This window comes from Dongia deserti, from assembly GCF_003574735.1.
GTDB lineage: Bacteria > Pseudomonadota > Alphaproteobacteria > Dongiales > Dongiaceae > Dongia_A > Dongia_A deserti.
This window is the reverse complement of record NZ_QORW01000012.1, coordinates 115,343-171,270: the sequence shown is the minus strand read 5'-3', so window position 1 is coordinate 171,270 and position 55,928 is coordinate 115,343. Positions and strand designations below refer to the sequence as shown.

Here is a 55,928-nt window from a genome sequence, read left to right as displayed (position 1 = left end):
GCTGACCGGCCGCGTCGTGGACCAGGCGAACATCCTCAGCGGCGCGGACGAGAACCGGCTGACCAGCAAGCTGAGCCATCTCGAGACCAAGACCTCCATCCAGCTGATCGTCGTCACGCTTGCCAGCCTGCAGGACCAGCCGATCGAGGATTGGGGCCTGACCCTCGGCCGCACCTGGGGCATCGGCCAGAAGGGCAAGGACAACGGCGCGCTGCTGATCGTGGCGCCGAACGACCGCGAGTTGCGTATTGAGGTCGGCTACGGGCTGGAGGGCACGCTGCCCGACGCGACGGCGGATGCCATCATTCGCAATGTCATCATCCCGCGCTTCAAAGCAGGCGACATGGCCGGCGGCATTTCTGACGGCATCGACGCCATCATCGCGATGCTGACCGGCACAGGCGAAGAGTTCACGCCGTCGCGCCGCGAACTCGTGGGCCAGGCGCTGTCCGAATGGGCGCCCGTCCTGTTCGTCGCATTGTTCATCGTCCTGATGATTGTCGCGCAGTTCCGCGGAAGGCGGAGACGCGGCCGGTACTACAGGAACAGACGAGGCGGCTGGCTCTTTGTCGACGACTACGACAGTCACTGGGGCGGTCGCGGTTTCGGCGGCCGCGGCAGCGGTGGCGGGTTCAGTGGTGGAGGCGGAAGCTTCGGCGGCGGGGGCGCTTCGGGGCGGTGGTGAACCGGTCGATGCACCGTTGCGACGTATCAAGAGCGCGCGGCAATCGGACCATCGGGGCAAGAAAATGAGGAAGCGATCTTGGGGCATTGTCGCCCTTCTCCTGGGTGGTTTCATCTTGCTTTGCGGAAGCGCTCTTGCCGAACCGCAAATACCCGCGCGGACGAGTTCGGTCATCGATACTGCGGATCTGCTTGAGCCTTTCCAGGAACAGCCGCTTGCTAACCGGCTAGGTACGCTCCAGACCCGTACCGGCGTCGATCTCGTCGTCGTTACTCTGCCATCGCTCGAGGGATATGCGATCGAAGAGTGGGGACGGTCGCTGGGTAACGGGTGGAAGGTAGGCGGCAAGTCCGGCCTCGGGGCCCTCCTCATCATAGCCCCAAATGATCGGCAAGTGCGCATTGAGATTGGAGATGCACTGGCGGTGATGTTCCCAGACAGTGCCGCCGCAGCAATCATCGACAGCATCGTCCTGCCAAACTTCCGGGAAGGAAGAATATCGGCCGGCATCTTGGCGGCCACCGATGCGATGATCTACCAGGTGACTCGCCCCAAGATGGCGGACGTGGAGAGTACCCAATCGAACCCTGTTCCCAAGCGATCGTTTGACCTCGACTTGAGCTTCCTACGCCCATTGTTGCCTTATCGGACCCTTGTGCTTGTTTGTATCGTTATCCTCCTCGTCGCTGTCGTTCTCTACAAAATTGGGCTGCTGTCCATTCCGGCGGTAGCGCCCGACGATACAGAGGACTTTTCCGGGCGCACGGTATACCGCAATGAACGCGGCTCGATTTGGTATGCGTCCTCTAGCTCCAGGGACCGATCGCGCAGTCGCGAACTCTTAGGGAAGTCAGACGAAGCTGATAGAGGCACCTCGCCTCCCGGCTTCAGTGGCTTCGGCTTTTCCAGCGGTGTCCGTAGCTCGAGGAGTTCAGGCGGGTTCAGCGGCTTCGGTAGTTTACGCCGTTTCGGAGGGTCCAGCGGTGGACGGAGTTTAGGTGGCGGCCTCAGCGGCCGCGGTGCATCGGGGAGATGGTGATGCTGACGCAAGAGCAGGCGGAACGGATCGAGCAGGCGGTCCAGACGGCAGAAGCGACGACCAGTTCGGAAATCGCTGTCTGTGTCCAACGGACATCGGGTGACGATCGCGGTTTGGCCGCCATCATCGGCGCTGTGCTCTTTGTTGCCATCTACACGATCGGCACCGCGATCTGGTGGAACTTCGATCCGCTCGTGTGGGCCGGAGTAGCGCTGGTTGGTGGCATTCTTGTGTTCTGGCTGTGCGACCGCTTCGATCTGGGCCTGCGCTGTCTGCCGGCAAGGCTGCTTGTCAAGGATGCGCGGCGTGCGGCGCGGGCGACGTTTCTGGACAACGACCTCGACAACACGCCGGAGCGCAATGCCGTCCTGCTGTTCGTCAGCCGAGCCGAGCACTACGTCGAGATCCTGCCGGATCGGGCGGCGGCCGCGGCGATCACGCCGGCGCAGTGGGAGGGCATCGTCGAGGCCTTTCGCCGGCAGATGCACCAGACGGATCTGGGGGAAGCCGTCGCCAATGCGGTGGCAGCCATCGGCAAACTGTGTGCAGTGCATTTTCCGGCTGCGGGCGCCAATGCCGATCGTGTATCTAATCGGCCGATCCAATCCTAGCTTTCAAATGGCAACATCGGGGCTTCATGGCACGTTTTGCGATCGGCGGGTTCCAGCACGAGACCAACACCTTCGCTCCGGTGAAGGCGAGCTTCCGCGACTTCGAGATCGCGGATGGCTGGCCTGGCCTGACCCGCGGCGAAGCCATGCTGACCGCGTTCGCGGGCATCAACCTGCCGGTTGCCGGTTTCATCGATGCGGCGCGCAAGCAGGGGCACGAATTACTGCCGACCCTGTGGTGCTCCGCTTCGCCTTCGGCGGAAGTCCGGACGGACGCCTTTGAAAAGATCGTCGGTGAACTGCTGCAGCGAATCGGCGCCCTGGGCAAGATCGACGGCATCTATCTCGACCTGCACGGCGCGATGGTGACGGAGGATCACCAGGACGGCGAAGGTGAACTGCTGGAGCGCTTGCGCAAACAGATCGGCGCGGAGCTGCCGATCGTCGTCAGTCTCGATCTGCACGCCAACATCACCGAGCGCATGATCAAGCATGCCTCGACGCTGGTGGTTTGCCGGACCTATCCGCATGTCGATCTGGCGGAAGCCGGTGAGGCCTCGGCCGTCGTGCTGGACTGTCTGACGCGGCAAGGGCCCTTGTTCAAGGCGATCCGGCGTACCGAATTCCTAGTGCCGCTGATCTCGCAATGCACGCTCATCGAGCCCGCAAGCGGCATCTACCGCGCAGTGGCCGAGGCGGAGCAGGGCGATGTGGTGAGCGCGTCCTTCGCGTTCGGCTTTCCGCCGGCGGACATTGCCGAATGCGGTCCAGCCATCGTCACCTATGGGACGAGCCAACGCGCGGCGGATGAAGCGGCCGATCGCCTGCTGGCGCTGGTGAATGCGAAGGAAGCTGCCTTTGCGGGCAAGATCTGGAAGCCTGATGAGGCGGTTTCTTATGCGCGAGCCAAGGGCAACAGTGCGACCAAGCCCATCGTGCTTGCCGACACGCAGGACAACCCCGGCGCGGGCGGCACCTCGGATACCGTGGGCTTGCTGCGCGCGCTGATCGACGGCCGCGCAGAAGGGGTGGTGTTCGCCAATCTGTGCGATCCCAAGTCGGCAGAGGCGGCTCATCGCGCCGGCGTCGGCGCGCAGGTCTCGCTCGCGATCGGCGGCTGGGCAGGTGGCGCCGGCAACACGCCCTATGAAGGCACCTTCACAGTCGAGGCACTCGGCGACGGCAACTTCCCCGCCACCGGTCCGTTCTATCGCGGCAACCGCATGCAGCTCGGTCCCATGGCGGTCTTGAAGAAGGACGGCGTGCGCGTAGTGCTGTGCAGCCGCAAGCAGCAATGCGCCGACCAGGCGATGCTGCGCCATGTCGGGATCGAGCCCAGCGCACAGAAGATCCTGGCGCTCAAGAGCTCCGTGCACTTCCGCGCCGACTTCCAGCCGATCGCGGAAGAGATTCTGATCGTGGCTGCGCCCGGCACGAATCCCGTCGACAACCGCGATCTACCCTACAAGCGGATTCGGAAGGGCATCCGCTTGATGCCGCTGGCTGAGCCGTTCAAAGGGTGAACTACGTGACCGTGCGCGTTTCTCTGTTTACCGACGGAGGCATGATCGCGCTGTTCGACTACGCTATCCTTGGACTGTTCGCGGTTCTCTTTGTCCTAATTCTGCTCGCTGTCAGAGAGGCAGGCAATTCCAAGAGTCGGATCGCACGCGTGCATCCGCTTTGGTATCTTTGGCGCCGGGGGCCGTGGTGGACGCGAACCGTTACCTTGCTGACGCTGTTTGCGCTGTTGTTCGGGTTGACATTGTTGAGCAAGCACCTTGCGTCATAGTGTCGGTCGTCGGCTAGCCAACACCTCTAGCTATTCTTCATCAGCGCGTCGTACCGCCGCTGCATTTCCGCTGGCTCCACCTCTTCGATCGAATGGCCGAGCATCCAGTCGTAGCCGAACGGGTCGCGCACGGTGCCGGAGCGCTCACCGTAGAACTGGTCCTGTGCCGGACGCACGAGCTTTGCGCCGGCCTTCACGGCCTGATCGATCATGGCGTCCGCATTATCGACGTGTAGATGGATGACGAAGGTGCGCGGGCCGTCTGCGTCGGGGGCAAAGAACCCCATCTCGGGGAACTCGTCGGCCAGCATCAGAGTGGCATCGCCGAACAGCAGCTCCGCGTGGCCGATGCGGCCGCTTGGCTCGGTCAGGCGGAATTTCTCGGCGGCACCGAACGCCTGCTTGTAGAACGCGATCGCCTTGCCAGCGTCCTTGACGCAGAAATAGGTGAACATCTCGTGGATGGCCATGGCGGTCCCTCTTGGCTCGAACTACCGCCATGCTCGATCAAACCAGCGATCATGTCTTGGATAAATTTGACCGCTACGCGGCGAGCCGCACCCAGACGGGCGTATGATCGGAGGGACGATCCAGCTTGCGCGGCTCGCGGTCGATCCCGACCGCGTCGAGCAGATCGGCGGCCTGGGGCGATAGCATTAGGTGGTCGATGCGCAGCCCTTCGTCGCGATCCCAGCGCGCGCCCTGATAGTCCCAGAACGTATAGTGCCGCCCGCTCGGATAAAACGCGCGCAGCGCATCGACGTAGCCGATGTGGCAGAGCTCGCGCCAGCGGCGCCGCGTTTCCGACTGGCATAGCGCATCGTCCGCCATGGCGACCGTGTCGAACACATCCTCGTCCGTCGGGCAGACATTGAAGTCACCGCCCAGCACGACGATCTCCTCGCGCGCCAGCAGATCACGCGCGTGGCGGTTCAGCCGCTCCATCCAGCGCAGCTTGTAGGGGAACTTCTCGGTATCGATCGGATTGCCGTTGGGCAAATAGATGCTCGCGACGCGTACCGGTCTGCCATGCGGCGCAGGCACGTGGATCACGGCTTCCAGGTAGCGGGCCTGGTCGTCGGTATCGTCACCAGGCAGGGTACACTGCTCGATGGTGTGCTTCGCACGCGACAGGAGCGCGACGCCGTGGCGCGCCTTCTGGCCAACAGCCGAGACCTGATAGCCAAGAGCCTCGAACTCCATGCGCGGCAGTTCCTCGTCCCGGCACTTGATCTCCTGCAACAATGCGACATCCGGTGCGGCGCTTTTCAGCCACGCCGTCAAGTGCGGCATGCGCACGCGCAGGGAATTGACGTTGAAGCTCGCGATTGTCAGCACGCGGCAGTTCCGCCGCTAGCCGATGGAGAAGGAGCTGCCGCAGCCGCAGGAGGACTTGGCGTTCGGGTTGCGAACCTGGAACGACGCCCCCACGAGATCCTCGACAAAATCGATCTCAGCCCCCGCGAGCAGGTCCAGCGAAACCTCATCCACGACGAGCTTCACGCCGCCGCGTTCGAACAGATGGTCGTCGACCTGGACGGCGTTGTCGAAGGAGAAGCCGTACTGGAAGCCCGAGCAGCCGCCGCCAGACACACTGAGGCGCAGCATCAGGCTGGAATCACCTTCCTGCTTGATCAGGCTGGCGATGCGCTTGACGGCGCTTTCGGACAGGCTGACCTGGCGTTCCGGCATGGGCGACATGTCGTTCATGGGGTGAACCGCTGTGAAATCGAACTCTCGCGTCTAAATGTAGGGTGCTCCGGCCGAAAGTCAAACGCCGGACCAGACTGTCTCCCATGCGCTAAGTGCTTGACTGGGAAGGGGAAGAGCGGCGGCGGGGCAAGTCGTCGGCCACCTCGAACCAGGGCACCTGGTATTCGCAGAAGGCGTGGCCCATGGGCTTCAGCCCCTCAAAGTGATCGGCCGAGCCCAGAAGCAGGTGGATTTCGCCCGGCCAGCGCGGCGACTGAAAGCTGAGCGGAGTGCCGCAATACCCGCAGAATTGCCGGACCACATCGGGCGAGGAGGCGAAGCGGGCGGGCGGCTCGCCCTCGAACAACAGGTCCTGCGGCCGATAGCCGGCATAGGCGGCGATGACGCTGCCAGTGGCCCGCCGGCAGCTCGGGCAATGGCAGTACCCGACCCAGAGTGGACGGCGGCGCGGTAGCGCACTTTTCCGCACAGGCAATGGCCGGTTATCAGGGGCGCGGTGGAAGCGGATGACATGGAGGTCTCCTTTCTACCGTTGCGAGTCCGTTGGGGGCGGCTCCGTTGCCAGGGACGAGGGTCTACTCTAGCTTCCGCCCATGCAATCTTTTGCCAGCAATCCACAGGAGTCGCGTGGCCGGTTGGTGGCCGAGGAGGAGAGCGCCACCCGCTCCCCCTTCCAGCGTGACCGGGACCGCATCATCCACAGCACCGCCTTCCGTCGGCTGAAGCACAAGACCCAGGTCTTCGTCTATCACGAGGGGGACCATTTCCGCACGCGCCTGACTCACAGCATCGAGGTCGCGCAGATCGCACGCTCGATTGCCCGCTCGCTCGGCCTCAACGAGGATCTGGCGGAGGCGGTCGCGCTGGCGCACGATCTCGGCCACACGCCGTTCGGCCATGCCGGCGAGGAAGCGCTGGCGCATTGCATGGCAGAGTTTGGGGGCTTCGATCATAACGAGCAAACCTTCCGCATCGTCACGCTGCTGGAGCGGCGATACGCGGCGTTCGACGGCCTCAATCTCACCTGGGAAGCATTGGAAGGCGTGGTCAAGCACAACGGCCCGCTCATCGGACCACACGCATCGGCAAAAGCGCTGGCAAAGCCCGTGCCATCGACGATTTCGAGCTATTGCGCCGAATGGGACCTGGAGATCGGCGAGTTCGCGGGACCCGAGGCGCAGGTGGCGGCGATCAGCGACGACATCGCCTACAACAACCATGATATCGACGATGGATTGCGCGCGGGGCTCTTCACGCTCGCCGACCTCAAGGATGTGCCGCTGGCCGGCCCGGTGATCGCCGATGTCTCGGCGCGCTATCCAGGGCTGGAGTTGTCGCGCCTGATCCATGAATCGATCCGCCGCATGATCAACCTGATGGTGCGCGACGTGATCGCGGAATCGACGCGCCGGCTCGTCGGCATCAAGTCCGTGGCGCAGGTGCGTGCGCGCGCCGCGCCTGTCATCGCGTTCTCCGATGAGATGCGGACGAATGATCGGGCTCTGAAGGAGTTTCTGTTCGCGCGCATGTATCGCCACCACCGCGTCAATCAGATGACGATGAAGGCGAAGCGGGTCGTGAGCGAATTGTTCGAACTGCATCTCGCGCAGCCGCAATGCCTGCCGGCCGAGTGGCAAGCTCTGATGACCGGCTTGGATGAAGCGGCCCGGGCGCGCTTGGTGGCCGACTACATCGCCGGCATGACGGACAAGTTTGCGCTCGAAACGCACCGACACTTGTTCGACTTATACGAGCGGTTGTGACTCGCCGAAAAAGCCTGTTGAATCCGTTGTTTAATAGAGTTATCCACGAGTCGTTTTCCTTGACCGACTCGGGGCGCCGCTGATTCCCTGGTTTCAACAAGTCGAGATCAGCTTGCAGCACTGTCCGGACGAGGGGGAAACCGGTCGGGCAGGGGGCACGTCAGCCGCACAGACGTCGAGTCAACGTGCGGATGATCGCAGGCCGTAATTTGCTGGAGAAGCGAGCCATGTCGTCTGAAAAGCCCGACCAGATTCAAGCGAGCGTCGCCGCTGCCTTGAGCCGTTTGCGTGGAGACCTCGGCCCGTCCGGAGCCACCGCTCCAAAGATCGAGGAGCAACATGGGGGCGAACGCCCGCGGCCGGCCAATGATGTGCGGGGCGACCCGTTTTTCAGGTCGATTCAGTCCCCGCCATTGGGAGCGGGAATGACTGCGCCAGGGCGTGCGGCAATTCCGATGACACCTTTCCCACGGATGCAGGCGCCTGAAGAAGAACCGGCAGAAACAGGATCTCCGATGCCGGATTCCGCTGATTCTCCGGCGCCGGAACCAACCTCGATCATTGAGATGCCGGAAATGCCGGAGCAGAGACTGGAAACCGATCACGTTTCAATGGCGGAGCCTCGGGCCACAGGTTCCGACGCAGCGCAATCGCCCTCCCAATCTCCCGCAGCCTCAGCGGCGCAGATGGCCGCGCCACAGCCGTCCGGCAGCGCGTCGCCTTTGGCGCGCATGATAGCCGGCAAGGCCCAGCCCGGTTCTGCCGATCCGGCGCAGCGCGATCTGCTAGCGGAGCTGCCCCCGCCCCCCATTAGCGGTCCGCTGCGGACTGATACGGAACCGAGCGCAATGCACCGTCGCCGACGCAATCGCAGGCTGCTGGCGATGGCGGCTGTCATCATCGTCGCTGCCATCGGCGCCTGGCTGTGGACGGGCAGTACGCCGAGCACGGAGGTGCCGGTAATCACGGCGGAGGCCACACCTGAGAAGGTGAAGCCTGCCGAAGAGGGCGGCCTGCAAGTCCAGAACCAGGACGTCCAGGTGCTGGACCCTTCGGCCAAGACCCAGGGCGAAACCGTGATGCCTGAGCCGGAGCAGCCGATCACGCCGCCCGGGCCCAGCGCAGATCAGGCGCCGACCGTGGTGGAGAACGGCCAAGCTAGCCCCGGCACAGCGGCGGAGGCCCCCACGGGCGACACACAGCCGGCACCAGGTGTCCCCCTGGTCGAGACGCCCCTTCCGGCCATGGAAGAGAATGGCTCCACGACAGCCGCCAAGGAGCCCGCGCCAGCGGCCCCCGCAGCGCCAGTCGTGTCCGCGCCAGAGCCCGCGCAGCCAGAACCGACGCAGTCGGCGGAAGCGCCGGCAACCACCCAATCCGAGCCGGCTCAAAGCACCGCCGGGCCGACGGCGGCGCAAGCTGCCCAGCCTGACCCGTCGGCCACGCAAGCAGCACCGACGCAAGAGGCGGCCGCAACGCCTTCAACCTCGGCCCCTTCGGCCGCGACCGGCAACACGCGGGTGCAGCTGGCCGCCGGCAAGTCGGAGGCCTCTGTGGAGCAGGAGTGGGCCGCCTTGCAGAAGGCGCATCCCCAGTTGCTCGGCGACCTGAGCCTTACTGTCGAGCGCGTGGACAAAGGCGCGGCTGGTATATTCTACCGCATGCAGGCCGGGCCTTTGGCCGACAAGACCGCCGCGCGTCAGCTCTGCGCCAGCTTGAAGCAGCGAGGCCAGGACTGCATCGTGGTGGCCAAGTAGGCAGCGCTGCAGCGCGCGAAAGGAACGTTGATAGAATGAAGGCGGCGATTTTCGGGGTCTTGGGTCAGGCCCTGACGGATGAGGAGCGTGCGTTCTTCCGGGATGCTCAGCCGCTGGGATTCATCCTGTTCGCGCGCAACATCGGCGATCCCGATCAGGTCCGCCGGTTGGTGGCTGACCTGCGCGCCTCCGTCGACCACGCGGACGCCCCGGTCCTGATCGACCAGGAAGGCGGACGGGTGCAGCGCCTGCGGCCGCCGCATTGGCGCGCGGCAGCGCCGGCAGCCAGCTTCGGAAGGTTGGCGGCGCAGCGCGCGAGCGATGGGCGCAAAGCGGTCTTCCTCAATCATCAGCTGATCGGGGCAGAGCTCGCGGCGCTCGGCATTGATGTCGATTGCGCGCCGCTGATCGACGTGCATCAGCCCGGCGCGCATGACGTGATCGGGGACCGCGCCTTCAGTGGCGATCCGGAGCAGGTGGCCGAACTCGGTCGCGCCGCAGCCGATGGTTTAATGTCGGCGGGCATCACTCCGGTTATCAAGCATATTCCCGGCCATGGCCGATCGATGGTCGACAGCCACCACGACCTGCCGCGGGTCAGCACGCCCCACGAGGAATTGGCGCGCATCGATTTCGTGCCGTTCAAGCGCCTGGCCGATCTGCCATGGGGGATGACGGCGCACATCGTCTACGAAGCGATCGATCCCGATCAGCCCGCGACCCTGTCAACCAAAGTGATCTCCGACGTCATCCGTGGCGAGATCGGGTTTGAGGGCCTCCTGCTGAGTGATGACCTGTCCATGCAGGCTCTGCGCGGAAGCCTGACAGAGCTAGCGCAGGGATCCGTCGCGGCCGGCTGCGACATCGCTCTCCACTGCAACGGCAAGATGGAGGAAATGGTTCAAGTGGCGGCCGGCGCTCCGCCCTTGTCGAAGGCGGGTCTGGAGCGCTACACACGTGGCCGCCGCCAGGTGCGCAGGGGCCAGCTTGCGAAGCTGGATCAGATCGAGAAAGAACTCGCTGTCCTGCTTGCCTGACATCTTTGTCGCGGCTCAAGTATTTTGCTCGGAGTCGCGGCTTGTCGCCTGAAATTACACTACTTCTTCTTAAAGTGATCATCTATGCGCCGGGGATCATCCTGGCGATTACGCTGCATGAGGCATCGCACGGCTACGTCGCCTGGAAGCTGGGCGACGACACCGCTTACATGCTTGGCCGGGTGACCTTCAATCCATTGCGCCATATCGACCCACTGGGCACAATCATCCTGCCAGCATTGCTCGTTGCAACGACGGGCTTCATGTTCGGCTACGCAAAACCGGTGCCGGTGAATTTCCGGAAACTGCGCGACCCCAAGCGGGACATGGTACTGGTCGCGGCGGCAGGCCCGGCCAGCAATATCGTGATTGCGCTCGCGTCTGCCATTGCACTCCGGCTGATGCCGGGTACCGCCACGATGACGACCGCGGTAATTGCCGAGATTTTTATGTATTCCATTTTTTTCAATGTGATCATCGCGATTTTTAACATGATCCCGCTGCCGCCACTGGACGGCGGGCGAGTCGCTGTGGGATTGCTGCCATATCCGCTGTCCTGGTATTTGGCGCGGCTAGAGCGCTATGGGATGGTCATCCTTCTGGGCGCGCTCATCGGCCTGCCATTGATAGGCCAGCAGATGGGAACTGACCTCAACATCTTTCGCTGGTTCATCATGCCGATTGTCGACTATGTCCAGGGCCTGATCTATCTCGTGACGGGTAACACCGCGCCATGACGGCGAGCATGATGGACGAAGAGTTCGACAAGGATTTTGCGGCCGACGAGACTGCCTCCGCTGGGCCCACGGGTGAGTTCGAGTTGCATCTCGATCTCGACGGGTTCGAAGGGCCGATCGACGTCCTGCTGACCCTGGCGCGCGATCAGAAGGTCGATCTCAAAAAGATCTCGATCCTGGAACTGGCCGATCAGTATCTCGCCTTCATCGCGCGTGCGCGGCGACTGAGGCTGGAGATCGCCGCCGATTACCTTGTGATGGCAGCGTGGCTCGCCTACTTGAAGTCGCGCCTGCTGCTGCCTGAGCCGCCGGCAGATGGCGAGCCGAGCGGTGCCGAGCTGGCAGCCGCCCTGGCGTTCCAGCTGCAGCGGCTGGAGGCGATGCAAAAGGCCGGGCAGGAATTGATGGCGCTGCCGCAATATGGTCGCGACTTCTTCGGGCGCGGCTTGCCGGAGCCGATGAAGATCGTCGAGAAGCCGGTCTACAAGCTCACCCTCTATGATTTGCTGAAGGCTTACGGCAACTATCCCGGCCGGCGCAACGAAGGCCTGCTGCAGATCGCACCCATGAATCTGTTCTCGATGGACGATGCACTGCATCGGATCGGCGAGATGCTGGGGCAGGTGCTGGACTGGACCACGCTGCAGGCGTTCCTGCCACCGGGGCTGCAGCGCGGCCTGCAGCGCCGCGCCGCTTTGGCCGCGACCTTTGCCGCCAGCCTGGAGCTTGCGCGCACAGGCCGTATCGAGCTCAGGCAGGAGCAATTGTTCGGCCCGATCTACATGCGCCGCGGCGAGAACATGGCCACGCCCGAGACTGTGAACACCGAAGGACTGCAATGACCGACGATCGCTATCAATTGCTGCGACTGCTCGAGGCCATCCTGTTCGCCGCTACCGAGCCCATGAGCGAGGACCAACTGGCGGGTCGCATGCCCGAGGGCGCCGACATCAATGGCCTGTTGCAGGAGCTGAAGGATCAATACGCCAATCGCGGCGTGCATCTGCTGGCATTCGAGGATCGCTGGGCGTTCCGCACGGCGCCGGATCTGGCTTCGAAGTTCCACATCGAGAAGGAAGTCGTGCGCAAGCTGAGTCGCGCGGCGGTCGAGACGCTCGCGATCATCGCCTATCACCAGCCAGTGACCCGCGCGGAGATTGAGGAAATCCGCGGTGTCGCCATTTCCAAGGGCACGCTCGACATGCTGCTGGAGATCGGCTGGATCAGGCCGAAGGGCCGGCGCGAGACGCCGGGTCGCCCGGTGACATGGGCGACGACCGACACCTTCTTGGAGCATTTCGGACTGGAGAGCTGCGATGCCTTGCCTGGCGTGGAAGAGCTGAAAGCGGCCGGCCTGCTGGATGCGCGCGCCACGGTGGCGACCCTCGGTACGCAGGGTCTGCCGAATGGCGGCGCGGTAGCCGAGGAGCCGGAGGACGAGGAGGGCAATATCTCTGACATGCTGGCCCAGCCGGCCGAGGAAGGATCGGAGGCGGACGGTGAGGCCGCGGACGACGAGTACGATGCCGAGGCCCTGCGCCGCGCCGAAGCCGAGGCCCAGGCAGCAGCGGAGGAAGCCGAGGAGCCGAGCGCTGATTCCGAAGGTGAGGCTGTGGAGCCCGAGGGGGAGGGTACAGAGCCAGAAAGCGAGGACGTCGAGGAGGACAGCGACGACGATCTGTCCGGGTCTACGGAGCCCAAGGCCGCTGCACAGTCTGCCTGACAGCTATCCAGACGTCGAATTGCAATTCAGAATAAGTCGCACTAGGGTCAAGGGGCGCCTCCGCCGGTGAGTGCCGGCGCTCCATGAACTCTTTGCGCGGGGCAAGCCCGCCGGACGGAACTTCGCTTGAGCCTGCTGTCGCACCCGCAAGCCGCTACTCCGGTTCGTTTCGGTGCGCGCCACTGGGGCTGGCCGTCGCGCTGGACGATCGTCGCCTGCGGCCTTGCATTGCTGATTGCGGCGCCGGTCATCTCCGTGCTGATCAACGCGTTCGGCGCGCGTAGCGACATCTGGCAGCATCTGGTCGAGACCGTCCTCAGCAACTATGTGACCAACTCGCTGCTCATCATGACCGGCGTCACGATCGGCGTGCTCATCGTCGGCGTGCCGGCGGCGTGGATGACGACCCTGTGCCGCTTTCCCGGCCGGCGGCTGTTCGATTGGGCGTTGCTGCTGCCGATGGCGTTTCCCGCCTACGTGATCGCCTACGCCTATACCGGATTGCTCGACTACGCAGGCCCCGTGCAGACTAGCTTGCGCGACTTCGTCGGCGATCCGCAGGGGCTGCGCTGGCTGCCCGAAGTTCGCTCCTTGCCGGGCGCCATCGTAATGCTGGTGCTGGTGCTTTATCCCTACGTGTATCTCCTCGCGCGTGCCGCTTTCCTCGAGCAGTCGGTCTGCGTGCTGGAAGTGAGCCGCACGCTCGGCTGCTCGCCCTGGAGCAGCTTCCGCCGCGTCGCACTGCCGTTGGCGCGGCCTGCCATCGCGGCCGGCGTGGCGCTGGCGTTGATGGAAGCGTTGAACGATTACGGCACCGTATCGTACTTCGGGATCAACACGCTGGTGACCGGCATCTTCCGCGTCTGGCGCGGCATGGGCGATCCGGTCGCCGCCTCGCAGATCGCGGTCATCCTGCTGCTGTTCGTGTTTACCTTGCTCGCGATCGAGCGCTCGTCGCGCGGGCGCGCGAGCTATGCGCATTCGACGGCACGCTATCGGCCGCTGCCGCGCTACAAGCTGCGCGGCTGGGCGGCGCTCGGCGCGATCGTTGGCTGCGCGGTGCCGGTGGTGCTGGGCTTTGCGCTGCCAGCGGTGATGTTGCTCCATTGGGCACTGAGCAGCCCGGAGTTCTGGCAGAACGCGCGCTTCCTGGGCTTGCTGCGCAATTCCTTCCTGCTGGCCGGCCTGGCGGCGCTGCTGGTCCTCGCAGTGGCCGTCATTCTGGCCTATGCACTGCGATTGCATCCGACGCCGGCCACGCGCCTTGCCGTACGCGTGGCAAGCGCCGGTTACGCGGTGCCAGGCGCAGTCCTCGCGATCGGCGTGCTGCTGCCGCTGGCGTCGCTCGATCACATCGTCGCCAACTGGGCCAAGGCACAGTTCGGATGGAGCATCGGTCTGGTTTTCACCGGGACTCTGGCCGCGGTCACTTATGCGTATCTCGCACGTTTCCTGACCATCAGCTTCAGCGCAGTCGAGGCGAGCCTGGCGAAGATCACGATCAGCATGGACCTCGCGGCGCGCTCCTTGGGACGTGCCCCAAGCCAGACGCTTGGCCTGATCCATCTGCCGATCATGCGCGGCACATTGTTGACCGCAGCGATCCTGGTGTTCGTCGATGTGCTGAAGGAATTGCCGGCAACCTTGGTCTTGCGACCGTTCAATTTCGACACGCTCGCGACCCGCACCTACGATCTTGCTTCCGATGAGCGGCTGGTGGAGGCGGCGGGCCCGGCACTGGCGATCGGGCTGGTCGGCATCTTGCCGGTCTATCTGCTGTCACGTGCGATCCGCGCGGCGCGCCCCGGGGCGGGGAAGGACCAGTGATGCAGCCGCACGACGCATTGGTCCTGCAGGATCTCTACCACGACTACGATCGCCTGCGCGCGGTCGACGGTGTGTCGCTATCGGTGAGAGCCGGCGAGGTCGTTTGCCTGGTCGGGCCGTCTGGCTGCGGCAAATCGACCGTGCTGCGGCTGGCGGCCGGCCTTGAGGCGCTCCAGAGCGGGCGCGTCTCTATGCGTGGCGAAGTGGTCGGTGATCCCGCCAAGCGAATCGGCGTGCCACCCGAGCGCCGCCATGTTGGGCTGGTGTTCCAGGATTTCGCTCTGTTCCCGCACCTGACGGTTGGCGACAACGTCGCCTTCGGCTTGAGCCAGGTGCCTGCGGCGGATCGCGATAAGCGGGTGCGCGACGTGCTGCGCCAGGTGGAGATGGAGAACTATCTCGACGCCTATCCCCATGCCCTGTCCGGCGGGCAGCAGCAGCGGGTGGCGCTCGCCCGCGCGCTCGCGCCGGAGCCGTCCGTGCTGCTGCTGGATGAGCCGTTCTCCGGCCTCGATGAGCGGCTCAGGGAGCAGGTGCGCGACGACACGCTGCGCCTCCTGCGGCGCAACGGAACGGCGGCGCTGCTGGTGACCCACGACCCGGAAGAGGCCCTGTTCATGGCGGATCGCATCTACCTAATGCGTGCCGGGAGGATCGTGCAGAGCGGGCCGCCGCAGGAGCTCTACTACCGGCCGGCCGATTTGTTCGTCGCCAGCTTCTTCTCCCGCGTCAACGAAATCCGAGGCGTGGTCCGCGACGGGCATGTAGAGGGCCCGCTGGGGCGGCTGTGTGCCCCGGACCGCCAGGAAGGCGAGCGGGTGGTGGTGACCTTCCGGCCGGAAGCAGTCAGCCTAGCGCCGGTGCTGGGGGACCAAGCGGATGGCTTGAATGTTGAAGTACAGGATACCCATTTCCTGGGGACAGGATGGGTCGTGCATGTCCTGGTGCAGGACGCTGAAGGACGGGATGTGAAGCTATCGGTCCGGCTCCATGGCCGGCCGCCCAAGGCGGGCGAGCGGGTCGCCCTCAGGGTCCCCTCGGACGCCATTCTCATGTTCCCGGAAACGTGAAGTTCCAACGGCTTACACGACCTTAAGTCAAATGTCTTAGCGTGCGGCTTTTGTTGCAGCCCCCCGGTCATTCTGCGATAGTCCGCCCGCAAAACACCCAAGGAGAACCCGAATGGGGAGCTTCAGTATTTGGCATTGGCTAGTCGTTCTAGCCATCATTCTCGTCCTGTTCGGCGGCGGCGGTAAGATTCCGCGCCTGATGAAGGACCTTGGCCAGGGCATCACCGCCTTCCGGAAGGGCCTCAAGGAGCCCAAGGAGGGCGAGCAGGCTCAGTCCGAGAACACCGATAAGCAGCAGAGCGTGATCGACCGCTCCTAAGACGCGGCCGGTCGTGGTTGGAAGGCGTCCTCGATGTTCGATCTGGGCTGGAGCGAGCTGCTGATCATCGGAGTGGTCGCCTTGGTCGTCCTGGGACCGAAGGAGCTGCCGAACGCGCTCCGGACCGTCAGCAATCTGACCAAGACGGCGCGCAAGCTGGCTGGCGAGTTCCAGAGCGGCATCAACGACATCGTGCGCGAGGCCGACCTTGAGGACGCGCGCAAGGCTGCGCAGTCCATCAGCAAGGGCTCCATCTCCAAGACGGTCGAAAACGCCGTCGATCCGACCGGCGAGCTGAAATCGACCGTCACAGGCGTGGAGGACGAACTCAAGGACAAGCCGCAGATTTCGCCGGTCGGCCCGATTACGCCGGCGCCGCCGGTCGCATCGACCCCGCGAGCGAGTCCCGCGCTTACCGCCCCGGAACAGCAACCCACGAAGGAGGGTGAGGCCGCCGACAGCGCCACCTCCAAGGCCGAGGCGAAAGTATAGATTTCATGGCGGGTGCCGAAGACGAGAAGAAGATGCCGTTGCTCGATCATCTGGTCGAGTTGCGCCGGCGGCTACTCTATTCGGTGGTGGCGTTCATCGCCGCCTTCATCGTCTGCTTCTATTTCGCCAAGCCAATGTTCGATTTCCTGGGCGCGCCGCTGGCGGACTATTTCCACGACCAGGCGGGCCGCAGATTCATCTACACCAGCTTGGTCGAGCCTTTCTTCACCCAGGTGAAGCTGGCGGCCTTCGGCGCGCTCTGCGTCTCGTTCCCCATCGTTGCCGGGCAGATCTGGGCGTTCGTGGCGCCAGGCCTCTACAAAAACGAGCGGCGGGCATTCCTGCCGTTTCTGGCCGCGACGCCCTTCATGTTCCTGCTTGGCGCAGCCTTCTTCTACTACGTGCTATTTCCCTGGATGATCCAGTTCTTCGGCAGCTTCCAGGACCCCGGCGGTGAGGGCAGGCTGCCTGTCGAGATGGAGAACAAAGTCGGTGAATATGTCGGCCTCGCGATGACCATGATCATCGCCTTCGGCCTGTGTTTCCAGTTGCCGGTGCTGCTTACGCTGCTGGCGCGCGTCGGCCTCGTGTCCGCTGCGGGGCTGGCGGCCAAGCGACGCTATGCGATCGTGCTGGTGGTCGTCGTGGCGGCGGTCGTGACCCCGCCCGACGTGATCAGCCAGCTCAGCCTGGCGATGCCACTGATCCTGCTCTACGAGATTTCCATCCTGCTCGCGCGGATGGTCGAGAAGCGGCGCGCGCAGCAGGACGCTGAGCTCGAGCGCGAACTCGATGAGGACGACGACAAGTCCGTCCGGGCTCAGGCTTCTGAGTAAACGAAGCCCTTTCGTTCAGCGTCGATCCAGGCCGGCTTCAGTTTTGCGATGCGCTTGTAGATCGGACAGCCGGCATGATGCGCGCCGGGCAGGTAGCCGATGCTCATCAGAAACTCGCCCACGATCTCTCCGCCGGTGAAGACGAACGTCTTCTTGAACAGCTTCACCCATTCGTCCTTGCGCTTGGGGTGGTGCGACCTCAGCCAATCTGCAAACGAGCCGACGTCGCGCTGGATCGCGTTGATGCGCTTCGCGTTCTCGACGGTTGCCTCGATTTTCATGCGATTGCGAATGATTGATTCATCCTTCATTAAACGGTCGACGTCGCGCGGCGCGAGGCGCGCCACCTTCTCGATCCGGAAGTCGCGAAACGCTTTGCGGAACGCTTCCTGGCGCTTGAGGATGGTGAGCCAGCTCAAGCCGGCCTGATTGATTTCGAGGATCAGCCGCTCGAACAGCATGTCGTCATCTGTGATCGGAAAGCCGTAGTGTGATTCGTGGTAGGGCCCGTGCCATTCATGGCCCGGGGCGATTTCGCAATACGTCATGGCTAGTTTCCGGTCTGATAAAGCGAGAGCAGCGAATATCCAAGAACCTGCGTGACGTAGTAGTAGACACCCCACAGAACCAAGGAAATGGCAGTGGTAACCAGTGCCTTGCGGCCTAGGTTCGGGTTGACCGGCGCGCCTGGATCGTGGCCTGGCTCAGGCTCGGGGGTGTGCCGGACGCCCCACGGCAGGACCGCGAACAGCACCACGAACCAGATCAGCAGAAAGATCGCCGCCTGCGAAAACCAATAGCTCACGTTACGCCTGCTCGAGCTCGATCAAGGTGCCGTAGAAATCCTTGGGATGAAGGAACAGCACCGGCTTGTCGTGCGCGCCGATCTTCGGCTCCCCGTCGCCCAGCACGCGGGCGCCCTCGGCCTTCAGCCGGTCGCGCGCGGCGTAGATGTCGTCCACCTCATAGCAGACGTGATGGATGCCGCCGCTCGGATTGCGCTCGAGAAACGCCTTGATCGGAGAGGCATCCCCCAGCGGATGCAGCAGCTCGATCTTGGTGTTGGGCAGCTCCACGAACACGACCGTGACGCCGTGCGCCGGCTGCGGCATCGGCGCCGAGACCTTGGCACCGAGCGTGCCGGCATAGGTGGTCGACGCAGCCGCCAGATCCGGGACGGCAATAGCCACGTGATTCAATCGCCCGATCATTCTTCCTCCTGCGTGCCGCAATGTTGCAGTGCCAAAGCGCGTGTGCAAGACCTGGGTAGGTCTTTGAACCAGCGGTATTTTCCGACTTCGCGCAGGCGGCGGTTTGTGATCCCGCGCACTTCATCCTGGTTGGCCGCGGTCCATCTATACTGGCCTGGGAAGGCTCTTCCGAAATCGGAGTGCGCCCTTCTGGCTAGGTTTATCCTTGGCTTAAGCATATCATTTGCTTGAGCTTTTCGCCCGACCTGGGCGAGCAGGCAAGATGAGGGGTGGATCTGCGATGAAGCGTGCTTCGATAGGTCGAAAGTCCATGGCGATCTTGGCGGCGGCGGCCGCGCTCGGCTGCGTGGAGGCCCACTCCGCCATGGCCAAGAGTCCGGAAATCGGTGCGGTGATTCAGCGCACCTACCGCGGCGCGACCGCCGAGGGCGAAGAGCCGATGCGGTCCATCTATTACCGCGACAACGTGTTTGCACAGGAGCTGATCAGGACCGGCACCCGTGGCTCGACCGAGCTCGAGTTCCTCGACAACACGCATCTGGTCGTCGGACCGAATGGTGAGGTGCGGCTCGATGAGTTTGTCTACGATCCCTCGAGCGGAACGGGCGGCGGCCAGATTTCGCTGAAGCTCGGCGCTTTCCGCTATCAGAGTGGCGAGCTCAAGAACAAGGAGAATGTGAAACTGGTCACGCCCACGGCGACCATGACCATTCGGGGCACGCATCTCGTCATCTTCGTCGCGCCCGACGGCGCCACCGAAGTCAACGTGATCGAGGGCGCGGTGGACGTGCTGGCCTGCAACACGCCGAGCGTCGTGGCTGTTACTGCCGGGCAGCGGGTCAACGTCACCGCGGGCTGTGCGACGTCGGTTGCCGGACTGCGGGCTATGCCGCGCGATTACATCCCGCAGCAGCCGGGCTCGACGGAACCGCCGATCGGCGATCCCGGCAACGACGGGCCGACCGAAGGTCCAGAACCGGAGCAGGACCAGCGAGGGTAGTGCATGAGCGCCTTGGCGGCCGTCGAGTTCACGAACAGCGCTTTCTATGATGCGTTCTCGACTGCGAATATCGATCAGATGTCTGAGTTGTGGGCGGCCACCGACACGGTGTTCTGCTGCCATCCCGGGTGGCAGCCGATCCATGGCCGCGAGGCGGTGCTGCGTAGCTGGGCGGAAATCTTCACCAATGCTGGAGCAATGCCGATCTCGCATCGCGTGCTGGCGCGCGATCTGATCGGAGACATGGCCGTTGTCTGCTGCCTCGAATCGGTTGCGGGTCATGGCTTCATCGCCACCAATCTGTTCGTGCGCGATGGCAAGATCTGGCGCATGGTGCATCACCATGCCGGGCCCATCGCTGGTCCTGTGCCGGTCATTGCCGGCTCGCCCGAGCCGGCACCCAACTGAGGCGAGGCACTCCGGGTGCAAGGGCCCCGCGTTGCACGCATAAATCCGGCGGCGCATAGTGTTGCCATGGCGATTCGCACCATGATTCGGGGTCTGGTGGGGAAGTTTCGCGCGCTGGGTGCGGTGAGCGCGCGGCGTGTCGGGTTCGCATTTGGCGCCGCCTTCTTGCTGTTCTCATCCGCGGCGGCCGCCGACTATGCCGCAGGTTTGACCGCCTTCAACCGCAAGGAATATGCCCGCGCCTTCTCCGAATGGATTGAAAGCGCCAAAGCGGGCGATGCCCATGCGCAACATGGCCTCGGCATGCTTTACGAGCTGGGGCAGGGCGTGCCCCATGCCGATCCGAAGGCTGCTGCCGACTGGTACCAGAAGGCGGCGGCGCAGAGCTACGCGCCCGCGCTCAACAATCTTGCGCGGCTCTACGCTGATGGCCGCGGCGTCAAGCAGGACGTGCCGAAAGCGATCGAGCTGTGGTCGAAAGCTGCCGATGGCGGCAACATCACGGCGCGCTTCAATCTGGGCCTGCAATATGCATCCGGTAGCGGCGTCCCCAAGGACATGAAGAAGGCCGCCGGCTACATGCTGCAAGCGGCGGAAAGCGGCCTGCCCGAGGCCCAATTCGCGATTGCCAGCTACTATCGCGACGGCACGGGCGTTGCGAAGGATCTGGCTGCCGCGCGACTGTGGTATGAGCGTGCAGCGACGGCCGGCTTTGAGCCGGCGCGTGCGGAGCTTGCCGCGCTCGACAAGCCGACAGTCAGCTCAACGCCTGGGGAGGAGCAGCAGGCGCAGGCTCAGAAGTCCGAAACGCCGCCACCACAACCGCAGACCGGAGATACGAAACCGGCGGACAAACCGGCTGAAGCACAGCTGCCGGAATCCGTGCCGACCGAACCGCAGCAGGCAACTGCGTCACCGGCAACGGACGAAGCCAAGCAGCCGGATGCTCCATCGCTGCCGGAGGCGCCGGCGGAGGCTGCGATAGCCAAGCAGCCGATCACCGAACAAGACGTTCCGCCGCCTGCCGACGCGGAGCAGGCGGAAGAGAGCGCGGTGGAGAGTCCAGCCAGCGAGGCGCCGGCGCCCACGGAGGCGCAGGAGCCTGAGTCCGATCTGCCGGTCGCGGAATCGGTGACCGGTGATGCGCGGGTCTATCGCATCTGGCTCTATACGTCGGGGCAGGAGGGCGATGCGCGCTCCTACTGGAACAAGCTGACCATGCAGTATCCGGGCCTTCTCAGGAAACTGGAACTGGATCTCAGGCGGTATTTTCTGGGCGAAGCGAAAGGCTCGCTTTATCGTGTCTTCGCGGGTCCATTCAACAATCTTGGCGCCGCACAGAAAGCATGCGAGGACATCAAGCAGCGGTTCGGCAACCAGTTCTGCCGGCCTGTCCTCAACTAGCCAGCCTTCTCTATGCGCGAGGTGGGCGACTGATGCTTCCAGGCGATCATCCTGATTTGGCCGTGCTGACCGGTGCCGAGATGCGCGCCGCGGAACGCGCCGCCTTCGCCCGTGGCCTGCCGAGTTTCGAAGCGATGCGCCGTGCCGGCGTCGCGGTGGCGGATGCAATCATGGCGCGTTGGCCAGTGTACGGCAGTGGCGAGGTTCATGTGCTGTGCGGGCCCGGTAACAACGGTGGCGACGGCTTCATCGTCGCCGAGACTCTGCGCGGGGCCGGCTATCGCGTCCTTGCCCATGCGGTTCGTGCCAAGTCGAACTATGCCGGCGATGCGGCACGCGCCGCCTCCTTGTGGCAAGGTGATGTGCGGACGCCCGATCGCGCGACTTTTGCCGCTCTCGATCGGTCGGCAATCGTCGTGGATGCCTTGTTCGGGATCGGCCTCGATCGCGCGCTGGAGGGCGAGACCGCCGCCTTGAACGAAGCTGTGAACGCATCGCCGGCCACGGTGGTGGCTGTGGACATCGCGAGTGGCGTGCATGCCGATGACGGGCGCGCAATGGGCGTGGCGATCGATGCCGATCTTACGGTCACGTTCAACTGGCGCAAGCGCGGGCATGTCCTGCAACCCGGCGCAGGCAAGTGCGGCGAGACTCTCGTCGCCGATGTCGGCTTCGGTGCCGCGGATCTGTCGGCGGCGAACCCCGCCTGCTGGTTGAATGCGCCGGCTTTGTGGTCGTCGGCCTATCCGCTTCCGCAGCCGAGCGATCACAAATATCAGCGCGGTCACGCGATCATCGTCGGTGGCGGCGTCATGACCGGCGCCGCCCGCCTCGCGGCGCGTGCGGCGCGGCGTGTGGGCATCGGCCTGCTGACGATGGCCGTGCCGCCGGAGGCTTGGCCGATCTATGCCGGCGACCTGCCCGGCGCGATCGTCCGCCCGGTTGCAGACTTGGCGGCGTTTGCCGCAATTGCAGGCGATGAGCGCATTTCCGCACTCCTGGTCGGCAGCGGCCTGGAGCCCGATGCCCATACCGGCGATCTCGTGCGGACTTGCATCGCCTTCGGCCGGCCGATGGTCATTGATGGCGGCGGGTTGACCGTGTTGGCGGGCAGCGACGCCCTGGTCGGTGGTCATGCGGAGATCGTGCTGACGCCGCACGAGGGCGAGTTCGGCCGGCTGTTCCCGGACCTGGTGGCACGTGCCAGCAAGATCGAGCGCGCGGTACAGGCTGCTCGCCGGACCGGCTGCATCATTGTGCTGAAGGGCTCGGACACCGTTATCGCGGCGCCGGATGGCGGCACCATCATCTCCGGTTGCGCGCCCCCGACGCTGGCGACGGCCGGGTCGGGCGATGTTCTGGCCGGCATCATCACCGGCCTGCTGGGACTTCATCTGCCGCCGTTTCTGGCGGCTTCCATGGGGGTGTGGCTGCACGTCCGGGCGGCGGAAGGCTTTGGCATCGGGTTGATCGCGGAGGATTTGCCCGACCGGCTGCCGGCCGCTTTGGCCAAAGCCCTGGGGCGAAAGGGTTAATTCCACGGCGGCAAAGTGGGCCCGCGCGGTGCCGGGATTTGGCTTTTTCCTTGTGCCAACGCCCAGCGTGGGATACATCCGCGCCCGACAACCGCGGGGCGGCAACCCGCGATGGCGCTTGAGATGAACGCCGGGCGGGCGTGGCGGAACTGGTAGACGCGCTGGATTTAGGTTCCAGTGACGCAAGTCGTGGGGGTTCAAGTCCCTCCGCCCGCACCACCCGACTTTCGCCAGCCATCGCTTTGCCGGTACCGCCAACAACGATCAATCAGCGGATAGAGCCCTTCCATGCAGATCACCGAAACCAACGCCACTGGCCTCAAGCGTGAATACAAGGTCGTCGTTCCTGCAGACGCGCTCCAGGGACAGATCGAGAGCCGCCTGAGGGAGCTGGGCGAGCGGATCCGCATGCCGGGCTTCCGTCCGGGAAAGGTGCCGCTGCAGCTGTTGAAGCAGCGCTATGAGAAGTCGGTGATGGGCGAGGTGCTGGAGAAGACCGTGCACGAGGGCTCGCACCAGCTTTTGAACGAGCGCAACCTGCGGCCGGCCGGTCAGCCCAAGGTCGAGATCGTGGCGTTCGAGGACGGCAAGGACCTCGAGTTCAGCGTTGCGATGGAAGTGATCCCGGAGATCACGCCGGTCGATTTCAAGACCCTCAAGCTGGAGCGCACGGTTGTCGACGTGCCCGATTCCGAAATCGAAGAAAGCCTGCAGCGCCTGGCCAAGCGTCAGCGCAAGCCCGAGGCGGCGGCGGATGATCACGCGGCACAGTCGGGCGATGTCGTGGTGATTGATTTCGTGGGCCGGGTCGACGGCGAGGAGTTCGAAGGCGGCAAGGCCGAGGATTTTCACCTTGAGCTCGGCTCGGGCATGTTCATCCCGGGCTTCGAGGATCAGCTCATCGGTCTGAAGAAAAGCGACAAGAAGACCGTGCAGGTCACGTTCCCCGCCGAGTACGGCAACAAGGAGTTGGCGGGCAAGCCTGCCGACTTCGACGTGACGGTGAAGCAGGTCAGCCAGCTGAAGGATCAGCCGATCGACGACGAGATGGCAAAGGCGCTGGGCGCCGACGATCTGGAGACGTTGCGCAAGCGCGTGCGCGAGCAGATTGAACGCGACTACACGCTGGCCGCGCGCGCCCGCCTGAAGCGCGTCCTTCTTGACCAGCTGGCGGACAAGCACGATTTCACGCTGCCGGAGGGCCTGGTCGAAGCGGAGTTCGAGGCGATCTGGAAGCAGATCGAGGCGGACATGAAGGCCGATCGGTTGGATGCTGAGGACAAGGGCAAGAGCGAGGAGCAACTGAAGAGCGAGTATCGCGATATTGCCAAGCGGCGCGTGAAGCTTGGCCTCCTGCTCTCGGAAGTGGGCCGCTCCAACAATATCCAGGTTCCGAATGATGATTTGACGCGGGCCATTATTTCCGAGGCCCGCCGCTTCCCAGGACAGGAGAAACAGGTCATCGAGTTTTATCAAAAGTCGCCGGAGGCTTTGAATCAGCTCCGTGCGCCCATATATGAGGACAAAGTTATCGACTTCATTCTGGAGCTCGCGCAAGTTTCGGAGCGCCGTGCGACGCCCGAGGAGTTCCGCAAGGAAGGCGAGGCCGCCTGATCGCAGTGCAATTGCACAGCGCCAGACCAAGCGTATGATCGGCGGCAGATGGTGATTCGCCGGCGGTGCCGGATGACAGTGTTTTAATGAGGGCTCAGATGATTAGAGACCGCGATCCGATCGACATCTACAACAACATGCTGGTCCCGATGGTGGTCGAGCAGACCGCACGCGGCGAGCGGGCGTTCGACATCTACTCGCGGCTGCTCAAGGAGCGCATCATTTTCGTCGTGGGTCCGGTCAATGACCACATGGCGAGCCTGGTTTGCGCCCAGCTTTTGTTCCTGGAGTCCGAGAATCCCAGCAAGGAGGTCTCGCTCTACATCAACTCGCCGGGCGGCGTGGTGACCTCGGGCCTCGCGATGTATGACACGATGCAGTATGTCCGACCGGACATTTCTACCATCTGCGTCGGCTTGGCTGCTTCGGCGGGCTCGCTGCTCCTCGCCGCGGGCGCAAAGGGCAAGCGCTTCAGCCTGCCGCACTCGAACATCATGATCCATCAGCCCTCCGGCGGGTTCCAGGGCCAAGCTTCAGATATCGAGATCCACGCCAAGGAGATCCTGAAGACCCGGGATCGCCTGAACAAGATTTACGTCAAGCACACCGGGCAGGATCTGAAGGCGATTGAAGACGCCATGGAGCGCGACCGGTTCATGACCCCTACAGAGGCGAAAGAGTTCGGGCTCGTGGACGAGGTCATCGCCGAGCGTCCTCGGACGGACGAGCAGAGATAAAGTTCTTAACCCTTTGCTGACCATTCCGGGACTAGCCTGGATTCGGCCCGAAATAGGCCGATCGGGCAATCGCGCTGGACCCGAACCAGTGTCATATATTGGTCCGGCGCCACAGTGCGGCGGTCGGACGGCGCACAGCGGCATAAAGCCGTTGTGCGGACGATTCCTCCAAGGCTAACATGGCGTTCGAGGCAGGGCCGAATCTGGCCGGCTGAGGTGTGAACGGATAGCGAATGAACAAGTCCAGCGGCAGCGATTCAAAGAACACCCTCTACTGCTCCTTCTGCGGAAAGAGCCAGCATGAGGTCCGCAAGCTGATCGCCGGCCCGACCGTCTTCATCTGCGATGAATGCGTCGAGCTGTGCATGGACATCATCCGAGAAGAGCACAAGACGACCCTGGTGCGCTCGCGGGACGGTGTCCCGAGCCCGCGCGACATTTGCAAGGTGCTGGACGATTACGTGATCGGGCAGGAGCACGCCAAGAAGGTGCTCTCCGTCGCGGTGCACAATCACTACAAGCGCCTGGCGCATGTCGGGAAGCAGAACGACGTCGAGCTGTCGAAGTCCAACATCCTGCTGGTCGGCCCGACCGGTTGCGGCAAGACGCTTTTGGCCCAGACGCTGGCGCGCATCATCGACGTGCCGTTCACCATGGCCGACGCCACGACGCTGACCGAAGCCGGCTATGTCGGTGAGGATGTAGAGAACATCATTCTGAAGCTGCTGCAATCCGCCGACTACAATGTCGAGCGCGCGCAGCGCGGCATCGTCTACATCGACGAAGTCGACAAGATCAGCCGCAAATCCGACAACCCGTCGATCACCCGCGATGTATCGGGCGAAGGCGTGCAGCAGGCGCTGCTGAAGATCATGGAAGGCACCGTTGCTTCGGTTCCCCCGCAGGGTGGGCGCAAGCATCCGCAGCAGGAGTTCCTGCAGGTGGATACGACCAACATCCTGTTCATCTGCGGCGGTGCGTTTGCGGGCCTTGAGAAGATCATTGCGCAGCGCGGCCGCGGCGGCTCCGCCATCGGCTTCGGCGCCGACGTGCGCGGTCCGGACGACCGGCGCGCGGGCGAAGTGCTGCGCGAGGTCGAGCCGGAGGACCTGCTGAAGTTCGGCCTCATCCCGGAATTCGTCGGCCGCCTGCCCGTCGTGGCGACGCTGGAGGACCTGGACGAAGAAGCCCTGGTCAAGATCCTGACGGAGCCGAAGAACGCGCTGGTGAAGCAGTATCAGCGGCTGTTCGAGATGGAAGACGTCCGCCTCGATTTTGCCGAGGATGCGCTGGGTGCGATCGCGCGCAAGGCGATCGCACGCAAGACCGGTGCGCGCGGCCTGCGGTCCATCATGGAAGCGATCCTTCTCGAATCGATGTTCGACCTGCCCAGCCTTGATGGCGTCGAAGCCATCGTGATCAGCCGGGAAGTGGTCGAGGGCAAGGCCAAGCCGCTGTACATTTACACGGATCGCCGGGGCGACGCTGCCGGGGCGTAGCAGCCCCGCATCCGCTGCATCCGGGACTTGCTGACCGTGCCCTTGAAGGGGCCCGAGCTGTCCACCAGATAGTTAACGGAACAACGGGCAATCGCCCGCCCATCGTGCGCCGTTATGACGCGCCTGCCGCAATTCGCCCACCTTTGTTCGGCATGGTTCGTGCAGGAGGAATAGCGGACGTACGCCGCCCCATATCGGCCGGTAAACCTAGGTCGGTCAAGCAGTTGCGAGGGGGTACCGGCGGGGTTAGTCTGCCTGTTGAATTGTTGGAGTCTGCATTGCGATGACGCAAGAAAATCCCGTCCTACAGAAGTATCCGGTCCTCCCGCTGCGGGACATTGTGGTCTTCCCCCACATGATCGTGCCGCTGTTCGTCGGGCGCGAAAAGTCGGTGCGCGCTCTCGAAGACGTGATGAAGGAGGACAAGCAGATTCTCCTTGTCACCCAGCGCAACGCTGCCCAGGACGATCCCGGCCCGGCAGATATGTACAGCGTCGGCACGGTCGGCACCGTCCTGCAACTGCTGAAGCTGCCCGACGGCACCGTGAAGGTGCTGGTTGAAGGCGGCATGCGCGCGAAGATTGCCGAGTTCCCGGAGATCGATCCCTTCTTCGTCGCTCGCGCCGACGAGATGGCGGAGAGCGATAATGAGGGCAAGGAGGTCGAGGCGCTCGCCCGCTCCGTGATCACGCAGTTCGAGCAGTACATTAAGCTCAACAAGAAGATTCCGCCGGAGGTGCTGGTCTCGGTCAACCAGATCGATGATCCCTCGAAGCTGGCCGACACGGTGGCCTCGCATCTGACGCTGAAGATCGCCGACAAGCAGGAGCTGCTCGAGATCGCGTCAGTGTCGGCGCGTCTGGAGAAGGTGTTCTCCTTCATGGAGGGCGAGATCGGCGTCCTGCAGGTAGAGAAGCGCATCCGCTCGCGCGTGAAGCGTCAGATGGAGAAGACGCAGCGCGAGTACTACCTGAACGAACAGATGAAGGCGATCCAGAAGGAGCTGGGCGAATCCGAGGACGGTCGCGACGAGCTGGCCGAGCTCGAGGAGCGCATCAAGAAGACCAAGCTCTCGAAGGAAGCGCGTGAGAAAGCCGGCGCAGAGGTCAAGAAGCTGCGCACCATGAGCCCGATGTCGGCAGAAGCCACGGTCGTGCGCAACTACCTCGACTGGCTGTTGTCGATTCCGTGGAACAAGCCGACCAAGATCAAGAAGGACATCAGGCTCGCCGAAAAGGTCCTGAACGACGACCATTATGGTCTCGAGAAGGTCAAGGAGCGCATCCTCGAGTACCTCGCGGTGCAGCAGCGCCAGAAGAAGATCAAGGGTCCGATCCTGTGCCTCGTCGGTCCCCCGGGCGTCGGCAAGACCTCGCTCGGCAAGTCGGTCGCGCGGGCGACGGGCCGTAACTTCATCCGCATCTCCCTCGGCGGCGTGCGCGACGAAGCGGAGATCCGCGGCCATCGCCGGACCTATATCGGCTCAATGCCCGGCAAGATTATCCAGGCAATGAAGAAGGCAAAGTCGTCGAACCCGCTGTTCCTGCTCGACGAGATCGACAAGCTGGGGCAAGACTGGCGCGGCGACCCGTCATCGGCGCTGCTAGAGGTTCTGGACCCCGAGCAGAACGTCAACTTCAACGACCATTACCTGGAGGTCGACTACGACCTGTCGGACGTGATGTTCATCACGACCGCCAATACGCTGCGCATGCCGCAGCCGCTGATGGACCGCATGGAGGTCATACGCATCCCCGGCTACACCGAGGATGAGAAGGTGGAGATCGCGTTCCGCCACCTGATCCCCAAGCAGATGAAGGATCATGGCCTGAAGAAGGCGGAATGGACGTTGTCGGAAGACGCGGTCCGCGATCTGGTGCGCTACTACACGCGCGAGGCGGGTGTCCGCAACCTGGAGCGCGAGATCGCCAATCTGGCGCGCAAGTCGATCAAAGAGATTCTGATGAAGAATCTCAAGAAGGTCTCGATCAGCCGCCGTAACGTGGCGAAATTCGCGGGTGTCCGGAAATTCCGCTATGGCGAGGCGGAGGCGAAGGACATGGTGGGCGTCGTCACCGGTCTTGCCTGGACCGAAGTGGGCGGCGACATCCTGACCATCGAGGCCGTCACGGTGCCCGGCAAAGGCAAGGTGATCGCGACCGGCAAGCTCGGCGATGTGATGAAGGAGTCGGTCCAGGCCGCAGAATCCTTCGTCAAGTCGCGCGCGGCCGAGTTCGGCATCAAGCCGACCTTGTTCAATCGCAAAGACATCCACGTGCACGTGCCGGAAGGCGCGACGCCGAAGGATGGACCCTCCGCCGGTGTTGCGATGGTGACGACGATCGTGTCGGTGCTTACCGCTATTCCGGCGCGGCGCGATGTTGCGATGACGGGCGAGGTCACGCTGCGCGGTCGCGTGTTGCCGATCGGCGGCTTGAAGGAGAAGCTGTTGGCCGCGCTGCGCGCGGGCATCAAGACCGTTCTCATTCCATCCGAGAATGAGAAGGACTTGGCCGACATTCCGGACAACGTGAAGCGTGGTCTGGAGATCGTGCCGGTAGCGACTGTCGATGAAGTGCTGAAGAACGCGCTCGCCAGTCCGCTTACTCCGATCGAGTGGATCGAACCGGCGGAACCAGGCACACCTGTCGGTACCGAGAAGCCGGGCGATGAGGACGTCGGCATTGTGACGCACTGATCGCACAGCATTTTCCGCTTCTAACAAACATCTGACAAACAGGCTGAGAGCCGCGATTATCCTGGGGATAATCGCGGTTCTCGCATTGACTGTTTCGAAAACCGGGCTCTAAAATCTCGCGTTCAGGGCCTAGCAGAACCAATCCAGCCAAATCAATCTATCCGGTCTAAAGAGCAAGGGGGGGTACCCAGTGAACAAGAACGATTTGATTGCGGAAGTGGCCGACGATACCGGCCTTTCCAAATCAGACGCAGCCCGCGCCGTCGATGCCGTGTTCGACGCGATCACGAAGGCGCTGAAGAAGAACAACGAGGTGCGCCTGGTCGGATTCGGTACCTTCAGCGTCGCGAAGCGCGCGAAGTCGAAGGGGCGCAATCCCCGCACTGGTGAAGAGATCCAGATCCCCGCATCCAAGCTGCCGAAGTTCAAAGCCGGCAAGGGCCTCAAGGACGCGGTCAACTGAAGGCAGGTTGATTCCGCACTTCGGTGCGATGAAGAACCGGCCGCTCTGATCAAGCGGCCGGTTTCATTTTAGCTGCGGTCATCTGAAGGGAAGCGTCAGCTTCTCATCACCTATGGTGTGGCTTCCATTGTGCCGGCACTAGATTGGCCCGGCCGAGGCAAGCACTTGTGTCGGCAGCACTGATTCTCTAAACCAAACTGGGTAGGGCGATTAGCTCAGTTGGTAGAGCGCTTCCTTTACACGGAAGATGTCGGCGGTTCGAGTCCGTCATCGCCCACCACGCTTCGCCCTATCGGGCTACGCGTGGCACAGCCACGAGAGACCGACAGGGCGAAGCGTGTCCGGCATAGCTGGAGCGAAGCGCAAGCGAAGACGGACTGGAGGGAAAGGGCAATCTGGTACGTCTACATCATCCGCAGCGTGGCCCATCCTGACCAGGAATATGTCGGTGCCAGCGAAGATCTCAAGCAGCGCATTGCTGATCACAATGCACGGAAATCGGCGCATACGTCGAAGTACACGCCCTGGAAGCTAATCTGGTACTGCGGCTTTCCAGACAAGTACAGAGCACTGGCTTTCGAGAAGTACCTGAAGTCACATTCTGGAAGAGCCTTCGCGAAGAAGAGATTGCTTTAGCCAGGGCTATGGATTCCATTCCTTTCATCAAGATTGCTGATATTCCAGCCTTTCCGGAGGAATACTCTCTTGTCACCCAATCCGTGGCGGATGACGGCAGCTTGCTATTCCTGTTCGTCGAGGCTGCGGGAACGGAAGCCGTGCGCGGTATGGAAAGCCGGGGCGGTGCGCGCTTCGCGCGGACCAGGATGGACCTGCCGATGCGGTTTCGGCTGCTCAGGATGGAGGAGGGTGGGTGCTTCGTCACCGATCTCCCGCCGCTCGACATTACCTTCCCTCTGATCGACGTTTTCCCAGACGGCAAAGTGCTCGTCGCTGGCGCGCGGTGCGCCTGGTATGAAGAGGGCGAGTTCGACCTGAACGAGACCGTCTACGATCCCGTGACCGGCGGTTGCACAAGGATTCTACTAGGCGACGGCATCGTCCAGCTCCACGTCGATCGACGTGGCTTGATCTGGGTTTCGTATTTCGATGAAGGCATCTTCGGGAACTTCGGCTGGGGCAATCCCGGGCCTCTTCCGATTGGCGCGGCCGGTCTAGCCTGCTTTTCCGAAAGCGGCGAAAAGGTATGGGAGTTTGAGGGTAAGGTTGAGGATTGCTACGCGCTGAACGTCTCCGGATCGGAGGCATTTGCGTACTACTATACCGAGTTTCCTATTTGCCGCGTGTCAGGCGATTTCCGCGTGACCAGCTGGAGGACCGAGCTGCGCGGGTGCCGTCACCTTGCCGTCAGCGGATCAAAGGTGCTGCTATCGGGCCAGTACGATGACCCGCCAGGCACCGGCTATGTTGGTCTGCTTGACGGCGACGCATTAAAGGACGTGCAGCCAGTGGGCCTAATACTGCCGAATACATCACGCCTTCCGACGCACCGCTTGCTCGGCCGCGGAAAACATCTGCACTACTTCGGCGACGATGCCATCTATCGCACGACCGTCTAGTAAAACGGGCCGCTGCCTTGCGACAGCGGCCCGGCTAGCCGGGCATCGATGGGGGACGGGGCATTCACCCGGCTGGGACCTTGACAGTCTATTGACGGGCCATGAATCAGAGATAAAGAAAACACCGGCTTTTACTTTGATTTGATTGGAGTTTTCGGGGTTGGCAGGCCGTTGGCACGGCACAAAAGCCCAATGAAATCCGACGTTTGAACAACGGAATCTCGACAAGAACCGTCGCGTTCAGACTTTCGACGGTGGGGGAATCTCCATAGGCTTCAGCGAATTTTTCGAGGCGCTTCAAGGTGGCGCCCCGGGGGAACCATTAGATCTGCAGGAGTAACGGGTCCATGAACAAGAAAGTGGGCAGCGATATCGAAATCGCGCGCGACGCGACCATGAGGCCGATCCGCGAGGTCGCGAACAAGCTCGGCATTCCGGACGAGCATCTGCTGCCCTACGGCCATACCAAGGCCAAGATCTCGATGAAGTTCGTTGAATCCTTGAAGGACAAGCCGGACGGCAAGCTGATCCTCGTCACCGCGATCAGCCCGACGCCGGCTGGCGAAGGCAAGACCACCACGACCGTCGGCCTCGGTGACGGCCTCAACCGCATCGGCAAGAAGGCGATCATCTGCCTGCGTGAGCCGAGCCTTGGTCCCTGCTTCGGCGTGAAGGGCGGTGCTGCCGGCGGCGGCTACGCGCAGGTCGTGCCGATGGAAGACATCAACCTGCATTTCACCGGCGATTTCCACGCCATCTCGACGGCGCACAATCTGCTCGCCGCGCTCATCGACAACCACATCTACTGGGGCAACGATCTCGCCTTCGACACGCGCCGTGTCGCATGGCGCCGCGTGATGGACATGAACGATCGCGCGCTGCGCTCGATCGTGAACTCGCTGGGCGGCACGCCAAACGGCTTCCCGCGCGAGGACGGCTTCGACATCACCGTCGCGTCCGAAGTGATGGCGATCTTCTGCCTGGCGCGCGATCTGAAGGATCTGACGCAGCGCCTCGGCAACATCATTGTGGGCTACACGCGCGAGAAGAAGCCGATCTACGCGCGCGATCTGAAGGCCGAAGGCCCGATGACAGTCCTGCTGAAGGACGCCATTGCGCCGAACCTGGTACAGACGCTGGAGAACAATCCCGCCTTCATCCATGGCGGTCCGTTCGCCAACATCGCCCATGGCTGCAACTCGGTGATCGCGACCACGACCGCGCTGAAGATGGCGGACTACGTGGTGACGGAGGCCGGCTTCGGCGCCGACCTGGGTGCCGAGAAGTTCTTCGACATCAAGTGCCGCAAGGCCGGCCTGAAGCCCGCGGCCGCGGTCATCGTCGGCACGATCCGAGCGTTGAAGATGCACGGCGGCGTCGCCAAGGAAGATCTCGGCAAGGAGAACATCGAGGCGCTGAAGAAGGGTGCCGCCAACCTGGCGCGCCATATCGAGAACGTGAAGAAGTTCGGCGTGCCGCCGGTGGTGGCGATCAATCGGTTCGTGGCCGATACCGATGCCGAGCTCGATACGGTCCGGCAGACCTGCGCCGAGCTCGGCGTCGAGGCGATCGAGTGCAACCACTGGGCCTATGGCTCGGCGGGCATCGAAAAACTCGCCCACACTGTCGTGCGCATGACCGAGCAGAAGAGCAATTTCACCTATCTCTACCCGGACAACATGCCACTGTGGGACAAGGTGCGCACGATCGCCCAGAGCCTTTATGGCGCCCAGGGCATCATCGCCGACAAGGTGGTGCGCGACCGCTTCCACGACCTGGAGAAGATGGGCTTCGGCAATTACCCGGTCTGCATGGCGAAGACCCAGTACAGCTTCTCGACCGATCCGAACCTGAAGGGCGCGCCCAGCAACCACGTGGTGCCGGTCCGGGAGGTGCGGTTGTCGGCCGGCGCCGAGTTCATCGTCGTCATCTGCGGCGAGATCATGACCATGCCCGGCCTGCCGCGCGTTCCATCGGCCAATAACATCAAGCTGAACGCCAAGGGCGATGTCGAGGGCCTGTTCTGATCCTAGACGTCATTCGAATTTCTCAAGGGTCGGTCCCGCAAGGATCGGCCCTTTTTCTTTGACGGGATTGGGCGCTTGCCGTAAGGCACATACGTACCTGTCTATACAAGTAGGAAGGCATCAATGTCGGCTCGAGGGCTTGGGCAGCCGCTCATTCTACGCGATGCAGCACCGCTGACTTGCGAGGAGATCGCCGCGATCTCCCACGGCCGCGCGCGCCTCACGCTCGGCCCCGCCGCACACGCCAAGCTGGAGAATGGACGCGCCATCGTCGAGCGCATCCTGGCAAGCGGCGAGCGCGCCTACGGCATCACCACCGGCCTCGGCGCGCTGAGCGATGTGAAGCTCGCGCCGGACGAACTGGCGCAGATCTCGCGCAACACGTTGTTGAGCCACGCCTGCGGCGTCGGTGAGCCGCTCCATCCGGCCGAGATGCGGTCCATCATGGTCGCGTTGGTCAATGATATGTGCCACGGCCATTCGGGCGTGAGCCCGGCGGTCGTGGACCAGCTTGTCGCCTTCCTTAATCACGGCATCAATCCGGTCGTGCCAAGCCAGGGCTCGGTCGGCTACATCGTGCACGGCGCGCATATCGGCCTGGCGCTGCTCGGCATCGGCGATGTGGAGTACGGCGGCGGCCGCATGCCGGCGCGCGAAGCGATCGTTGCCGCCGGATTGCAGCACATCGACGTCGGGCCGAAAGATGGGCTGTGCCTGGTCAATGGCACGCGCTGCCTCGCCGGCTTGTCATGCCTGGGCGTCGTCGAAGCGGCGCGTCTCGCCGATTGGGCCGACATCATTGCGGCTCTGTCCTTCGAAGCCTTGAAGGGGCAGACCGACGCATTCGACGAAGAGGTGCTGGCGCTGAAGCCGCACGCCGGCGTGGTCGCGGTCGGTAGGCGTCTGCGCGGCCTGCTCAAGGGCAGCGAGGTGATGGCGCATTTTCGCGGCCATCGCACGCAGGATGCGCTGTCTCTCCGCTCAATCCCGCAGGTGCACGGCGCCACGCGCGACCAGCTGGAGCATGCGCGCCGGCAGATCGTGGTCGAACTCAAGTCGGCCACCGACAACCCGCTGGTGATCGGCACGCCGGATTCCTATCGCGTGATCTCCAATGCCCATCCGCACGGCCAATCGGTGGCGATGGCCGTCGATCTGATGGCGCTGGCGGTGGCGGAGCTTGGCTCGATCGCGGAGCGGCGCATCGACCGCTTGCTCAATCCCGCGACCAGCGGCCTGCCGGCCTTCCTCGTGAAGCAGCCCGGCGTCAATTCCGGCTTGATGATCGTGCAGTATGTCGCGGCGTCGTTGGCGGCGGAGAACAAGCGCCTCAGCCAGCCGGCGGTTGCCGACAACTACGTCACCTCCGCCCAGCAGGAGGACCACATCAGCCTGGGCACTCCGGGGGCGCTCAAGGCGCTGAAGGTGATCGACAACACCAGGCGCATCCTGGCGATCGAATATCTGTGCGCCACGCAGGCGATCGAGTTCCTGCCCAGGCTTGCGCTGGGCGAGGGGACTGGTGGGGCGTACCGCCGGCTACGCGGCGAGATCCCCTCCATGGAGCAGGATCGGTATCTGAGCCCGGACATCGCGCTGATCGAGGCCAGGATGCTCGAGCCGGACTGGCTAAGCGAGATCGAGGCGCTGCTCAGATAGTTGCTAAAAGCAACTAAATCTGTTATCTCTGGCAACTATATAGGTTCCCGGAGAGGCAGAGATGGAGCAACAGGCACTGTGTGTCGAAGCCGTGCGCCGGTTCTCGCGTTTCTACACGCGCCAGGTCGGCGTCCTCCATGAAGGCTACAACGGCAGCGAATTCTCGCTGACCGAGGCGCGGATCATCTACGAACTGGCCCATCGCGAGGCCGCGACGGCGTCCGATCTGGCCAAATATCTGGGTCTCGATCCCGGCTATCTCAGCCGCGTCCTGAAGAATTTCCAGGAACGTGGGCTCGTGCAGCGCCAAGCTTCCGACGTGGATGCGCGGCAATATCTGCTCAGCCTGACCGAACTCGGACAGATGCGCTTTGCGGAGCTCAACGCGCGCTCGCGCAACGACATGGTGCAGATGCTGGGCACCCTCACCGCGCGGCAGCAGCAGCGCCTGGTTAGTGCGATGAGCGAGATTGAGACGTTGCTCTCCGCCGAGCCGGAGCGCGGTGCGTCCTATATCTTGCGGCCGCATCAGCCGGGCGACATCGGCTGGGCGGTGCAGAAGCACGGCGAACTCTACGCGCGCGAATACGGCTTCGATGAGAGCTTCGAGGCGCTGGCGGCTGAAATCGGCGCGAAGTTCCTGAAGGAGTTCGATCCAAAGAAGGAACGCGCCTGGATCGCCGAGAAGAACAGCGAGAATGTCGGCTGTGTGTTCCTGGTTCGGCAGTCAGACGAGATCGCGAAGCTGCGCATGCTGCTGGTCGATCCGAAGGCGCGCGGCCTCGGTATCGGCAAGCGCTTGGTCGAGGAGTGCATCCGCTTCGCGCGCGACCGCGGCTACAAGAAGATCACGCTCTGGACCAACGACATCCTGGTCACAGCGGGCCATATCTACAAGCAATGCGGCTTTAAACTCGTCGCAGAGGAACGGCACCACAGCTTCGGCCACGACTTGGTCGGGCAGACGTGGGAGTTGGACCTTAGAGCGCCTTGAACTTCCCGCGCAGGCGGTAGCGGCCGCCAGGATAAAGCAGGCGCACGTAGCTCACGTGCCGACCATTCGACCAGGTGGTGCGGGTGAGGGAGAGGCACGGCTCGTTGGGCTCGATCTTCAGTAGCTTGCGTTCGGCTGATGTCGCATGCACGGCGTCGATCACATGCTCCGCTTCGGAGATCGGCGCTGTTGCCATCAGGTAGACGTAGGGAGTCTGGGCGCTGAAGTCCTGGTCCAGGTACTCCGGCGCCAGCGCCGGAACGACGTAACGATCCTCGATCTGCACCGGCATGTCATCTTCAGAGTGTACATGCACGGAATGGAAAACCGCTTCACCTGTCTTCAGCCCGAGCGCTTGCGCGATATCGGTGCTCGCCTTCTCCTTGCGGAGAGTGAGCACCTGTGAAGTATGGCGATGGCCGCGCCCGGTGATCTCATCGGCGATGTTGCGTACCTCGAACAGCGCTGAGATCGGCTTTGGCTCGGCGACGAAGGTGCCGACACCCTGGACCCGGATCAGCCGGCCATCGAGCGTCAGCTCGCGCAGGGCGCGATTGATCGTCATCCGGCTAACGCCCAGGTCGCGGACCAGCTCCGATTCCGAGGGGATGCGGTGACGCGGCTGCCATTCGCCGGAATCAATGCGGTCGGTAATCATACGCTTGACGCGCGAATATCGGGGCAGGAGTTCGGTATTCAACAGATTCGGGTCCGTTCCTGTCTAGACAGGCTTATGCCAGACATGATTTGTAACCTCAAGTGTACCGCCCCCATTCAACACTGCAAAGAAGCCATTCGCCCATGAAGGTCCTCCACGCGCCCCTCGCTTGGCTCGCCGATGGCTGGCAATCCGATGTCCGGGTCGAGATCGACGCCGCCGGCGCGATCAAGGCCGTGTCGCGCGGAGCGGCACCGCAACCGGGCGATGAGCGTATCGCCGGGCCGCTGCTGCCCGGCATGCCGAACCTGCATTCGCATGCGTTCCAGCGCGCGATGGCGGGCCTCGCTGAAGAGGCGCTCAATCCCCAGGACAGCTTCTGGACCTGGCGCGAGCTGATGTACCGCCTCGTCGGCCGCCTGACACCGGAGCAGGTGCAGGCGATCGCGACGCATCTCTATATCGAGATGCTGAAAGGCGGCTACACGTCGGTGGCCGAGTTCCACTATCTGCATCATCAACCGGGTGGCGTGCCCTACGCCAATCTGGCGGAGATGGCGGAGCGTATCGCGGCAGCGGCCGAAGCGTCCGGTATCGGGCTCACTTTGCTGCCGACCTTCTACGCCCATGGCGGTTTCGGCGGACAGCCGCTGGCCGACAAGCAGCTGCGCTTCAGGAACGATGTCGAACACTATCTGAAACTGATCGATGGCGTCGATCGTGCCTGTAAGCGGATCGACGCTGATTGGGGCCTCTGCTTCCACTCGCTGCGCGCGGCGACCGAGGCGGAGATGAAGGCGGTACTCGCGGCCTGTCCTGGCGAGCGGCCGATCCACATCCACATCGCCGAGCAGATGAAGGAGGTTGAGGATTGCCGCGCCTGGTCCAATCGGCGGCCGGTCGAATGGCTCTATGACAAGTTCGAGATCGATGGTCGCTGGTGCCTGATCCACGCGACCCATGTGTCGCCCGACGAAGTGCACATGATGGGCCACAGCGAGGCGGTGGTGGGCCTCTGCCCGACGACTGAAGCCAATCTCGGCGACGGCATTTTCCCGGCGCAGGAGTTCCTGGCGGCGAACGGCGCGTTCGGCGTCGGCTCTGATTCGCACGTGTCGGTGAGCGCGCTCGAGGAACTGCGTTGGCTGGAATACGGTCAGCGCCTGAGTCACAAGCGCCGCAATCGCCTGAGCGCCGGCGACCGGCCGGAAGTGGCCGATACGCTCTACAGCGCGGCGTTGCATGGCGGCGCTCAGGCCGTGCGCAAGCACATCGGCGCGATCGCGGCGGGAAGGCGCGCGGATTTCGTTGTGCTGGACGGCGACCACCCGATGCTGGCCAACGTCGCGCCAGCCAAGCTCCTCGGCCGCTGGCTGTTCGGCGGCAACGACAGCTGGGTGAAGGACGTGATGGTCGGCGGCAAGTGGGTGGTGACGGACAGATACCATGCCGGCGAGGCAGCGGCGCATGACGCGTTCAGCGCAGCGATGTCGGCGCTGATGGCGGCCTAGTCAAAGACGTCGACAAGGTCGGGCAACTCATCCCAATCCGGCAGATCGTGCTTTCTTGCAAGCCTGCGGTAGTAGGCAGCCAAGGCCGCGCCGAACAGCGGACCGGAAATGCCGGACCACAGCACCGCTGCCGTTACTGACTGCCCATCGTCCTGCCATGACAAGATCCACATCCCAGTGCCCCAGCTGAGAGCGTACAGAGCCCCATGGAGCAAGGCGTTGGCGCCAAAACTAGCGAAGAGCGGAGGCCGTACAGTGATACCTACCGACCACAGAACACGAGTAAGGAAGTAATTGCGCTTTCCCCGTATTAGTCCCTTTTGCGCAAGCAGCGCATGAGCTGCGTCCAGCCTTCGCTGGAAAGACTCCCAGTCACGCACGGCTAAGCAGCACCCCAAGTGTCGTTCGCTTGATAGCTTAGGGGGGAGTACAGTGGCGAATCTAGGGCCGCCAGTCGATCATCGTTTGCACCATGCGCTGCAGGATGGGTTGCACCTTCTCCGCCAGGTCGGGTCGGTAGTCGAACGGCGGCTGCTCGTTCATGTAGGTGCGTTGCGCCAGCTCCAGCTGCACGGCGTGGACGTTGTAGTCCGGTTGACCGTAATGGCGCGTGATGTGGCCGCCTTTGAAGCGGCCGTTGACGACGTGCCGGTAGCCGGGTGCGTCGCACACCTTGGCGACCGCGCTGGCCAGCGAGGGCGCGCAGCTCTTGCCGTCATTGGTGCCGATGTTGAGGTCGGGCAGCAGCCCGTCGAACAGCCGCGGAATCTCGCCGCGGATTGAATGCGCATCCAGCAGCACGGCGTGGCCGAACTCGCCTTTGATGCGGTTCAACTCGGCCATCAGCTTGCCGTGATAGGGGCGCCAGATTCGCTCCTTGCAGGCGGCTTTCATCTCGTCGCTGCGCATCTTTCCATGCAGGAAGATCGACGTGCCATCGAACAAGGTTTCGGGGAAGAGGCCGGTCGTAGCGCTCTGATAGAGTGGCGCGTCGTCTTCCGGTCGATTGAGATCGATGGCGAAGCGCGAGTAGCGTGCCATCAGGAGACTCGCGCCCATATGCGCCGCGAAGCCGTAGAGCTGAGGGATGTGCCAATCTGCGTCGGGCAGGGCGCGCGCTTCTGGCGTCAACAGCGCGGCGACCTCTTCGGGGAGCAGCAGGCCCGGATGCGGCATGGAGATCAGCAGCGGCGTGCGGCCTTGAATGAACTCGTAGGGATGCTCGATCCTCATAGTGCCGCCTGCTGATGTGGCTCGATTACGACGACGGCCAGGATGGTCGGCGCGAAGGCCCGCGCTGTCACGCCGCCGTATGTACCGGCGATCCAGCTGTCGCTGGCCGACAGCGCGTGGATAGTGCCGGATTCCAGCTCGATCCGGCCGCGCAACACGTGCAGCGCAGCAACATTCTCCGCAAAGGGCTGAGAGGCGCCCGGCGCGAGGTGCGAGACTCGCAGCGCGCCACTGCCATAGCTGCGCGCCACCATCAGGTTGAAATCACGGATCGGCCCCTCGACCAGGCGACAATCGGCCTTGGCGTCGCCGGAAAAGGCGAGAGGCTTGAATGGGTCATCGATTTGACGGACTTGCCCGTCGATGGTGAGCTCCATGCCTTTGCCCTCGATCACCATGATCCAGCGGTCGATGCCGGGAAACACCGAGAACGGTCCATCGCTGGCGACGTCCGCGATGCTGAGCCGCCACAACATCTCGCCATCCGGCGAGGCGGCCTTCCAGATCTCGGTCGTGGTGCCGCCGCCATTCTTCCATGGCATGCGCTGATAGTTGTCCGGATGAAGCACGCGACCCGTCATGACGCGAGGCTCCGGCTGCGCCAGCGGCCTGCTTGGATGACACCTGCGCAAGGATTGCCTCCAAGCCAATAGCTGAGCTCGGCGGGCTGGCCGATGTTCCAGATGACCAGATCGGCCACATAGCCGGCGCGCAGCTGTCCATGCGTTGCGCCCAGACCGAGCGCTGCGGCGGCGTGCCTGGTGACACCCGCCAACGTCTCTGCCGGCGTCATGCGGAACAGCGTGCAGGCCATGTTCATCATCAGCAGCAGTGAGAGGGCGGGGGAACTGCCAGGGTTGCAGTCCGTCGAGATCGCGATGCGAACGCCATGCTTGCGCAGTGCATCGAGGGGCGGCAGCTGTTTCTCTCGCAGAAAGAAGAATGCGCCGGGCAGCACCACGGCGACGGTTCCGGCCTCGCCCATCGCGGCGATACCTTGCTCGGAACTATATTCAATGTGATCGGCGGAGAGGGCACCATAGCGCGCCGCGAGGGCAGCACCGCCCATGTCGGAGAGCTGGTCCGCGTGGAGCTTCACCGGCAGGCCCAGGGACTTTGCCTTGTCGAACACGCGTGCCGTCTGCTCGGCGGTAAACGCGATACGCTCGGAGAACGCATCCACGGCGTCGGCCAAATCATCGGCCGCAATCGCGGGCAGGATTTCGTTACAGACCAGATCAATGTAGGCGTCGGGCTTGCCGGCGAACTCGGGCGGCAAGGCATGGGCCGCCAGGCACGTGGTCTTCACCGTCACCGCACATGCGGGACCCAGAGCACGTGCCACGCGCAACTGCTTGCGCTCGTTCTCGACGTTCAGGCCGTAACCGGACTTTATTTCGATCGTCGTCAGGCCTTCCGTCATCAAGGTGTCCAGGCGCGCCTTGGCCGCTACCAAGAGCTCGGCCTCGCTGGCCGCACGGGTCGCACGTACGGTCGACACAATGCCGCCACCGCCCTTGGCGATTTCCTCGTAGCTGGCACCTTTGAGGCGCTGCTCAAACTCGCTGGCGCGTTCGCCGCCGAACACCAGATGCGTGTGGCAGTCGATCAGGCCAGGCGTGACCCACCGGCCGCCGAGCGAGACCGTCTCCTTCGCGCCTTGCTTCGGCAGATCGGCGCGCTTGCCGATCCAGACGATGCGGTCGCCTTCGATGGCAATGGCCGCATCCTCGATTACGCCATAGCCCTCCGCCTCCGCCATGGTGGCGGCGCGGCAATCGGTGAGGAGGAGGTCCCAACCCATCTCAGCCGTTGACCATCGGCAGCTTCAGACCCTGCTCGCGCGCGCAATCGATCGCGATGTCGTAGCCCGCATCGGCATGGCGCATCACGCCGGTGCCAGGATCGTTGGTCAGCACGCGCTCGATGCGGCGCGCAGCTTCCGCCGTACCGTCGCAGCAGATCACCATGCCGGAATGCTGCGAGAAGCCCATGCCGACACCGCCGCCGTGATGCAGGCTGACCCAGGTTGCGCCCGAAGCGCAATTGAGCAGCGCGTTGAGCAACGGCCAGTCGGAGACAGCATCAGAACCGTCCTTCATGCCTTCGGTCTCGCGGTTCGGGCTGGCGACCGAGCCTGAATCCAGGTGGTCGCGGCCGATCACGATCGGCGCTTTGAGCTCGCCCTTCGCTACCATCTCGTTGAAGGCGAGGCCGAGCTTCGCACGCTCACCCAGGCCGACCCAGCAGATGCGTGCCGGCAGGCCCTGGAACTTGATGCGCTGCTGCGCCATGTCGAGCCAGTTGTGCAGGTGCGGGTTGTTCGGGATCAGCTCCTTCACCTTGGCATCGGTGCGGTGGATGTCCTCCGGCTCGCCGGAGAGCGCAGCCCAGCGGAACGGGCCGACCCCGCGGCAGAACAGCGGGCGGATGTAAGCTGGCACGAAACCGGGGAAGTCGAATGCGTTCTCGACGCCGGTCTCCTTCGCCATCTGGCGGATGTTGTTCCCGTAGTCGAAGACGGGAATGCCCAGCTTGTGGAAGCCGAGCATCGCGCGCACCTGTACCGCCATGGATTCCTTCGCGGCCTTCACCACCGCTGCTGGATCGCGCTGCCGCATGTCCGCGGCGTGGGAGAGTGACCAGCCGGCCGGTAGGTAGCCGTTCAGCGGATCATGCGCGCTAGTCTGGTCCGTCACCATGTCGGGTCGCACGCCGCGCTTCAGGATCTCGGGGAAGATCTCCGCTGCGTTGCCGAGCAGGCCAACGGAGATTGCCTTGCCGTCCTTCTTCGCGCGTTCGAGCATCGCGAGCGCTTCGTCCAGTGAAGACGCCTTGAAGTCCAGATAGCGTGTTTCCAGCCGCCGCTCGATGCGCGAGGGCTCGCACTCGACCGCGAGCATCGAAGCGCCCGCCATCGTGGCCGCGAGCGGCTGCGCGCCGCCCATGCCGCCGAGGCCGCCGGTCAGGATCCAGCGCCCCTTAAGATCGCCGCCATAGTGCTGGCGCCCCGCTTCGGCGAAAGTCTCGTAGGTGCCCTGCACGATGCCCTGGCTGCCGATATAGATCCAGGAACCGGCGGTCATCTGGCCGTACATCATCAGGCCCTTGGCATCGAGTTCGCGGAAATGCTCCCAGGTCGCCCAATGGGGCACGAGGTTCGAATTCGCGAGCAGGACGCGCGGTGCATCCTTGTGAGTCTTGAAGACGCCGACCGGCTTGCCCGACTGGATGAGCAAGGTCTCGTCTTCGCTCAGCGCCTTCAAGCTGTCGACAATGCGGTCAAAGCACTCCCAGTTGCGGGCGGCGCGGCCGATGCCGCCATAAACCACCAATTCGTTCGGGTTCTCGGCCACGTCCGGGTCGAGGTTGTTCATCAGCATGCGCAGCGGCGCCTCGGTAAGCCAGGACTTGGCATTGAGGGCGGTGCCGCGCGGGGCGCGGATGGTGCGGGCGTTGAAGCGGGTTCCGGTCATGACAAAATCTCTAGGTTGTATATACAAGTCTATACAGCACGGTTCTGACAGGCTCAAGGTCGATAAGGGTCGGGGCAATGTCGGCGGCCCGATAGCGGCGCCGCGAACGGTCGGTTAGCGTCCGCCGGCCTTTTCTGGGGGAGAGTTTGAAATGGGGGCGGCGGCGAGGTCCAGCAGATATCGAAGCCGTTATCTTTGGGGCATCGCGTGCTGCTGCCTGGCGACCCTGGGCTGGAGCTTGAGCGGCCTGTTTGTCCGTTGGGTGCCGGAGCTGGACGGATGGGGCGTCAACGGCTATCGCGCCCCGGCAACTGCAATCTGCCTGCTGATCTATCTGGCGCTGCGCTATCGAGGCGATCTTAAGCGCCATCTATGGCCCGAGCAGCCGCAGGCCCTATTCGTGGTGGGGACATTCTTCGGGGTTGGCTCGACGCTCTACGTCTATGCCCTCACCATGGGGACTGTGGCGAGCGTCTCCGTCCTCGGCGCGACCAGCCCGTTCTTCGCCGCCATGCTGGCGTGGCTGGTCATGCGCGAGCGGGCCTCGGCGGTCTCGCTCGCCGCGACGGTGATTGCGCTCGTCGGTGTCGCGGTCGTCGTCCAGGCCGAAATGTCGGCGCTGGCAACCGGCTTCGCGGCGGCAGTCATTTCGCTCGGCTATGCCTTCTGCTTTGCCGGCCAGACGGTCTGGCTCAGGCGCTATCGCGACCTGGAGATGATTCCCGGCATCGCCCTCGGCGGGTTGATGGTGTTCGCGTTCGTCGTGATCTTCGTTGGTTTGCCGTCCCTGCCGCTCTGGCAAGTCGGCCTCTTGGCCCTGATGGGGCTGGTGCAGTTGGCTTTGCCGCTGATCCTGTTCGCGGAGGGGGCCAAGCATGTGCCGGTGGTGCCGGCCATGCTGATCGCCCTGGCGGATGTGGTATTGAATCCGTTCTGGGTCTTGCTGGTGCACGGCGAGCAGCCGCCGTCCGGCACGGTGGCTGGCGGGGTGCTCATTCTCTCCGCAATCATCGGCGCCACCCTGTATGAGAGCCGCCGCCAACGCGTTGCCGCCCAGCAGGAGGTTTGACTTGGCCAGTCCGCACATCTTCTCCGCCGTCAATCTGATGAGCGAGCTGGTCATCGACACCGAGGGCGACAATAAGCACTGGATCCAGCTGACCGACGATGTGCGGCAGCGGCCGCTGCTGTTCGACTGCACCAATGGAGCCTGGGCCAATCTGCTCGCCATCCGGCCGGGCGGGCGGCTCAAATGCCACTATCACACGGGGCCGGTGCATGCCTTCGTGCTGAAGGGCTCCTGGCGTTATCTGGAGCACGATTGGGTGGCAGGCGAGGGGACCTTCGTCTATGAGCCGCCCGGCGAAATCCACACGCTAGAAGCCGACCCGAAAACCGGCATGACGACCTTTTTCGTGACCCGCGGAGCACTTATCTATACCGATGAGCGCGGCCAGCAGATCGGATTCGAGGACGTGTTCACGCGGCTTGAGAGATTTCGCCGCCATGTGGCTGAAAACGGCCTCGATCCGGCGACAGTCGAGCGTATGATTCGCTAGTGGGTTAGCGCCGAAGGATTGTTGACACTCTAGGGTGCATCATATATTTCACCGCGACCGCAAAGTTGGTGGCCATTGCGCGGGTGTAGCTCAGTTGGTTAGAGCGCCGGCCTGTCACGCCGGAGGCCGCGGGTTCAAGTCCCGTCACTCGCGCCATTTCCCGCCCTCCGCAACCCGTTTGCGTCTGCGCTGTTTCCCAGATAACCGCCGAGAAACAAACGCATTTTTGCGATTTGCTGCAGCGCTTTTTACGCTTTCGCACTGCGACATTGGGCACTATAGTGTCGCCGCTTTGACGGGGATGAGTCGGGTCCCGTTCGCGGTTTCTGCCAGTGCCGCGGGATGGGCGATGGAGGGCCGGCGGCGTTCGCCGATTGGCCGGTCTCGGGTGATTGAATGAACGAGCTTCTACGCGAGTATCTGCCAGTCCTGATATTCATCATCGTGGCTGCCGGATTGTCCGGGATCATGGTGATTGCCTCACTGGTCCTGGCGCGGCAGAAGCCGGATTCGGAGAAGTTGTCGCCGTACGAGTGCGGATTCGAGGCGTTCGACGACGCCCGCAGGCAATTCGACGTACGGTTCTACCTGGTCTCGATCCTATTCATCATTTTCGACCTCGAAGTGGCATTTCTGTTCCCCTGGGCTGTTTCGCTCAGCAACATCGGGATGTTCGGCTTCTGGTCGATGATGATTTTCCTCGGCGTGCTCACCATTGGATTTATCTACGAGTGGAAGAAGGGCGCGCTGGAGTGGGAGTAACGAAATGGCGAATGCCCAAGTAAGCGTAAACCTCGTGCGAGCGCCTCAGCCGCTACCCCCCGGCGCGGATCAGGACCTGGTCCTGAAGGCGGTCACGGATGAACTCTCCGATCGCGGCTTCGTGGTCGCGCAGCTCGACAAGCTCGTGAACTGGGCGCGCACCGGCTCGCTCTGGCCGATGACCTTTGGCCTGGCCTGCTGCGCGGTCGAGATGATGCACGCCTACATGGCGCGCTACGACCTCGATCGCTTCGGTGTGGTGCCCCGTGGCACGCCGCGCCAGTCCGACGTGATGATCGTCGCGGGCACGCTGTGCAACAAAATGGCGCCGGCCTTGCGCAAGGTCTATGACCAGATGGCGGAGCCGCGCTGGGTTATCTCCATGGGCTCCTGCGCCAATGGCGGCGGCTACTATCACTATTCCTACTCGGTCGTGCGCGGCTGCGACCGAATCGTTCCGGTGGACATCTATGTGCCAGGCTGCCCGCCCACCGCGGAGGCGTTGGTCTACGGTATTCTGCAACTGCAGAAGAAGATCCGCCGCACGACGACTATCGCGCGTTAGGCAGAGGTTGGGGCGGGGCGGACACGCATGAGCACTGTCTATCGCGAACTTGGCGATTTCATCGCGGCGGCGCTTGGCCCGTCGATCGACACGGTCGACGTGAAGCTCGGCGAGTTGATGGTCACCTGCGCGCCCCGGAATCTCATCAAGGTGATGAAGTTCCTGCGCAACGACAGCAACTGCCGCTTCGAGATGCTGCTCGACATCTGCGGTGTCGACTATCCCGACCGCGAGCAGCGCTTCGACGTCGTCTACCATCTGCTGAGCCTCAAGCACAACTACCGCATCCGCGTGAAGGTGCCGGCGAACGAGGACGAATCGGTCCCGTCGGTCGTCGATCTGTGGCCGACTGCAGGCTGGTTCGAGCGCGAGGCGTACGACCTCTACGGCGTCTTCTTCGAAGGCAATCCGGATCTGCGCCGCATCCTGACCGATTACGGCTTCGAGGGGCATCCGTTCCGCAAGGATTTCCCGCTCACCGGCTATGTCGAGGTCCGCTACGACGTGAGGCAGAAGCGTGTGATCTATGAGCCGGTGAAGCTCCGGCAGGAGTTCCGCACATTCGATTTTGAGAGCCCGTGGGAAGGCATGTTGCATCCGCGCCGCCTGCCGGGCGACGAGAAGGCGCCGTAAGATGGCCGAGACCCTGATCAAGCCGCTCACCGTGAATTTCGGGCCGCAGCACCCGGCTGCGCACGGCGTGTTGCGCATGGTGATGGAAATGGATGGCGAGGTGGTGCGCCGCATCGACCCGCACATCGGCCTCCTGCACCGCGGCACCGAGAAGCTGATCGAATACAAGACCTATCTGCAGGCGATTCCCTATTTCGATCGCCTCGATTACGTGTCGCCGATGGCGCAAGAGCATGCTTTCGTGCTGGCCATCGAGAAGCTGCTTGGCGTCGAGGTGCCGGCACGTGGGCAGTATATCCGCGTGCTGTTCGATGAGATCACGCGCATCCTGAATCACCTGCTCAACATCCCCGCATATGCGATGGATGTCGGCGCGGTCACGCCGTTCCTCTGGGCGTTCGAGCAGCGCGAGCTGCTGATGGAGTTCTATGAGCGCGCCAGCGGTGCGCGCATGCACGCCAACTACTACCGTCCGGGCGGCGTGCATCAGGATCTCCCTGCAGGCATGCTCGATGACATCTGGGCTTGGACGGAGCAGTTCCCGAAGGTCGTCGACGATCTCGAAGAACTGCTGACGGAAAACCGCATCTTCAAGCAGCGCCTGGTCGATATCGGTGTGGTCAGCGCCGAAGATGCGATCGCCTGGGGCTTCACGGGTCCGATGCTGCGCGCCAGCGGTGTGCCGTGGGATCTCCGCAAGGCGCAGCCTTATCTCGTCTATGACAAGATGGATTTCGACATCCCGGTCGGCAAAAACGGCGACTGCTACGATCGTTACCTCGTGCGCATGGAAGAGATGCGCCAGTCGCTGAAGATCATGCACCAGTGCATCCAGAACATGCCGGGTGGTCCCGCAACGTCGGTCGACCGCAAGGTGACGCCGCCGCCGCGGTCGGAGATGAAGCGCTCGATGGAAGCGCTGATCCACCATTTCAAGCTCTATACCGAGGGCTTCCATGTGCCGGCGGGCGAAACCTACACGGCGATCGAAGCGCCGAAAGGCGAATTCGGCGTCTATCTCATCTCCGACGGCAGCAACAAACCCTATCGCTGCAAGATCCGCGCGCCGGGATTCGCGCATCTGCAGGCGATGGAATTCTGTTCCAAGGGATACATGCTGGCGGATTCGGTGGCGATCCTCGGCTCCATGGACATTGTGTTTGGCGAGGTCGATCGATGAGTGGCGGCGACAACAAGGACGTGCTGCAGCCGGCGAACTTCGCCTTCACGCCCGAGAACCGGGCGGAGGCGGATCGTATCATCGCGAAGTATCCGACCGACAGGCAGGCGAGCGCCGTATTGCCGTTGCTCTATCTGGCGCAGCGCCAGGTTGGCTGGGTGCCGCGCGCGGCGATGGACCACGTCGCCGAGATCCTCGATATGGCGCCGATCCGTGTCTACGAGGTCGCGACCTTCTACACCATGTTCCACCTGGAGCCGGTCGGGAAGTATCACCTGCAGGTCTGCCGCACCACGCCGTGCTGGCTGCGCGGCGCAGATCAGATGACGGAAACCTGCAAGAAGAAGCTCGGCATCGGCCTCAAGGAAGTCACGAAGGACGGTCTGTTCTCGCTGATCGAAGTCGAGTGCCTCGGCGCCTGCGCGAATGCGCCGGTGGTGCAGATCAACGACGACTTCTACGAGGACCTCGACCCCAAGAGGCTGGAATGGATCCTGGACGAGCTTGCCGCCGGGCGCGTGCCGCCGTTCGGCTCGCAGAGCGGCCGCAAGGGTGCCGAGCCCGCAGGTGGCCCGACCACGCTGAAAGAGATCGCGCGCCCGACTGGCGCGCCGGCTGAGTGACCCGATCATGCTGAAAGACCAGGATCGCATCTTCCTCAATCTCTACGGCCAGGATGATTGGCGCCTGGCCGGTGCGCGTCGTCGCGGCATCTGGGACAACACCAAGGACCTGCTCGCGCGCGGGCGCGAAGCCATCATTGACGAGGTCAAGAAGTCGGACCTGCGCGGGCGCGGTGGAGCAGGGTTCCCGACTGGCCTCAAGTGGTCGTTCATGCCCAAGCAGTCGGATGGGCGGCCGGCATACCTCGTGGTGAATGCCGACGAGTCCGAGCCCGGCACCTGCAAGGACCGCGAGATCATGCGGTTCGATCCGCATATCCTTCTGGAGGGCTGTCTGGTCGCCGGCTTCGCCATGGGCGCGGTTGCCACCTACATCTACATCCGCGGCGAGTTCTATAATGAGGCGGTCCATCTGCAAGCCGCGATCGACGAGGCCTACGATGCCGGCCTCATCGGCAAGAATGCCTGCGATTCGGGCTTCGACCACGACATCTATCTGCATCGCGGCGCCGGAGCCTATATCTGCGGCGAGGAATCGGCGCTGATCGAGAGCCTCGAGGGCAAGAAGGGCATGCCGCGTCTGAAGCCGCCGTTCCCAGCAGCAGTCGGCCTCTATGGCTGCCCGACGACCGTCAACAACGTGGAATCGATCGCGGTCACGCCAACCATCCTGCGCCGCGGCGCTGGCTGGTTCGCAGCACTCGGCCGCCCGAAGAATACGGGGACCAAGCTGTTCTGCATCTCCGGCCACGTGAACAAGCCCTGCACCGTGGAAGAGGAGATGGGCATTCCGCTCAAGGAACTGCTCGAGCGGCATTGCGGCGGCGTCCGCGGCGGCTGGGACAATCTGCTCGCCGTCATCCCCGGCGGTTCGTCCGTGCCGGTGATCCCCAAGTCGATCTGCGACGACGTGCTGATGGACTTTGACTCGCTTCGCGCCGTGCAATCCGGCCTTGGCACCGCGGCCGTCATCGTGATGGACAAGTCGACAGACATCGTCGAAGCGATTTCGCGCCTGTCGCACTTCTACATGCATGAGAGCTGCGGCCAGTGCACGCCATGCCGCGAGGGCACCGGCTGGATGTATCGCATGATGCAACGCATGGTGCGCGGCGAAGCGGAGGTGAGCGAGATCGACCTGCTGCTCGACGTCAGCAAGCAGGTCGAAGGCCACACCATCTGCGCCCTGGGCGATGCGGCGGCCTGGCCGATCCAGGGCCTGTTCCGCCACTTCCGACCCGACGTCGAGCGCCGCATCCGCGCGTATCGCGATCGGCAGGCTGGCGTGACCAAGGCAGCCGAGTAAGAGCGAACCCATGCCAAAGATGACCATCGACGGGATCGAGATCGAAGTGCCGGCTGGCATTACCGTGCTGCAGGCCTGCGAAATGGCCGGCAAGGAGATCCCGCGTTTCTGCTATCACGAGCGCTTGTCGGTCGCCGGCAATTGCCGCATGTGCCTGGTCGAGCAAGAGAAGGCGCCGAAGCCGATCGCCAGCTGCGCCATGCCGGTCGCCGAGGGCATGGTGATCAAGACAGATTCGCCGGTGGTGAAGAAGGCGCGCCAGGGCGTGATGGAATTCCTGCTGATCAACCACCCGCTCGATTGCCCGATCTGCGATCAGGGCGGTGAGTGCGACTTGCAGGATCAGGCGATGGCCTACGGCTATCACTCCTCGCGCTATCGCGAGGAGAAGCGCGCGGTCCCCGACAAGGAGTTCGGGCCGATCGTCAAGACGATCATGACCCGCTGCATCCAGTGTACGCGGTGCATCCGCTTCGCGACCGAGGTGGCGGGCGTCGAGATTCTTGGCGCGACCGGTCGTGGCGAGCACATGGAGGTCACGACCTACGTCGAGAAGACGATCAACTCGGAGCTCTCCGGCAACCTGGTCGATATCTGCCCGGTCGGTGCGCTGACCTCCAAGCCCTATGCCTTCATTGCGCGGCCGTGGGAGCTGCGCAAGACGCAGTCGATCGACGTCATGGATGCGGTCGGCTCGGCGATCCGCATCGATTCGCGCGGTCGCGAGGTGCTGCGCATCCTGCCGCGCGTCAACGACGACGTGAACGAGGAATGGCTGGCGGACAAGTCGCGCTATGCCGTGGACGGTCTGCGGCGGCAGCGGCTGGACCGGCCCTATCTGCGCGTCGATGGCAAGTTGACGCCGGCGACCTGGCCGGCGGCCCTGGAGGCGATCGCGAACCGCGTGACCGGCCTGCCGGGCAATCGCATGGCGGCGATCGCCGGCGACTTCGCCGATGCCGAATCGATGTTCGCGCTGAAGGGGCTGATGACCGAACTCGGCTCGCCCAACCTCGACTGCCGCCAGGACGGCGCAGCGCTCGATCCCAATGCGCGCGCATCCTGGCTGTTCAATTCGACCATCGCCGGCATCGAGAAGGGCGATGCCATCTTGATCGTCGGCAGCAATCCGCGCTGGGAAGCGCCGGTGCTGAACGCTCGCATCCGAAAGCGGTATCTGAAGGGCGGGCTCAAGATCGGCGTGATTGGGCCGAAGCTCGACCTGACCTATCCGTATCAGCATCTCGGCCAGACCGCCGATGTGCTGGGACAGGTTGCGTCGGGCGCGCATGCCTTCGCGGACGTGCTGAAGAACGCCAAGTCCCCGATGCTGATCCTGGGGCAGGGCGCCCTGCGCGGTCCGGAAGGTGCGGCGATGCTCGGCACCGCGCGTAAGCTGGCCGACACCTGCAATCTGGTGCGCGAGGACTGGAACGGCTTCAGCGTGCTCCAGACTGCAGCGGCGCGCGTCGGCGGCATGGAGATCGGGTTCGTGCCGCAGCCGAACGGCCGCAACGTCGCCGGCATCCTGGAGGGGACGGCGAAGGGCGAGATCGATTTCGTTTACTTGCTTGGCGCCGATGAGATCGACATGACCAGGCTGGGCAAGGCTTTCGTGGTCTATCAGGGCCACCATGGCGACGCCGGTGCGCATCGCGCGGACGTGGTGCTGCCAGGTGTGGCTTATACTGAAAAGTCCGGCATCTACATGAATACCGAGGGTAGGGCGCAGATTGCGGAACCCGCTATCGAACCGCTCGGCGAGGCCAAGGAGGATTGGGCGATCCTGCGTGCCTTGTCGGAAAAGCTCGGACATACGTTGCCCTATGACACCCTGGAGCAGTTGCGCCGCGCCTTGTTCAAGGCAGCGCCGAATCTCCAGCAACTGGGCGCGATCGTGCCGGCGAAGTGGGAGACCTTCGGCAGGACCGGCGCCGTGACGGCGCGCGCCTTCCACCTGCCGATCGCGAACTACTACATGACCGATCCAATCAGCCGCGCATCCGAGACCATGGCCAGATGCACCGACGCCTTCGTGGCGCCCATGACGGGGACCGGCACCCATGGTTGATTTCTGGTCCTCCTACGCCTGGCCGACGGTCATCATCCTGATCCAGATCCTCGCGATCGTGCTGCCGCTGCTGCTGGCGGTCGCGTATCTCACCTATGCCGAGCGCAAGGTGATGGCGGCGATGCAGATGCGTCGCGGTCCGAACGTGGTGGGGTGGTGGGGCCTGCTGCAGCCGATTGCCGACGGCCTGAAGCTGATGTTCAAGGAGACTATCATTCCTTCGGGCGCCAGCCGCATTCCGTTCCTGGTTGCGCCGATGATCACCTTCACGCTGAGCCTGATCGCCTGGGCGGCGATTCCGTTCGGTGAGGGCATCGTGATCGCCGACCTGAATGTCGGCATCCTCTATCTGTTCGCGATCTCGTCGCTTGGTGTCTACGGCGTGGTTGTGGCCGGATGGGCGTCCAACTCGAAATACCCATTCCTGGGTGCCTTGCGCTCGGCCGCGCAGATGGTGAGCTACGAAGTCTCGATCGGCTTCGTGCTGGTGACGGTGCTGCTGTGCGTCGGGTCGTTGAATCTGTCCGACGTCGTGCGGGCTCAGCAGAGCATCTGGTTTGTGGTCCCGCTGCTGCCGATGGCGGTGATCTTCTTCATCTCGGCCCTGGCCGAGACCAACCGCCCGCCGTTCGATCTCCCGGAAGCGGAATCGGAGCTGGTGGCGGGCTACTTCTCCGAATATTCGGCGATGACCTTCGCGCTGTTCTTCCTTGGCGAATACGCCAACATCTGGCTGATGAGCGCCATGACCTCGCTCCTGTTCCTCGGCGGCTGGTTGCCGATCTTCGGATGGGAGCCGTTCGCCGATGGCAGCGTCGGACAGATCATCTGGCACGGTTTGTGGTTCGCGGCCAAGATCGGCTTCGTCGCCTTCTGCTTCCTGTGGGTGCGCGCGACCTTCCCGCGCTACCGCTATGACCAGCTCATGCGCCTCGGCTGGAAGGTGTTCCTGCCGGTTTCGCTCGCCGCCGTCGTGGTGACGTCCGGCGTGCTGGTGTTCTTCGATCTGCTGCCGAACAAGTGAGGGAGCGTCATGACCGTCCTCAATCGCACGGCTAAGAGCTTCCTGCTCCAGGAACTGTTGAGCGGCATGTGGCTGACGCTCAAATACGTGTTCCGGCCGAAAGTGACCATCAACTACCCGTATGAGAAGGGGCCGCTGTCCCCGCGCTTCCGCGGCGAGCATGTGCTGCGCCGCTATCCGAACGGGGAAGAGCGCTGTATCGCCTGCAAGCTGTGCGAGGCGGTGTGCCCGGCGCTCGCCATCACCATCGAGGCGGAGCCGCGGGCGGATGGCAGCCGGCGCACCACGCGCTACGACATCGACATGACCAAGTGCATCTATTGCGGCCTGTGCCAGGAGGCCTGTCCGGTGGATGCCGTCGTCGAGGGGCCGAACTTCGAGTTCGCGACCGAGACGCGGGAAGAGCTCTTCTACAACAAGGAAAGACTGCTGGCGAACGGCGATCGCTGGGAAGCGGAAATCGCTGCCAACCTGCAGTCGGACTCGCCGTACCGCTGATCGGCGGACGATGCTGAGGGGAACGGGATGATCGTTCAGGCACTCTCCTTCTATGTGTTCGCCGCGGTCTTGATCGTGAGCGGCGTGCTGGTTGTTGCGAACCGCAATCCGGTCTATTCGGTGCTGTTCCTGATCCTGACCTTCTTCAATGCCGCCGGCCTGTTCGTGCTGCTGGGCGCCGAGTTCCTGGCCATGATGCTGGTCGTGGTCTATGTCGGCGCGGTCGCCGTCCTGTTCCTGTTCGTGGTCATGATGCTGGACATCAATTTCGCCGAGTTGCGCCAGGGCTTTGTGCGCTATGCGGGAATCGGCGCCGTTGTCGGCATCGTTCTGGTGGCGGAGATCATCTTCGTGGTGTCGAGCGGCGCGATGAGCCCGGCGGCCGGGGCGCTCGGCGGCTCGCCGATGCCGGCCGGCGTCACGAATACCGAGGCGTTGGGCAATATCCTCTACACCGACTACTTCTATCTGTTCCAGGCGGCGGGCGTGGTGCTGCTGATCGCCATGATCGGCGCCATCGTGCTGACGCATCGCGAGCGCGAAGGTGTCAGGCGGCAGCGTATCGCCGCCCAGCTGGCGCGCGACCGGCGCTCCGTCGAGATCAAGAAAGTGCCGACCGGGACGGGGATCTGACGCCATGTGGGAAATCACGCTGACGCACTACCTGACCGTCGCCGCCATCCTGTTCACGATCGGCGTGTTCGGCATCTTCCTCAATCGCAAGAACGTCATCATCATCCTGATGTCGGTCGAGCTCATCCTGCTCTCGGTCAACATCAACCTGGTGGCGTTCTCGAGCTTCCTGGGGGACATGGTGGGGCAGGTCTTCGCCATGCTGGTCCTCACCGTCGCCGCGGCGGAGGCGGCGATCGGCCTTGCCATCCTCGTGGTCTATTTCCGCAATCGCGGCTCCATCGCCGTCGAAGATCTCAACGTGATGAAGGGGTAGGGGCGCGATGGACGTCGCAATTGTTGCACTGCCGCTGCTCGGCGCGCTGATCGCGGGCCTCGGCAATCGCCGGCTCGGCGATCGTGGGGCGAACTGGATCACCAGCGGCTTGATGCTGGTGTCGTTCGTGCTGTCCTGGATCGTGTTCCTGCGCTACGACGGCAATCCGCGCGTGACCGAGCTCTTCACCTGGTTCGAGAGCGGCACGTTCGAGGCGAGCTGGGCGGTCCGCGTCGACCAGCTTTCCGCGGTCATGCTGGTGGTGGTCACCACTGTGTCGTCGATGGTGCACGTCTATTCCATCGGCTATATGGGGCACGACGAGTCCAAGCCGCGCTTCATGGCCTACCTCAGCCTCTTCACCTTCTGCATGCTGATGCTGGTGACGGCAGACAACTTCATGCAGATGTTCTTCGGCTGGGAAGGCGTCGGCCTCTGCTCGTATCTGCTGATCGGATTCTGGTTCCACCGGCCGAGCGCCAATGCCGCGGCAATCAAGGCCTTCATCGTCAACCGCGTAGGCGATTTCGGGTTCGCCCTCGGCATCATGGGCGTGTTCCTGCTGTTCGGGACGGTCGGCTTCGATGCCGTGTTCGCCGCGACCCCGGAGAAGGTCGGCCAGACGTTCCATTTCCTGAGCTGGGACGTCGACATCCTGACCACGCTCTGCATCCTGCTGTTCATCGGCGCGATGGGCAAATCGGCGCAGCTCCTCCTGCACACCTGGCTGCCGGACGCAATGGAAGGCCCGACGCCGGTATCGGCCCTGATCCATGCCGCGACCATGGTGACAGCGGGCGTCTTCATGGTGTGCCGCCTGTCGCCGATGTTCGAATACGCGCCGGACGCCAAGATGATCGTGACCATCGTCGGCGCCGCGACGGCGTTCTTCGCGGCCACCGTCGGCCTAGTGCAGAACGACATCAAGCGCGTCATCGCCTATTCGACCTGCAGCCAGCTCGGCTACATGTTCTTCGCGGCGGGTGTCGGCGCGTATGGCGCCGCCATGTTCCACCTCTTCACCCATGCCTTCTTCAAGGCGCTGCTGTTCCTGTGCGCGGGTTCCGTCATCCACGCCATGTCGGACGAGCAGGACATGCGCAAGATGGGCGGCATCTGGAAGCTGATCCCCTGGACCTACGGCCTCATGTGGATCGGCAGCCTGGCGCTGGCTGGCATTCCGTTCTTCGCCGGCTATTATTCCAAGGACATCATCCTCGAGTCGGCCTTCGCGGCGCATACCGGCGCGGGCACCTTCGCGTTCTGGCTCGGCGTCAGCGCGGCGATGATGACGGCGTTCTATTCCTGGCGCCTCATCCTGATGACGTTCCACGGCGAAACGCGCGCCGATCACGAGACCTACCACCACGTGCATGAGAGCCCGTGGGTGATGCTGGCGCCGCTGATCGTGCTGGCGATCGGCGCGGTATTCGCGGGCTTCGTCTATTACGACAAGTTCGTAGGCGAGACGATGGAAGCGTTCTGGGGCGCCTCGATCCTGTTCGCGGAGGGGAACGAGGTCACCCACCACGCGCACGACGTGCCGACGTGGGTGAAGCTCTCGCCGCTGGTTGTCGGCATTGCGGGGATCGCGCTCGCGTACCTCTTCTACATGTTCAGGACAGACCTGCCGGCGCGGCTCGCCGGGACGTT

Annotated in this window: 58 protein-coding genes and 3 tRNA genes (2 of these 61 running past the window's edge); 48 read left to right on the top strand and 13 right to left on the bottom strand. The window is 63.5% G+C overall.

The genetic code is table 11. The annotated features are described in order from the left end of the window. The 5 genes in view from DTX69_RS19680 to DTX69_RS19660 are tightly spaced (at most 26 nt apart) and all read left to right on the top strand, a layout consistent with a single transcriptional unit that may run on beyond the window. Positions 1-685 carry the 3' portion of a TPM domain-containing protein gene (locus DTX69_RS19680; protein ID WP_284735929.1) on the top strand. Its footprint begins 101 nt before the window's first position, so only the last 685 of its 786 coding nucleotides appear in the window; its start codon lies off the left edge, out of view; it ends in the stop codon at positions 683-685. Then, positions 636-1,724, top strand: coding sequence for a TPM domain-containing protein (locus DTX69_RS19675; RefSeq protein WP_162917372.1), 1,089 nt, complete (start codon positions 636-638; stop codon positions 1,722-1,724). Before DTX69_RS19680 ends, DTX69_RS19675 begins: the two co-directional genes overlap by 50 nt. Then, positions 1,724-2,335 (top strand): TPM domain-containing protein, encoded by a 612-nt coding sequence (locus DTX69_RS19670; protein ID WP_162917371.1) that lies wholly within the window; start codon positions 1,724-1,726, stop codon positions 2,333-2,335. Before DTX69_RS19675 ends, DTX69_RS19670 begins: the two co-directional genes overlap by 1 nt. Positions 2,336-2,361: 26 nt before the next feature. Further along, the gene (locus DTX69_RS19665; RefSeq protein ID WP_119303252.1) at positions 2,362-3,858 is read left to right on the top strand and encodes a M81 family metallopeptidase; all 1,497 of its coding nucleotides are present in this window, start codon (positions 2,362-2,364) and stop codon (positions 3,856-3,858) included. A 5-nt stretch (positions 3,859-3,863) separates the two neighbouring features. Then, positions 3,864-4,127, top strand: coding sequence for a hypothetical protein (locus DTX69_RS19660; RefSeq protein WP_162917370.1), 264 nt, complete (start codon positions 3,864-3,866; stop codon positions 4,125-4,127). Positions 4,128-4,153: 26 nt separating this feature from the next. Here DTX69_RS19660 and DTX69_RS19655 read toward each other — a convergent pair whose 3' ends face one another. The 4 genes from DTX69_RS19655 to DTX69_RS19640 form a co-directional block, all read right to left on the bottom strand. Next, on the bottom strand, positions 4,154-4,597 hold the full coding sequence (locus DTX69_RS19655) for a VOC family protein (protein ID WP_119303250.1): 444 nt from the start codon (positions 4,595-4,597) through the stop codon (positions 4,154-4,156). A gap of 73 nt (positions 4,598-4,670) precedes the next feature. Beyond that, positions 4,671-5,465: an exodeoxyribonuclease III gene (gene xth / locus DTX69_RS19650; RefSeq protein WP_322090903.1), complete on the bottom strand. Its 795-nt coding sequence runs from the start codon at positions 5,463-5,465 to the stop codon at positions 4,671-4,673. A gap of 15 nt (positions 5,466-5,480) precedes the next feature. Beyond that, positions 5,481-5,837, bottom strand: coding sequence for an iron-sulfur cluster insertion protein ErpA (gene erpA / locus DTX69_RS19645; RefSeq protein ID WP_119303249.1), 357 nt, complete (start codon positions 5,835-5,837; stop codon positions 5,481-5,483). A 91-nt stretch (positions 5,838-5,928) separates the two neighbouring features. Then, positions 5,929-6,309 (bottom strand): GFA family protein, encoded by a 381-nt coding sequence (locus tag DTX69_RS19640; RefSeq protein WP_284735935.1) that lies wholly within the window; start codon positions 6,307-6,309, stop codon positions 5,929-5,931. 124 nt (positions 6,310-6,433) lie between these two features. Between DTX69_RS19640 and DTX69_RS19635 the strand changes: the two genes are divergently transcribed. From DTX69_RS19635 to tatC, 11 genes are all read left to right on the top strand, one after another. Further along, a complete protein-coding gene (locus DTX69_RS19635; RefSeq protein WP_119303247.1) occupies positions 6,434-7,603 on the top strand; it encodes a deoxyguanosinetriphosphate triphosphohydrolase in 1,170 nt (389 codons plus the stop codon). An 884-nt stretch (positions 7,604-8,487) separates the two neighbouring features. Further along, complete coding sequence (locus DTX69_RS30255; protein ID WP_162917368.1) at positions 8,488-9,360, top strand: SPOR domain-containing protein; 873 nt, start codon at positions 8,488-8,490, stop codon at positions 9,358-9,360. Between the two features lie 35 nt (positions 9,361-9,395). After that, a complete protein-coding gene (gene nagZ, locus DTX69_RS19625; protein WP_119303245.1) occupies positions 9,396-10,397 on the top strand; it encodes a beta-N-acetylhexosaminidase in 1,002 nt (333 codons plus the stop codon). Positions 10,398-10,438: 41 nt separating this feature from the next. Beyond that, complete coding sequence (locus tag DTX69_RS19620; RefSeq protein ID WP_119303244.1) at positions 10,439-11,134, top strand: site-2 protease family protein; 696 nt, start codon at positions 10,439-10,441, stop codon at positions 11,132-11,134. Next, the gene (locus DTX69_RS19615; protein ID WP_284735928.1) at positions 11,131-11,976 is read left to right on the top strand and encodes a segregation and condensation protein A; all 846 of its coding nucleotides are present in this window, start codon (positions 11,131-11,133) and stop codon (positions 11,974-11,976) included. The genes DTX69_RS19620 and DTX69_RS19615 overlap by 4 nt, the downstream gene beginning before the upstream one ends. After that, positions 11,973-12,857: an SMC-Scp complex subunit ScpB gene (gene scpB / locus DTX69_RS31060; RefSeq protein ID WP_119303243.1), complete on the top strand. Its 885-nt coding sequence runs from the start codon at positions 11,973-11,975 to the stop codon at positions 12,855-12,857. The genes DTX69_RS19615 and scpB overlap by 4 nt, the downstream gene beginning before the upstream one ends. Positions 12,858-12,983: 126 nt before the next feature. Continuing rightward, positions 12,984-14,684 (top strand): ABC transporter permease, encoded by a 1,701-nt coding sequence (locus tag DTX69_RS19605; protein ID WP_284735927.1) that lies wholly within the window; start codon positions 12,984-12,986, stop codon positions 14,682-14,684. Then, the gene (locus DTX69_RS31055; RefSeq protein ID WP_119303279.1) at positions 14,684-15,754 is read left to right on the top strand and encodes an ABC transporter ATP-binding protein; all 1,071 of its coding nucleotides are present in this window, start codon (positions 14,684-14,686) and stop codon (positions 15,752-15,754) included. Before DTX69_RS19605 ends, DTX69_RS31055 begins: the two co-directional genes overlap by 1 nt. A 112-nt stretch (positions 15,755-15,866) precedes the next feature. Then, a complete protein-coding gene (gene tatA, locus DTX69_RS19595; protein WP_119303242.1) occupies positions 15,867-16,073 on the top strand; it encodes a twin-arginine translocase TatA/TatE family subunit in 207 nt (68 codons plus the stop codon). Positions 16,074-16,106: 33 nt separating this feature from the next. After that, a complete protein-coding gene (gene tatB, locus DTX69_RS19590; protein ID WP_119303241.1) occupies positions 16,107-16,565 on the top strand; it encodes a Sec-independent protein translocase protein TatB in 459 nt (152 codons plus the stop codon). Positions 16,566-16,570: 5 nt separating this feature from the next. Then, positions 16,571-17,401: a twin-arginine translocase subunit TatC gene (tatC, locus tag DTX69_RS19585; RefSeq protein WP_119303240.1), complete on the top strand. Its 831-nt coding sequence runs from the start codon at positions 16,571-16,573 to the stop codon at positions 17,399-17,401. Here the strand turns inward: tatC and DTX69_RS19580 are convergent. From DTX69_RS19580 to mce, 3 genes are read right to left on the bottom strand one after another with little or no spacing between them, the layout of a single operon-like run. Then, a complete protein-coding gene (locus DTX69_RS19580; RefSeq protein ID WP_119303239.1) occupies positions 17,386-17,949 on the bottom strand; it encodes a DNA-3-methyladenine glycosylase I in 564 nt (187 codons plus the stop codon). The two genes, tatC and DTX69_RS19580, sit on opposite strands and share 16 nt — an antisense overlap. Before the next feature lie 2 nt (positions 17,950-17,951). Next, on the bottom strand, positions 17,952-18,206 hold the full coding sequence (locus tag DTX69_RS19575; RefSeq protein ID WP_119303238.1) for a DUF1467 family protein: 255 nt from the start codon (positions 18,204-18,206) through the stop codon (positions 17,952-17,954). A gap of 1 nt (position 18,207) precedes the next feature. Continuing rightward, positions 18,208-18,612 (bottom strand): methylmalonyl-CoA epimerase, encoded by a 405-nt coding sequence (gene mce, locus DTX69_RS19570; RefSeq protein WP_119303237.1) that lies wholly within the window; start codon positions 18,610-18,612, stop codon positions 18,208-18,210. Between the two features lie 310 nt (positions 18,613-18,922). Between mce and DTX69_RS19565 the strand changes: the two genes are divergently transcribed. From DTX69_RS19565 to DTX69_RS19490, 16 genes are all read left to right on the top strand, one after another. Beyond that, positions 18,923-19,612: a FecR family protein gene (locus DTX69_RS19565; RefSeq protein WP_162917367.1), complete on the top strand. Its 690-nt coding sequence runs from the start codon at positions 18,923-18,925 to the stop codon at positions 19,610-19,612. A gap of 3 nt (positions 19,613-19,615) precedes the next feature. Continuing rightward, positions 19,616-20,020, top strand: coding sequence for a nuclear transport factor 2 family protein (locus DTX69_RS19560; RefSeq protein ID WP_119303235.1), 405 nt, complete (start codon positions 19,616-19,618; stop codon positions 20,018-20,020). 81 nt (positions 20,021-20,101) lie between these two features. After that, positions 20,102-21,424: an SPOR domain-containing protein gene (locus DTX69_RS19555; RefSeq protein ID WP_284735926.1), complete on the top strand. Its 1,323-nt coding sequence runs from the start codon at positions 20,102-20,104 to the stop codon at positions 21,422-21,424. A 32-nt stretch (positions 21,425-21,456) separates the two neighbouring features. Further along, positions 21,457-22,959, top strand: a complete 1,503-nt coding sequence (locus DTX69_RS19550) for an NAD(P)H-hydrate dehydratase (protein ID WP_119303233.1) — start codon at positions 21,457-21,459, stop codon at positions 22,957-22,959. A 134-nt stretch (positions 22,960-23,093) separates the two neighbouring features. After that, positions 23,094-23,178, top strand: a tRNA-Leu gene (locus DTX69_RS19545). 69 nt (positions 23,179-23,247) lie between these two features. Continuing rightward, complete coding sequence (gene tig / locus DTX69_RS19540) at positions 23,248-24,573, top strand: trigger factor (protein ID WP_119303232.1); 1,326 nt, start codon at positions 23,248-23,250, stop codon at positions 24,571-24,573. A gap of 98 nt (positions 24,574-24,671) precedes the next feature. After that, the gene (clpP, locus tag DTX69_RS19535; protein ID WP_119303231.1) at positions 24,672-25,310 is read left to right on the top strand and encodes an ATP-dependent Clp endopeptidase proteolytic subunit ClpP; all 639 of its coding nucleotides are present in this window, start codon (positions 24,672-24,674) and stop codon (positions 25,308-25,310) included. Positions 25,311-25,543: 233 nt separating this feature from the next. After that, positions 25,544-26,809 (top strand): ATP-dependent Clp protease ATP-binding subunit ClpX, encoded by a 1,266-nt coding sequence (gene clpX, locus DTX69_RS19530; RefSeq protein WP_119303230.1) that lies wholly within the window; start codon positions 25,544-25,546, stop codon positions 26,807-26,809. Positions 26,810-27,092: 283 nt separating this feature from the next. Continuing rightward, positions 27,093-29,507, top strand: a complete 2,415-nt coding sequence (lon, locus tag DTX69_RS19525; RefSeq protein WP_119303229.1) for an endopeptidase La — start codon at positions 27,093-27,095, stop codon at positions 29,505-29,507. Positions 29,508-29,697: 190 nt separating this feature from the next. Continuing rightward, complete coding sequence (locus DTX69_RS19520) at positions 29,698-29,970, top strand: HU family DNA-binding protein (RefSeq protein WP_119277421.1); 273 nt, start codon at positions 29,698-29,700, stop codon at positions 29,968-29,970. A 204-nt stretch (positions 29,971-30,174) separates the two neighbouring features. Then, positions 30,175-30,250: transfer RNA gene (locus DTX69_RS19515), tRNA-Val, on the top strand. Positions 30,251-30,273: 23 nt separating this feature from the next. Further along, positions 30,274-30,606: a GIY-YIG nuclease family protein gene (locus DTX69_RS19510; protein ID WP_162917366.1), complete on the top strand. Its 333-nt coding sequence runs from the start codon at positions 30,274-30,276 to the stop codon at positions 30,604-30,606. Between the two features lie 8 nt (positions 30,607-30,614). Continuing rightward, complete coding sequence (locus tag DTX69_RS19505) at positions 30,615-31,547, top strand: hypothetical protein (protein ID WP_284735925.1); 933 nt, start codon at positions 30,615-30,617, stop codon at positions 31,545-31,547. 347 nt (positions 31,548-31,894) lie between these two features. Then, complete coding sequence (locus DTX69_RS19500; protein WP_119303227.1) at positions 31,895-33,574, top strand: formate--tetrahydrofolate ligase; 1,680 nt, start codon at positions 31,895-31,897, stop codon at positions 33,572-33,574. 123 nt (positions 33,575-33,697) lie between these two features. Further along, positions 33,698-35,233, top strand: a complete 1,536-nt coding sequence (locus tag DTX69_RS19495; RefSeq protein WP_119303226.1) for an HAL/PAL/TAL family ammonia-lyase — start codon at positions 33,698-33,700, stop codon at positions 35,231-35,233. A gap of 61 nt (positions 35,234-35,294) precedes the next feature. Further along, positions 35,295-36,227 carry a bifunctional helix-turn-helix transcriptional regulator/GNAT family N-acetyltransferase gene (locus DTX69_RS19490; RefSeq protein WP_119303225.1) on the top strand — a complete coding sequence of 311 codons (933 nt, stop codon included), beginning with the start codon at positions 35,295-35,297 and terminating at the stop codon, positions 36,225-36,227. Here DTX69_RS19490 and hutC read toward each other — a convergent pair. Next, entirely contained in the window at positions 36,214-36,927 is a 714-nt protein-coding gene (gene hutC / locus DTX69_RS19485; RefSeq protein ID WP_284735924.1) for a histidine utilization repressor, read from the bottom strand. The genes DTX69_RS19490 and hutC overlap by 14 nt on opposite strands. Before the next feature lie 101 nt (positions 36,928-37,028). Between hutC and DTX69_RS19480 the strand changes: the two genes are divergently transcribed. After that, a complete protein-coding gene (locus tag DTX69_RS19480; RefSeq protein WP_119303223.1) occupies positions 37,029-38,396 on the top strand; it encodes a formimidoylglutamate deiminase in 1,368 nt (455 codons plus the stop codon). On the opposite strand, the gene DTX69_RS30760 is transcribed toward DTX69_RS19480, so the two are convergent. From DTX69_RS30760 to hutU, 5 genes are all read right to left on the bottom strand, one after another. Further along, complete coding sequence (locus DTX69_RS30760) at positions 38,393-38,776, bottom strand: DUF6404 family protein (RefSeq protein WP_119303222.1); 384 nt, start codon at positions 38,774-38,776, stop codon at positions 38,393-38,395. The genes DTX69_RS19480 and DTX69_RS30760 overlap by 4 nt on opposite strands. A 61-nt stretch (positions 38,777-38,837) precedes the next feature. Beyond that, the gene (gene hutG, locus DTX69_RS19470) at positions 38,838-39,629 is read right to left on the bottom strand and encodes an N-formylglutamate deformylase (protein ID WP_119303221.1); all 792 of its coding nucleotides are present in this window, start codon (positions 39,627-39,629) and stop codon (positions 38,838-38,840) included. Continuing rightward, positions 39,626-40,210: a HutD/Ves family protein gene (locus tag DTX69_RS19465; RefSeq protein WP_119303220.1), complete on the bottom strand. Its 585-nt coding sequence runs from the start codon at positions 40,208-40,210 to the stop codon at positions 39,626-39,628. The genes hutG and DTX69_RS19465 overlap by 4 nt, the downstream gene beginning before the upstream one ends. After that, positions 40,207-41,433: an imidazolonepropionase gene (gene hutI / locus DTX69_RS19460; protein WP_119303219.1), complete on the bottom strand. Its 1,227-nt coding sequence runs from the start codon at positions 41,431-41,433 to the stop codon at positions 40,207-40,209. The genes DTX69_RS19465 and hutI overlap by 4 nt, the downstream gene beginning before the upstream one ends. A gap of 1 nt (position 41,434) precedes the next feature. Next, on the bottom strand, positions 41,435-43,105 hold the full coding sequence (hutU, locus tag DTX69_RS19455) for a urocanate hydratase (protein WP_119303218.1): 1,671 nt from the start codon (positions 43,103-43,105) through the stop codon (positions 41,435-41,437). A 151-nt stretch (positions 43,106-43,256) separates the two neighbouring features. Between hutU and DTX69_RS19450 the strand changes: the two genes are divergently transcribed. The 15 genes from DTX69_RS19450 to nuoL all read left to right on the top strand — a co-directional run. Next, positions 43,257-44,174: a DMT family transporter gene (locus DTX69_RS19450; protein ID WP_119303217.1), complete on the top strand. Its 918-nt coding sequence runs from the start codon at positions 43,257-43,259 to the stop codon at positions 44,172-44,174. A gap of 1 nt (position 44,175) precedes the next feature. Further along, a complete protein-coding gene (locus DTX69_RS19445) occupies positions 44,176-44,664 on the top strand; it encodes a 2,4'-dihydroxyacetophenone dioxygenase family protein (RefSeq protein WP_162917364.1) in 489 nt (162 codons plus the stop codon). 79 nt (positions 44,665-44,743) lie between these two features. After that, positions 44,744-44,820, top strand: a tRNA-Asp gene (locus tag DTX69_RS19440). A gap of 240 nt (positions 44,821-45,060) precedes the next feature. After that, positions 45,061-45,426, top strand: coding sequence for an NADH-quinone oxidoreductase subunit A (locus tag DTX69_RS19435; protein ID WP_119303215.1), 366 nt, complete (start codon positions 45,061-45,063; stop codon positions 45,424-45,426). Between the two features lie 4 nt (positions 45,427-45,430). Then, on the top strand, positions 45,431-45,991 hold the full coding sequence (locus DTX69_RS19430; protein ID WP_119303214.1) for a NuoB/complex I 20 kDa subunit family protein: 561 nt from the start codon (positions 45,431-45,433) through the stop codon (positions 45,989-45,991). 27 nt (positions 45,992-46,018) lie between these two features. Further along, the gene (locus DTX69_RS19425; RefSeq protein ID WP_119303213.1) at positions 46,019-46,624 is read left to right on the top strand and encodes an NADH-quinone oxidoreductase subunit C; all 606 of its coding nucleotides are present in this window, start codon (positions 46,019-46,021) and stop codon (positions 46,622-46,624) included. Between the two features lies 1 nt (position 46,625). Beyond that, on the top strand, positions 46,626-47,804 hold the full coding sequence (locus DTX69_RS19420) for an NADH-quinone oxidoreductase subunit D (protein WP_119303212.1): 1,179 nt from the start codon (positions 46,626-46,628) through the stop codon (positions 47,802-47,804). Then, positions 47,801-48,427, top strand: a complete 627-nt coding sequence (gene nuoE, locus DTX69_RS19415) for an NADH-quinone oxidoreductase subunit NuoE (protein ID WP_119303211.1) — start codon at positions 47,801-47,803, stop codon at positions 48,425-48,427. The genes DTX69_RS19420 and nuoE overlap by 4 nt, the downstream gene beginning before the upstream one ends. Before the next feature lie 7 nt (positions 48,428-48,434). Continuing rightward, positions 48,435-49,733: an NADH-quinone oxidoreductase subunit NuoF gene (gene nuoF, locus DTX69_RS19410; RefSeq protein ID WP_119303210.1), complete on the top strand. Its 1,299-nt coding sequence runs from the start codon at positions 48,435-48,437 to the stop codon at positions 49,731-49,733. 10 nt (positions 49,734-49,743) lie between these two features. Beyond that, a complete protein-coding gene (nuoG, locus tag DTX69_RS19405) occupies positions 49,744-51,804 on the top strand; it encodes an NADH-quinone oxidoreductase subunit NuoG (protein WP_119303209.1) in 2,061 nt (686 codons plus the stop codon). Next, on the top strand, positions 51,797-52,828 hold the full coding sequence (gene nuoH, locus DTX69_RS19400; protein ID WP_119303208.1) for an NADH-quinone oxidoreductase subunit NuoH: 1,032 nt from the start codon (positions 51,797-51,799) through the stop codon (positions 52,826-52,828). Before nuoG ends, nuoH begins: the two co-directional genes overlap by 8 nt. Before the next feature lie 9 nt (positions 52,829-52,837). Further along, positions 52,838-53,326: an NADH-quinone oxidoreductase subunit NuoI gene (gene nuoI, locus DTX69_RS19395; RefSeq protein WP_119303207.1), complete on the top strand. Its 489-nt coding sequence runs from the start codon at positions 52,838-52,840 to the stop codon at positions 53,324-53,326. Between the two features lie 27 nt (positions 53,327-53,353). Next, positions 53,354-53,959, top strand: coding sequence for an NADH-quinone oxidoreductase subunit J (locus DTX69_RS19390; RefSeq protein WP_119303206.1), 606 nt, complete (start codon positions 53,354-53,356; stop codon positions 53,957-53,959). A 4-nt stretch (positions 53,960-53,963) separates the two neighbouring features. Next, entirely contained in the window at positions 53,964-54,275 is a 312-nt protein-coding gene (gene nuoK, locus DTX69_RS19385) for an NADH-quinone oxidoreductase subunit NuoK (protein WP_119303205.1), read from the top strand. A 7-nt stretch (positions 54,276-54,282) separates the two neighbouring features. Further along, on the top strand, positions 54,283-55,928 hold the 5' portion of the coding sequence (gene nuoL / locus DTX69_RS19380) for an NADH-quinone oxidoreductase subunit L (RefSeq protein ID WP_119303204.1). 280 nt of this gene lie beyond the right edge of the window; only the first 1,646 of its 1,926 coding nucleotides appear in the window; the start codon lies at positions 54,283-54,285; its stop codon lies beyond the right edge, outside the window.

Excerpts from the sequence above, each read along its gene's own strand:
- hutU (WP_119303218.1), bottom strand. The coding sequence starts at position 43,105 with ATGACCGGAACCCGCTTCAACGCCCGCACCATCCGCGCCCCGCGCGGC.
- tig (WP_119303232.1), top strand. The coding sequence starts at position 23,248 with ATGCAGATCACCGAAACCAACGCCACTGGCCTCAAGCGTGAATACAAG.
- DTX69_RS19505 (WP_284735925.1), top strand. The coding sequence starts at position 30,615 with ATGGATTCCATTCCTTTCATCAAGATTGCTGATATTCCAGCCTTTCCG.
- mce (WP_119303237.1), bottom strand. The coding sequence starts at position 18,612 with ATGATCGGGCGATTGAATCACGTGGCTATTGCCGTCCCGGATCTGGCG.
- DTX69_RS19550 (WP_119303233.1), top strand. The coding sequence starts at position 21,457 with ATGCTTCCAGGCGATCATCCTGATTTGGCCGTGCTGACCGGTGCCGAG.
- DTX69_RS19465 (WP_119303220.1), bottom strand. The coding sequence starts at position 40,210 with ATGACGGGTCGCGTGCTTCATCCGGACAACTATCAGCGCATGCCATGG.
- DTX69_RS19655 (WP_119303250.1), bottom strand. The coding sequence starts at position 4,597 with ATGGCCATCCACGAGATGTTCACCTATTTCTGCGTCAAGGACGCTGGC.
- DTX69_RS19435 (WP_119303215.1), top strand. The coding sequence starts at position 45,061 with ATGAACGAGCTTCTACGCGAGTATCTGCCAGTCCTGATATTCATCATC.
- DTX69_RS31055 (WP_119303279.1), top strand. The coding sequence starts at position 14,684 with ATGCAGCCGCACGACGCATTGGTCCTGCAGGATCTCTACCACGACTAC.
- DTX69_RS19390 (WP_119303206.1), top strand. The coding sequence starts at position 53,354 with ATGATCGTTCAGGCACTCTCCTTCTATGTGTTCGCCGCGGTCTTGATC.
- DTX69_RS30255 (WP_162917368.1), top strand. The coding sequence starts at position 8,488 with ATGGCGGCTGTCATCATCGTCGCTGCCATCGGCGCCTGGCTGTGGACG.
- tatB (WP_119303241.1), top strand. The coding sequence starts at position 16,107 with ATGTTCGATCTGGGCTGGAGCGAGCTGCTGATCATCGGAGTGGTCGCC.
- clpX (WP_119303230.1), top strand. The coding sequence starts at position 25,544 with ATGAACAAGTCCAGCGGCAGCGATTCAAAGAACACCCTCTACTGCTCC.
- DTX69_RS19500 (WP_119303227.1), top strand. The coding sequence starts at position 31,895 with ATGAACAAGAAAGTGGGCAGCGATATCGAAATCGCGCGCGACGCGACC.
- DTX69_RS19635 (WP_119303247.1), top strand. The coding sequence starts at position 6,434 with ATGCAATCTTTTGCCAGCAATCCACAGGAGTCGCGTGGCCGGTTGGTG.
- nuoF (WP_119303210.1), top strand. The coding sequence starts at position 48,435 with ATGCTGAAAGACCAGGATCGCATCTTCCTCAATCTCTACGGCCAGGAT.
- scpB (WP_119303243.1), top strand. The coding sequence starts at position 11,973 with ATGACCGACGATCGCTATCAATTGCTGCGACTGCTCGAGGCCATCCTG.
- nagZ (WP_119303245.1), top strand. The coding sequence starts at position 9,396 with ATGAAGGCGGCGATTTTCGGGGTCTTGGGTCAGGCCCTGACGGATGAG.
- hutI (WP_119303219.1), bottom strand. The coding sequence starts at position 41,433 with ATGGGTTGGGACCTCCTCCTCACCGATTGCCGCGCCGCCACCATGGCG.
- tatC (WP_119303240.1), top strand. The coding sequence starts at position 16,571 with ATGGCGGGTGCCGAAGACGAGAAGAAGATGCCGTTGCTCGATCATCTG.
- erpA (WP_119303249.1), bottom strand. The coding sequence starts at position 5,837 with ATGAACGACATGTCGCCCATGCCGGAACGCCAGGTCAGCCTGTCCGAA.
- clpP (WP_119303231.1), top strand. The coding sequence starts at position 24,672 with ATGATTAGAGACCGCGATCCGATCGACATCTACAACAACATGCTGGTC.
- DTX69_RS19615 (WP_284735928.1), top strand. The coding sequence starts at position 11,131 with ATGACGGCGAGCATGATGGACGAAGAGTTCGACAAGGATTTTGCGGCC.
- DTX69_RS19495 (WP_119303226.1), top strand. The coding sequence starts at position 33,698 with ATGTCGGCTCGAGGGCTTGGGCAGCCGCTCATTCTACGCGATGCAGCA.
- DTX69_RS19490 (WP_119303225.1), top strand. The coding sequence starts at position 35,295 with ATGGAGCAACAGGCACTGTGTGTCGAAGCCGTGCGCCGGTTCTCGCGT.
- nuoG (WP_119303209.1), top strand. The coding sequence starts at position 49,744 with ATGCCAAAGATGACCATCGACGGGATCGAGATCGAAGTGCCGGCTGGC.
- DTX69_RS19580 (WP_119303239.1), bottom strand. The coding sequence starts at position 17,949 with ATGACGTATTGCGAAATCGCCCCGGGCCATGAATGGCACGGGCCCTAC.
- DTX69_RS19670 (WP_162917371.1), top strand. The coding sequence starts at position 1,724 with ATGCTGACGCAAGAGCAGGCGGAACGGATCGAGCAGGCGGTCCAGACG.
- DTX69_RS19425 (WP_119303213.1), top strand. The coding sequence starts at position 46,019 with ATGAGCACTGTCTATCGCGAACTTGGCGATTTCATCGCGGCGGCGCTT.
- nuoK (WP_119303205.1), top strand. The coding sequence starts at position 53,964 with ATGTGGGAAATCACGCTGACGCACTACCTGACCGTCGCCGCCATCCTG.
- DTX69_RS19665 (WP_119303252.1), top strand. The coding sequence starts at position 2,362 with ATGGCACGTTTTGCGATCGGCGGGTTCCAGCACGAGACCAACACCTTC.
- hutG (WP_119303221.1), bottom strand. The coding sequence starts at position 39,629 with ATGAGGATCGAGCATCCCTACGAGTTCATTCAAGGCCGCACGCCGCTG.
- DTX69_RS19565 (WP_162917367.1), top strand. The coding sequence starts at position 18,923 with ATGGCGATCTTGGCGGCGGCGGCCGCGCTCGGCTGCGTGGAGGCCCAC.
- DTX69_RS19560 (WP_119303235.1), top strand. The coding sequence starts at position 19,616 with ATGAGCGCCTTGGCGGCCGTCGAGTTCACGAACAGCGCTTTCTATGAT.
- nuoE (WP_119303211.1), top strand. The coding sequence starts at position 47,801 with ATGAGTGGCGGCGACAACAAGGACGTGCTGCAGCCGGCGAACTTCGCC.
- lon (WP_119303229.1), top strand. The coding sequence starts at position 27,093 with ATGACGCAAGAAAATCCCGTCCTACAGAAGTATCCGGTCCTCCCGCTG.
- nuoH (WP_119303208.1), top strand. The coding sequence starts at position 51,797 with ATGGTTGATTTCTGGTCCTCCTACGCCTGGCCGACGGTCATCATCCTG.
- nuoI (WP_119303207.1), top strand. The coding sequence starts at position 52,838 with ATGACCGTCCTCAATCGCACGGCTAAGAGCTTCCTGCTCCAGGAACTG.
- DTX69_RS19450 (WP_119303217.1), top strand. The coding sequence starts at position 43,257 with ATGGGGGCGGCGGCGAGGTCCAGCAGATATCGAAGCCGTTATCTTTGG.
- DTX69_RS19555 (WP_284735926.1), top strand. The coding sequence starts at position 20,102 with ATGATTCGGGGTCTGGTGGGGAAGTTTCGCGCGCTGGGTGCGGTGAGC.
- DTX69_RS19430 (WP_119303214.1), top strand. The coding sequence starts at position 45,431 with ATGGCGAATGCCCAAGTAAGCGTAAACCTCGTGCGAGCGCCTCAGCCG.
- tatA (WP_119303242.1), top strand. The coding sequence starts at position 15,867 with ATGGGGAGCTTCAGTATTTGGCATTGGCTAGTCGTTCTAGCCATCATT.
- DTX69_RS19480 (WP_119303223.1), top strand. The coding sequence starts at position 37,029 with ATGAAGGTCCTCCACGCGCCCCTCGCTTGGCTCGCCGATGGCTGGCAA.
- DTX69_RS19420 (WP_119303212.1), top strand. The coding sequence starts at position 46,626 with ATGGCCGAGACCCTGATCAAGCCGCTCACCGTGAATTTCGGGCCGCAG.